The organism is Pseudomonas sp. Soil_N_39, assembly GCF_057655955.1.
This window is the reverse complement of the sequence record NZ_JBDGLI010000003.1, coordinates 230687-287619: the sequence shown is the minus strand read 5'-3', so window position 1 is coordinate 287619 and position 56933 is coordinate 230687. Positions and strand designations below refer to the sequence as shown.

Annotated in this window: 54 protein-coding genes and 1 pseudogene (1 of these 55 cut by a window edge); 40 read left to right on the top strand and 15 right to left on the bottom strand. The window is 61.2% G+C overall.

Features of this window, described 5'->3' with window-relative positions:
* Window positions 1-34: 34 nt before the first annotated feature.
* Entirely contained in the window at window positions 35-511 is a 477-nt protein-coding gene (locus tag AC3A5O_RS06080) for an FxsA family protein (RefSeq protein WP_305468200.1), read from the bottom strand.
* Window positions 512-577: 66 nt separating this feature from the next.
* Window positions 578-1309 carry a HugZ family pyridoxamine 5'-phosphate oxidase gene (locus AC3A5O_RS06075; protein WP_487752946.1) on the bottom strand — a complete coding sequence of 244 codons (732 nt, stop codon included), beginning with the start codon at window positions 1307-1309 and terminating at the stop codon, window positions 578-580.
* A 164-nt stretch (window positions 1310-1473) separates the two neighbouring features.
* Between AC3A5O_RS06075 and AC3A5O_RS06070 the strand changes: the two genes are divergently transcribed.
* On the top strand, window positions 1474-2232 hold the full coding sequence (locus AC3A5O_RS06070) for an SDR family oxidoreductase (RefSeq protein ID WP_122569336.1): 759 nt from the start codon (window positions 1474-1476) through the stop codon (window positions 2230-2232).
* 157 nt (window positions 2233-2389) lie between these two features.
* Here AC3A5O_RS06070 and apbC read toward each other — a convergent pair whose 3' ends face one another.
* The gene (gene apbC, locus AC3A5O_RS06065) at window positions 2390-3484 is read right to left on the bottom strand and encodes an iron-sulfur cluster carrier protein ApbC (protein ID WP_487752945.1); all 1095 of its coding nucleotides are present in this window, start codon (window positions 3482-3484) and stop codon (window positions 2390-2392) included.
* A gap of 331 nt (window positions 3485-3815) precedes the next feature.
* On the opposite strand from apbC, the gene metG reads away from it, so the two are divergent.
* The 8 genes from metG (at window position 3816) to AC3A5O_RS06025 (ending at window position 10606) form a co-directional block, all read left to right on the top strand.
* Window positions 3816-5861: a methionine--tRNA ligase gene (metG, locus tag AC3A5O_RS06060; protein ID WP_122569339.1), complete on the top strand. Its 2046-nt coding sequence runs from the start codon at window positions 3816-3818 to the stop codon at window positions 5859-5861.
* A 130-nt stretch (window positions 5862-5991) separates the two neighbouring features.
* Window positions 5992-6564, top strand: coding sequence for an Rnf-Nqr domain containing protein (locus AC3A5O_RS06055; RefSeq protein ID WP_122569340.1), 573 nt, complete (start codon window positions 5992-5994; stop codon window positions 6562-6564).
* Complete coding sequence (rsxB, locus tag AC3A5O_RS06050; protein ID WP_305468203.1) at window positions 6561-7580, top strand: electron transport complex subunit RsxB; 1020 nt, start codon at window positions 6561-6563, stop codon at window positions 7578-7580. Before AC3A5O_RS06055 ends, rsxB begins: the two co-directional genes overlap by 4 nt.
* Complete coding sequence (locus tag AC3A5O_RS06045) at window positions 7567-8547, top strand: RnfABCDGE type electron transport complex subunit D (RefSeq protein WP_487752944.1); 981 nt, start codon at window positions 7567-7569, stop codon at window positions 8545-8547. The genes rsxB and AC3A5O_RS06045 overlap by 14 nt, the downstream gene beginning before the upstream one ends.
* A complete protein-coding gene (locus AC3A5O_RS06040) occupies window positions 8544-9155 on the top strand; it encodes an RnfABCDGE type electron transport complex subunit G (protein WP_487752943.1) in 612 nt (203 codons plus the stop codon). Before AC3A5O_RS06045 ends, AC3A5O_RS06040 begins: the two co-directional genes overlap by 4 nt.
* Window positions 9148-9681, top strand: a complete 534-nt coding sequence (locus AC3A5O_RS06035; RefSeq protein ID WP_305482256.1) for an Rnf-Nqr domain containing protein — start codon at window positions 9148-9150, stop codon at window positions 9679-9681. Before AC3A5O_RS06040 ends, AC3A5O_RS06035 begins: the two co-directional genes overlap by 8 nt.
* Window positions 9678-10316, top strand: coding sequence for an endonuclease III (gene nth / locus AC3A5O_RS06030; RefSeq protein WP_053124528.1), 639 nt, complete (start codon window positions 9678-9680; stop codon window positions 10314-10316). Before AC3A5O_RS06035 ends, nth begins: the two co-directional genes overlap by 4 nt.
* A gap of 107 nt (window positions 10317-10423) precedes the next feature.
* Window positions 10424-10606 carry a PA3496 family putative envelope integrity protein gene (locus tag AC3A5O_RS06025; protein ID WP_003204937.1) on the top strand — a complete coding sequence of 61 codons (183 nt, stop codon included), beginning with the start codon at window positions 10424-10426 and terminating at the stop codon, window positions 10604-10606.
* 54 nt (window positions 10607-10660) lie between these two features.
* On the opposite strand, the gene AC3A5O_RS06020 is transcribed toward AC3A5O_RS06025, so the two are convergent.
* Window positions 10661-11287, bottom strand: coding sequence for a response regulator transcription factor (locus AC3A5O_RS06020; protein ID WP_053124532.1), 627 nt, complete (start codon window positions 11285-11287; stop codon window positions 10661-10663).
* Between the two features lie 467 nt (window positions 11288-11754).
* Here AC3A5O_RS06020 and AC3A5O_RS06015 point away from each other — a divergent pair.
* Window positions 11755-12045 (top strand): annotated as a pseudogene (locus tag AC3A5O_RS06015) (hypothetical protein); the annotation flags it as partial.
* A 281-nt stretch (window positions 12046-12326) separates the two neighbouring features.
* Here the strand turns inward: AC3A5O_RS06015 and AC3A5O_RS06010 are convergent.
* Complete coding sequence (locus tag AC3A5O_RS06010; protein ID WP_003204943.1) at window positions 12327-13544, bottom strand: argininosuccinate synthase; 1218 nt, start codon at window positions 13542-13544, stop codon at window positions 12327-12329.
* 127 nt (window positions 13545-13671) lie between these two features.
* On the bottom strand, window positions 13672-14652 hold the full coding sequence (locus tag AC3A5O_RS06005; protein WP_487752942.1) for a flagellar protein MotY: 981 nt from the start codon (window positions 14650-14652) through the stop codon (window positions 13672-13674).
* 192 nt (window positions 14653-14844) lie between these two features.
* On the opposite strand from AC3A5O_RS06005, the gene pyrC reads away from it, so the two are divergent.
* Entirely contained in the window at window positions 14845-15891 is a 1047-nt protein-coding gene (pyrC, locus tag AC3A5O_RS06000) for a dihydroorotase (RefSeq protein WP_122569347.1), read from the top strand.
* Window positions 15888-16565 carry a ribonuclease T gene (gene rnt / locus AC3A5O_RS05995; RefSeq protein ID WP_003204947.1) on the top strand — a complete coding sequence of 226 codons (678 nt, stop codon included), beginning with the start codon at window positions 15888-15890 and terminating at the stop codon, window positions 16563-16565. The genes pyrC and rnt overlap by 4 nt, the downstream gene beginning before the upstream one ends.
* A gap of 227 nt (window positions 16566-16792) precedes the next feature.
* On the opposite strand, the gene AC3A5O_RS05990 is transcribed toward rnt, so the two are convergent.
* Window positions 16793-17395, bottom strand: coding sequence for a peroxiredoxin (locus tag AC3A5O_RS05990; RefSeq protein WP_122569349.1), 603 nt, complete (start codon window positions 17393-17395; stop codon window positions 16793-16795).
* A 314-nt stretch (window positions 17396-17709) separates the two neighbouring features.
* Between AC3A5O_RS05990 and AC3A5O_RS05985 the strand changes: the two genes are divergently transcribed.
* Together AC3A5O_RS05985 and bfr are read left to right on the top strand one after the other, a co-directional pair.
* Window positions 17710-17928, top strand: a complete 219-nt coding sequence (locus AC3A5O_RS05985) for a bacterioferritin-associated ferredoxin (RefSeq protein WP_003178704.1) — start codon at window positions 17710-17712, stop codon at window positions 17926-17928.
* A 198-nt stretch (window positions 17929-18126) separates the two neighbouring features.
* Entirely contained in the window at window positions 18127-18600 is a 474-nt protein-coding gene (gene bfr / locus AC3A5O_RS05980) for a bacterioferritin (protein ID WP_122569350.1), read from the top strand.
* 230 nt (window positions 18601-18830) lie between these two features.
* Here the strand turns inward: bfr and grxD are convergent, their stop codons facing one another.
* From grxD to AC3A5O_RS05965, 3 genes are all read right to left on the bottom strand, one after another.
* Entirely contained in the window at window positions 18831-19172 is a 342-nt protein-coding gene (gene grxD / locus AC3A5O_RS05975; protein ID WP_003204956.1) for a Grx4 family monothiol glutaredoxin, read from the bottom strand.
* An 89-nt stretch (window positions 19173-19261) separates the two neighbouring features.
* Complete coding sequence (locus AC3A5O_RS05970; protein ID WP_305468212.1) at window positions 19262-21370, bottom strand: molybdopterin oxidoreductase family protein; 2109 nt, start codon at window positions 21368-21370, stop codon at window positions 19262-19264.
* Between the two features lie 131 nt (window positions 21371-21501).
* A complete protein-coding gene (locus AC3A5O_RS05965; protein WP_487752941.1) occupies window positions 21502-21789 on the bottom strand; it encodes a hypothetical protein in 288 nt (95 codons plus the stop codon).
* Between the two features lie 402 nt (window positions 21790-22191).
* Between AC3A5O_RS05965 and argF the strand changes: the two genes are divergently transcribed.
* Window positions 22192-23112, top strand: coding sequence for an ornithine carbamoyltransferase (gene argF / locus AC3A5O_RS05960; RefSeq protein ID WP_487752940.1), 921 nt, complete (start codon window positions 22192-22194; stop codon window positions 23110-23112).
* Window positions 23109-24218, top strand: a complete 1110-nt coding sequence (locus AC3A5O_RS05955) for an ABC transporter ATP-binding protein (RefSeq protein ID WP_305491000.1) — start codon at window positions 23109-23111, stop codon at window positions 24216-24218. Before argF ends, AC3A5O_RS05955 begins: the two co-directional genes overlap by 4 nt.
* Before the next feature lie 119 nt (window positions 24219-24337).
* On the opposite strand, the gene AC3A5O_RS05950 is transcribed toward AC3A5O_RS05955, so the two are convergent.
* Together AC3A5O_RS05950 and ybaK are read right to left on the bottom strand one after the other, a co-directional pair.
* On the bottom strand, window positions 24338-25129 hold the full coding sequence (locus AC3A5O_RS05950; RefSeq protein ID WP_305468215.1) for a PhzF family phenazine biosynthesis protein: 792 nt from the start codon (window positions 25127-25129) through the stop codon (window positions 24338-24340).
* A 172-nt stretch (window positions 25130-25301) separates the two neighbouring features.
* Window positions 25302-25772 carry a Cys-tRNA(Pro) deacylase gene (gene ybaK, locus AC3A5O_RS05945; protein WP_487752939.1) on the bottom strand — a complete coding sequence of 157 codons (471 nt, stop codon included), beginning with the start codon at window positions 25770-25772 and terminating at the stop codon, window positions 25302-25304.
* 321 nt (window positions 25773-26093) lie between these two features.
* Here ybaK and AC3A5O_RS05940 point away from each other — a divergent pair, with 321 nt between their 5' ends.
* The 11 genes from AC3A5O_RS05940 to AC3A5O_RS05890 all read left to right on the top strand — a co-directional run bounded on the left by AC3A5O_RS05940 (window position 26094) and on the right by AC3A5O_RS05890 (window position 38678).
* Window positions 26094-26945, top strand: coding sequence for an MIP/aquaporin family protein (locus tag AC3A5O_RS05940; RefSeq protein WP_122569357.1), 852 nt, complete (start codon window positions 26094-26096; stop codon window positions 26943-26945).
* A 92-nt stretch (window positions 26946-27037) separates the two neighbouring features.
* Window positions 27038-28543 (top strand): glycerol kinase GlpK, encoded by a 1506-nt coding sequence (gene glpK, locus AC3A5O_RS05935; protein ID WP_122569358.1) that lies wholly within the window; start codon window positions 27038-27040, stop codon window positions 28541-28543.
* A gap of 85 nt (window positions 28544-28628) precedes the next feature.
* Window positions 28629-29384: a DeoR/GlpR family transcriptional regulator gene (locus AC3A5O_RS05930; protein WP_003204973.1), complete on the top strand. Its 756-nt coding sequence runs from the start codon at window positions 28629-28631 to the stop codon at window positions 29382-29384.
* Window positions 29385-29697: 313 nt separating this feature from the next.
* Window positions 29698-31236: a glycerol-3-phosphate dehydrogenase gene (gene glpD, locus AC3A5O_RS05925; RefSeq protein WP_354336349.1), complete on the top strand. Its 1539-nt coding sequence runs from the start codon at window positions 29698-29700 to the stop codon at window positions 31234-31236.
* Between the two features lie 448 nt (window positions 31237-31684).
* A complete protein-coding gene (locus tag AC3A5O_RS05920) occupies window positions 31685-32599 on the top strand; it encodes a glutamate/aspartate ABC transporter substrate-binding protein (protein ID WP_122569360.1) in 915 nt (304 codons plus the stop codon).
* Window positions 32600-32789: 190 nt separating this feature from the next.
* The gene (locus AC3A5O_RS05915; RefSeq protein ID WP_305468219.1) at window positions 32790-33536 is read left to right on the top strand and encodes an amino acid ABC transporter permease; all 747 of its coding nucleotides are present in this window, start codon (window positions 32790-32792) and stop codon (window positions 33534-33536) included.
* A complete protein-coding gene (locus tag AC3A5O_RS05910; RefSeq protein ID WP_122569362.1) occupies window positions 33536-34207 on the top strand; it encodes an amino acid ABC transporter permease in 672 nt (223 codons plus the stop codon). Before AC3A5O_RS05915 ends, AC3A5O_RS05910 begins: the two co-directional genes overlap by 1 nt.
* Window positions 34204-34938 carry an amino acid ABC transporter ATP-binding protein gene (locus AC3A5O_RS05905; protein WP_003204983.1) on the top strand — a complete coding sequence of 245 codons (735 nt, stop codon included), beginning with the start codon at window positions 34204-34206 and terminating at the stop codon, window positions 34936-34938. Before AC3A5O_RS05910 ends, AC3A5O_RS05905 begins: the two co-directional genes overlap by 4 nt.
* A gap of 159 nt (window positions 34939-35097) precedes the next feature.
* Window positions 35098-36999 carry a two-component sensor histidine kinase AauS gene (aauS, locus tag AC3A5O_RS05900; protein WP_122569363.1) on the top strand — a complete coding sequence of 634 codons (1902 nt, stop codon included), beginning with the start codon at window positions 35098-35100 and terminating at the stop codon, window positions 36997-36999.
* Window positions 36996-38324 (top strand): two-component response regulator AauR, encoded by a 1329-nt coding sequence (aauR, locus tag AC3A5O_RS05895; RefSeq protein ID WP_122569364.1) that lies wholly within the window; start codon window positions 36996-36998, stop codon window positions 38322-38324. Before aauS ends, aauR begins: the two co-directional genes overlap by 4 nt.
* Before the next feature lie 24 nt (window positions 38325-38348).
* Window positions 38349-38678 (top strand): GlpM family protein, encoded by a 330-nt coding sequence (locus AC3A5O_RS05890; protein ID WP_487753013.1) that lies wholly within the window; start codon window positions 38349-38351, stop codon window positions 38676-38678.
* Window positions 38679-38810: 132 nt separating this feature from the next.
* On the opposite strand, the gene AC3A5O_RS05885 is transcribed toward AC3A5O_RS05890, so the two are convergent.
* Window positions 38811-39425, bottom strand: coding sequence for an NAD(P)-dependent oxidoreductase (locus AC3A5O_RS05885; protein WP_122569366.1), 615 nt, complete (start codon window positions 39423-39425; stop codon window positions 38811-38813).
* 262 nt (window positions 39426-39687) lie between these two features.
* Entirely contained in the window at window positions 39688-40566 is an 879-nt protein-coding gene (locus AC3A5O_RS05880; protein ID WP_487752938.1) for an MBL fold metallo-hydrolase, read from the bottom strand.
* 114 nt (window positions 40567-40680) lie between these two features.
* On the opposite strand from AC3A5O_RS05880, the gene AC3A5O_RS05875 reads away from it, so the two are divergent.
* The 8 genes from AC3A5O_RS05875 to AC3A5O_RS05840 all read left to right on the top strand — a co-directional run bounded on the left by AC3A5O_RS05875 (window position 40681) and on the right by AC3A5O_RS05840 (window position 50934).
* Window positions 40681-41586, top strand: coding sequence for a LysR family transcriptional regulator (locus AC3A5O_RS05875; RefSeq protein WP_305468223.1), 906 nt, complete (start codon window positions 40681-40683; stop codon window positions 41584-41586).
* Window positions 41587-41797: 211 nt separating this feature from the next.
* A complete protein-coding gene (locus AC3A5O_RS05870; RefSeq protein ID WP_122569370.1) occupies window positions 41798-43306 on the top strand; it encodes a sigma-54-dependent transcriptional regulator in 1509 nt (502 codons plus the stop codon).
* A gap of 424 nt (window positions 43307-43730) precedes the next feature.
* Window positions 43731-44114, top strand: coding sequence for a glycine cleavage system protein GcvH (gene gcvH, locus AC3A5O_RS05865; protein WP_122569371.1), 384 nt, complete (start codon window positions 43731-43733; stop codon window positions 44112-44114).
* 10 nt (window positions 44115-44124) lie between these two features.
* Window positions 44125-46974 carry an aminomethyl-transferring glycine dehydrogenase gene (gene gcvP / locus AC3A5O_RS05860; RefSeq protein ID WP_122569372.1) on the top strand — a complete coding sequence of 950 codons (2850 nt, stop codon included), beginning with the start codon at window positions 44125-44127 and terminating at the stop codon, window positions 46972-46974.
* Between the two features lie 236 nt (window positions 46975-47210).
* A complete protein-coding gene (locus AC3A5O_RS05855; protein WP_122569373.1) occupies window positions 47211-48587 on the top strand; it encodes an L-serine ammonia-lyase in 1377 nt (458 codons plus the stop codon).
* A gap of 31 nt (window positions 48588-48618) precedes the next feature.
* Window positions 48619-49743: a glycine cleavage system aminomethyltransferase GcvT gene (gcvT, locus tag AC3A5O_RS05850; RefSeq protein WP_460082131.1), complete on the top strand. Its 1125-nt coding sequence runs from the start codon at window positions 48619-48621 to the stop codon at window positions 49741-49743.
* 395 nt (window positions 49744-50138) lie between these two features.
* Complete coding sequence (locus AC3A5O_RS05845; RefSeq protein WP_003175786.1) at window positions 50139-50351, top strand: cold-shock protein; 213 nt, start codon at window positions 50139-50141, stop codon at window positions 50349-50351.
* A 94-nt stretch (window positions 50352-50445) separates the two neighbouring features.
* Complete coding sequence (locus AC3A5O_RS05840; protein WP_053124591.1) at window positions 50446-50934, top strand: RDD family protein; 489 nt, start codon at window positions 50446-50448, stop codon at window positions 50932-50934.
* Between the two features lie 186 nt (window positions 50935-51120).
* Here the strand turns inward: AC3A5O_RS05840 and nadA are convergent, their stop codons facing one another.
* Entirely contained in the window at window positions 51121-52179 is a 1059-nt protein-coding gene (nadA, locus tag AC3A5O_RS05835; RefSeq protein ID WP_122569375.1) for a quinolinate synthase NadA, read from the bottom strand.
* 437 nt (window positions 52180-52616) lie between these two features.
* Between nadA and AC3A5O_RS05830 the strand changes: the two genes are divergently transcribed.
* From AC3A5O_RS05830 to AC3A5O_RS05810, 5 genes are all read left to right on the top strand, one after another.
* Window positions 52617-54359 carry a copper resistance system multicopper oxidase gene (locus AC3A5O_RS05830; protein WP_487752937.1) on the top strand — a complete coding sequence of 581 codons (1743 nt, stop codon included), beginning with the start codon at window positions 52617-52619 and terminating at the stop codon, window positions 54357-54359.
* A gap of 10 nt (window positions 54360-54369) precedes the next feature.
* Window positions 54370-55263, top strand: a complete 894-nt coding sequence (locus AC3A5O_RS05825) for a copper resistance protein B (RefSeq protein WP_122569377.1) — start codon at window positions 54370-54372, stop codon at window positions 55261-55263.
* Window positions 55264-55305: 42 nt separating this feature from the next.
* Complete coding sequence (gene copC, locus AC3A5O_RS05820) at window positions 55306-55683, top strand: copper homeostasis periplasmic binding protein CopC (protein WP_487752936.1); 378 nt, start codon at window positions 55306-55308, stop codon at window positions 55681-55683.
* A gap of 4 nt (window positions 55684-55687) precedes the next feature.
* A complete protein-coding gene (gene copD, locus AC3A5O_RS05815) occupies window positions 55688-56602 on the top strand; it encodes a copper homeostasis membrane protein CopD (RefSeq protein WP_487752935.1) in 915 nt (304 codons plus the stop codon).
* Window positions 56603-56851: 249 nt separating this feature from the next.
* On the top strand, window positions 56852-56933 hold the 5' portion of the coding sequence (locus tag AC3A5O_RS05810) for a cyanate transporter (protein WP_487752934.1). 1106 nt of this gene lie beyond the right edge of the window; 82 of the gene's 1188 nt are visible here — the first part of the coding sequence; the start codon lies at window positions 56852-56854; its stop codon lies off the right edge, out of view.

The window sequence follows — 56933 nt, the reverse complement described above, 5'->3', positions numbered from 1 at the left end:
AACACGGCACCGGAAGGTGCCGTGTCGCTGGTTTTTACCGAGGGTCGCGGTGTTCGAACTCGCCTTCGATCACGTTGGGCTCGCGCCCTACAGGCTCACGCGGAGTCGGACCGCCACGGGATTGCAGGTCATCGGCGAAGGCGCGCTGACGCATCGCCTGCTCTTCGGCGCGCTGACGCATTTTATTGGCCAGCAACCGACGGGTGAACGGCAACAGCATGACCAGGCCCAGCACGTCGCTGATAAAGCCGGGCAGGATCAACAGGCCGCCACCCAGGGCCAGCATCAGGCCTTCAAGCATGGTCTGGGCGGGCAGCTCGCCACGGTTCAGGCTTTCACGGGCACGCAGTGCCGTGGCGAGGCCGGCGATGCGCAGCACGAACACGCCGAGCATCGAGCCGAGAATGACCAGCAACAGCGCCGGGAAAAACCCGATCGCACCGCTGACTTTGACGAATACGAACAGCTCCAACACCGGGAACAGCAGAAAGAGCAACAAAAAAGGGCGCATCAAATGGTTCCTCAACGCAAGAATGCCTTGCTATGAAACCTTAAATGACGTCGCCCTTTCGTGAATTCAAGCATCAGCCACGGTATTTTTCGGCCATTGCTCGGCGTGAGCCAGATAAACCAAGGCTTCGCGCACTTGTGTCGGGGTGTTGCAGGGCGTCGCAAACGCCAGCCAGTGCAGGCCCTGGCCAATGCGCAGGTGCATGCCCTCGCTGTCGATGCCCACCAGTTGCGCCGGTTCGCTTTTCGACAGGCCGGCCAGCTCCACGTAATGAGCGATGGCTTTGGCGTGATCGGCATTCATGTGCTCGATCATGCTGGCTTCGGCTTTGCCGGCGAAGGGGTTGGCCAGGGTGAGCTGGTCGATCCAGTGAATGGCGCCAAAGCCGCCGATGTAGCGATGGCGCACCGGCTCGAGCACCCAGAAATCGAAATCATGGGCTTTGTGATAGTTCTGCGAGTCAGGGAAATAGCGGTAATAACGCTCGGCGGCCGCCTCGGTGGCGGCGTTGTCTTCGAGTTTCCGGGCTTCGGCCAGGTAGGTCAGGCGCCCCACGGCCTGCACGTCCTCGGCACCGCGCTCGCCCACCAGCATCGAACACTTGGGGTCTTTTTGCAGATTGTGAGTGTGCTGGGCGATACGGCTGATCAGGATCAGCGGCTGGCCTTGTGCGTCCAGGCAATACGGCACCACGGAGCCGAACGGAAAACCTGGCATGGACTTGGAATGAGTGGAAAGCATTCCACGGTATTCCTTGAGCAGCAGTTCCCGGGCATGCTTGGCAGCTTCAACGCTCAATTTATGACTCCTTTTATTAAATTCGTCTAGAAAACGGTCAGGCGACTGGAGTAATGTTCCGACATACCTAGGGGACAGTTCTCGTGTGCAGTCGGGCTACACCGTCGCAAATCGAGAGGCCTCCCAACAGGTCCCCTCCACCGCTGCGCCATCTGGACATGAGAATGCAACTCACTGACAAAGTAATCATTATCACCGGCGGTTGCCAGGGCCTGGGCCGCTCCATGGCCGAGTATTTCGCGGACAAAGGCGCCAAGCTCGCGCTGGTGGACCTCAATCAGGAAAAACTCGACCAGGCGGTTGCCGCCTGCGCAGCCAAGGGCGTCGAGGCGCGTGCCTACCTGTGCAACGTCGCCAATGAAGAACAAGTAACCGACATGGTTGCCCGGGTGGCCGAGGACTTCGGCGCGATCCACGGGTTGATCAACAACGCCGGGATCCTGCGCGACGGCCTGCTGCTCAAGGTCAAGGACGGCGAAATGACCAAGATGAGCCTGGCCCAGTGGCAGGCGGTGATCGACGTCAACCTCACCGGTGTGTTCCTGTGCACCCGTGAAGTGGCGGCGAAAATGGTCGAACTGAAGAACAGCGGCGCCATCATCAATATCTCGTCGATTTCCCGAGCCGGCAATGTCGGCCAAACCAACTACTCGGCCGCCAAGGCTGGCGTGGCCGCTGCCACTGTGACCTGGGCCAAGGAGCTGGCGCGCTACGGCATCCGTGTCGCCGGCATCGCCCCGGGCTTCATCGAAACCGAGATGACCCTGAGCATGAAACCCGAGGCCCTGGAGAAAATGACCTCGGGGATTCCGCTCAAGCGCATGGGCAAGCCGGAGGAGATTGCTCATTCGGCGGCGTATATCTTCGAGAACGACTACTACACCGGTCGGATTCTGGAGATGGATGGTGGGTTGCGCATCTAGACCCAGCGCCCCCCCGTGTGGGAGCGAGCCTGTGGGAGCACAGCTTGCTCGCGATAGCGGTTTTAAAACCAACAGATGTGTTGTAGGTGACGCCGTCATCGCGAGCAAGCTGTGCTCCCACAGGCTCGCTCCCACAGTGGATTGGGTTACGGCCTGATCAATCGTCGCTGACGGTGATGTTCGGCATCGCCGTTGATGCAGCCTCCTGCAACACGATCCGCGCGCCCACGTGGCGGGCAAGTTCCTGATAGACCATGGCGATCTGGCTGGCCGGCTCAGCGATGACGGTTGGCTTGCCGCCGTCGGCCTGTTCGCGGATCACCATCGACAGCGGTAGCGAAGCCAGCAATTCGACGCCGTACTGGGTCGCCAGTTTTTCCCCGCCACCTTCGCCGAACAGGTGCTCGGCATGTCCGCAATTGGAGCAGATGTGCACGGCCATGTTCTCCACCACGCCCAGCACCGGGATGTTCACCTTGCGGAACATCTCCACGCCCTTGCGCGCGTCCAACAGGGCCAGGTCCTGAGGGGTGGTGACGATCACCGCGCCGGCCACCGGGACTTTCTGCGCCAGGGTCAGCTGGATGTCGCCAGTGCCCGGCGGCATGTCGATCACCAGGTAATCCAGGTCGCCCCACGCGGTTTGCGTGACCAGTTGCAGCAAGGCCCCGGAAACCATCGGCCCGCGCCAGACCATCGGCGTGTTGTCGTCGGTCAGGAAGGCCATGGACATGACTTCCACGCCATGGGATTGCAGCGGCACGAACCACTTCTGGTCCTTGATCTGCGGCCGGGTGCCCTCGGCGATCCCGAACATGATGCCCTGGCTCGGACCGTAGATGTCCGCGTCGAGAATCCCGACCTTCGCCCCTTCACGGGCCAGGGCCAGGGCCAGGTTGGCGGCGGTGGTGGACTTGCCCACGCCGCCCTTGCCCGAGGCCACGGCGATCACATTCTTGACATTGGCCAGCCCCGGCACCTGCGCCTGGGCCTTATGCGCGGCGATCACGCTGGTGACTTGGACCGTCGCGGCTGTCACGCCGTCCAGGCCTTCGATCGCCATTTTCAGCATCTGCGCCCAGCCGCTCTTGAACAGGTCGGCGGCGTAGCCGATCTCCAACTGAACATTGACGCGATCGCCCTGGATATCGATGGCGCGCACGCATCCGGCGCTGACCGGATCCTGGTTCAGGTAGGGGTCGGTGTACTGGCGAAGGACGGTTTCCACCGCTGCGCGGTTGACGGCGCTCATGGGCAACTCCGATAGCAAGACTTGAAAACAGGCCGCTATCCTACGCCCCGCGCTCCCGCGTGGCGACCCGATTAAGGGCCGCGAACGCTCTCGTGGCGAGGGAGCTTGCTCCCGCTGTGTGGGAGCAAGGCTTGCCCGCGATGCAGGCGATGGGATTTTTCACAAATCGAGGTGCCTGTTTCGCGAGCAAGCTTTGCTCCCACAATCCCCTCGCCACCGGTTGTGCCTGTGCGGCTATCAGCAATGCATCCGGAAACAGGCCTGTGGGGTGAAATATATTTCCCGGCGCTTTATAGTGGCCGACCTCCGTTTCATCAAGTAGCCGAGCCCCATGTCCGAGCCACGCAAGATCCTCGTCACCAGCGCCCTGCCCTATGCCAATGGTTCGATTCACCTCGGCCATATGCTGGAATACATCCAGACCGATATGTGGACGCGCTTCCAGAAACATCGCGGCAACCAGTGCATCTATGTCTGCGCCGACGACGCCCACGGTTCGGCCATCATGCTGCGCGCGGAAAAGGAAGGCATCACCCCGGAACAACTGATCGCCAACGTCCAGGCCGAACACAGCGCCGACTTTGCCGAGTTCCTGGTGGACTTCGACAACTTCCACTCCACTCACGCCGAAGAAAACCGTGAGCTGTCGAGCCAGATCTATCTGAAGCTGCGTGACGCCGGACACATCGCCACCCGTTCGGTCACCCAGTATTTCGACCCGGAAAAGAACATGTTCCTGGCCGACCGCTTCATCAAGGGCACCTGCCCGAAATGCGGCACCGAAGACCAGTACGGCGACAACTGCGAAAAATGCGGCGCCACCTACGCACCGACCGATCTGAAAGACCCGAAATCGGCGATTTCCGGCGCCACCCCGGTGCTCAGGGACTCCCAGCACTTTTTCTTCAAGCTGCCGGATTTCCAGGCGATGCTGCAAACCTGGACCCGCAGCGGCACGTTGCACGACGCGGTGGCCAACAAGCTCGCCGAATGGCTCGACTCCGGCCTGCAAGAGTGGGACATTTCCCGCGACGCACCGTACTTCGGCTTCGAAATCCCCGGCGAGCCCGGCAAGTATTTCTACGTGTGGCTGGACGCGCCCATCGGCTACATGGCGAGTTTCAAGAACCTTTGCGACCGCACGCCGGAGCTGGACTTCGACGCGTTCTGGGGCAAGGACTCCACGGCCGAGGTGTATCACTTCATCGGCAAGGACATCGTCAACTTCCACGCGCTGTTCTGGCCCGCCATGCTCGAAGGCGCCGGTTTCCGCAAGCCGACCGGCATCAACGTCCACGGCTACCTGACCGTCAATGGCCAGAAAATGTCCAAGTCCCGCGGCACCTTCATCAAGGCCCGGACTTACCTGGACCACCTGTCCCCGGAATACCTGCGCTACTACTACGCTGCCAAGCTTGGCCGCGGTGTCGACGACCTGGACCTGAACCTCGAAGACTTCGTGCAGAAGGTCAACTCCGACCTGGTGGGCAAGGTCGTCAACATTGCCAGCCGTTGCGCCGGGTTCATCCACAAGGGCAACGCTGGGGTCCTGGTCGCCGGTAACGCCGCGCCGGAACTGACCGACGCCTTCCTGGCCGCCGCGCCAAGCATCGCCGAAGCCTACGAAAGCCGCGACTTTGCCCGCGCCATGCGCGAAATCATGGCCCTGGCCGACCGCGCCAACGCCTGGATCGCCGACAAGGCCCCGTGGTCGCTGGCCAAGCAGGAAGGCAAGCAGGACGAAGTCCAGGCTATCTGCGCCTTGGGCATCAACCTGTTCCGTCAGTTGGTGATCTTCCTCAAGCCGGTGCTGCCGTTGCTGGCCGCCGATGCCGAAGCATTCCTGAACGTTGCACCGCTGACCTGGAACGACCACCAGACCCTGCTGAGCAACCATCAACTGAACGCGTTCAAGCCGTTGATGACCCGTATCGACCCCGCCAAGGTCCAAGCCATGGTCGACGCCTCCAAGGAAGACCTGGCCGCCAGCCAGACCGACACCGGCGCCCCTGCCGGCAACGGCGAGCTGGCCAAGGACCCGCTGTCGCCGGAAATCGACTTCGACGCCTTCGCCGCCGTTGACCTGCGCGTGGCGCTGATCGTCAAGGCCGAAGCCGTCGAAGGGGCCGACAAGCTGCTGCGCCTGACCTTGGACATCGGCGACGAGCAACGCAACGTGTTCTCCGGCATCAAGAGTGCCTACCCGGACCCGGCCAAGCTCGAAGGTCGATTGACGATGATGATCGCCAACCTCAAGCCGCGCAAAATGCGCTTCGGTATCTCCGAAGGCATGGTGATGGCGGCGGGCCCCGGCGGCGAGGAGATCTACCTGTTGAGCCCTGACAGTGGCGCCAAGCCGGGCCAGCGGATCAAGTAACGCGACCGCGTGCTGCACCGATCCCACAGTCGCCTTGCAGGTGACTGTGGGATTTTCATATCTGGCCCACGCGCCCGGCGTGCCGGATAATGCCTAATCTTGTAACAGGCCCTTTGTCGCCCACGCACCCATGACCGAAATCGTCCTCACGCTGTTCAGCGCTGCCCTGATCAACAACCTGGTGTTGCATTGGCCGCTGGGCGTCGATCCGCTGCTGGCGGCCAACGGCAGAAAACAGGTGCACGCCCTGGGCGTGGCAACGACGTGCCTGATGTTGATCGTCGGCACCCTGGGCTATCTGGTCGATCATGGGCTACTCGTGCCGACAAACCTGACATCCCTGCGCCTGTTGGTCTGGCTGTCCTTGAGCATCTTGCTGATCGAGCCCTTGCTGCGCCTGCTGACACGCTGGCTGCCAGCAATGCCGTTCGATGGGTTGTGGCCGCTGCTGCTCGGCAATGCCGGCATCCTGGGCGTCACGTTGCTCAACGGTCAGGAAGACCGAGGCCTGGGTCACGCCGTGGCGCTGGGGCTGGGTGCCGGGCTGGGCTTCTGGCTGGTGCTGAGCCTGTTCGAGGATCTGCGCCAGCGCACCTTCAATAACGCTATTGCCTTGCCCTTTCGGGGCCTGCCGATTCAGTTGATCAGCGCCGGACTGATGGCGGTGGCCTTTCTCGGATTGCGCGGGCTGGTCAAAACATGAGCCTGATTCAACGTATCGACGCCCTGCTGCCGCAGACCCAATGCGGCAAATGCGGCCACCCCGGGTGCAAGCCCTACGCCGAAGGCATCGCCCAGGGCGAGCCGATCAACAAATGCCCGCCCGGTGGACGCGAAACCATCGCGGCCCTGGCCGAGCTGATGAACATACCGGTGCTGGAACTGGACACCAGCCGCGGCGCGGCCCCGGCGCAAATCGCCTTTATCCGCGAAGCCGAATGCATCGGGTGCACCAAGTGCATCCAGGCCTGTCCGGTGGACGCGATTGTCGGTGCGGCCAAGCTGATGCACACCGTCCTTATCGATGAATGCACCGGTTGCGACCTGTGCGTGGCGCCCTGCCCGGTCGACTGCATCGAGATGCGGCCGCTGCCGACGGCAAGCGTGTTGCCGATTGTCGGCGGCTTGGCCTTCAGCGCCGCCGAGCAACAGGCGCGAACCGCCAAGCGCAATCACGCCCGGCGTCGCTTCGAACAGCGCAATGCGCGCCTGCGCCGCGAAGAAGAACAACGCCAGGCCGAACGCCTGGCTCGAACCCAACGCGCAGCACAGGCCAAGGAACAGGAGCAGCCGCTCAATCCCGTACAAGCCGCACTGGAACGCGTGCGCGCGCAAAAAGCCGCCACCGCCGATGCTGCCTTGAAAAAAGCCAAGGTTGACCTGGCCATGAGCCGGGCGCAGTTGAACAAATCCTTGAAAGCGTTCGGCCATCCGCCGACCTTCGAACAGCAGTCGCAACTGATTGTGCTGCAACGCCAGTTCGAAGCAGCCGAGCAGGCCCTGAGCCAACTGGAGAACGCCGCGCCGGCGGCCACTCCAGCACCAGCACCGCCGCCGGCACAAAGCGCCGAACTGAAGCGGGCCAAGATCCAACTGGCGATGCGCCGCGCCGAACTCAGCAAAGCCCGCACGGCAGCGGCCTCGGACGAACAGCTGCAGGCGTTGGAGCAAGCGGTGAAGGATGCCGAACGCCAGGTGGACGTCCATGCCGCTTCCTGAGCCTGTGGACGAACGGCTGCGGCCCGCGATGATGCGGGTGTTGCTGGCGACACTGCCCGGCGTGCTGGCGTTGCTGTGGTTCCAGGGCTGGGGCGTGGCGCTCAACCTGCTGTTGTCCGGCTTTACCGCGCTGGCGGTCGAAGCGTGGATTCTGCGTTTGCGCCGCCGGCCGCTCAAACCCGAGCTCAACGATGGCAGCGCGCTGGTCAGTGCCACGCTGCTGGCCCTGGCCTTGCCGGCGTATTGTCCCTGGTGGCTGACCGTCACGGCGGCCGCCTGCGCCTTGCTGTTCGGCAAACACCTGTGGGGCGGCGTCGGCAGCAACCCGTTCAACCCGGCGATGCTCGGGTACGCCCTGGTGCTGGTGGCGTTTCCCGCCCATATGAGTCCGGCGCCCCACGGCATGGGCCTGCTTGAAGGCCTGCAACAGGTGTTCGGCATCCATCCGGCGCCCGATGCCTGGGCCGGGGCCACCGCTCTGGACAGCCTACGGACCAACACGAGCCTGACCATCGATGAACTGTTCGCCAGCAATCCGGCGTTCGGGCGTTTCGGTGGCCGCGGTGCCGAATGGGTCAATCTGGCTTTCCTGGCAGGCGGCCTGTTTCTGTTGCAGCAACGGGTGTTCAGTTGGCATGCGCCGGTGGGCCTGCTGGCGAGCCTGTTCATCGTCAGCCTGTTGTGCTGGAACGGCTCGGGCTCCGACTCCCACGGCTCACCGCTGTTTCATCTGTTCAGCGGCGCGACCATGCTCGGCGCGTTTTTTATCGCCACCGAACCGGTCTCAGGTGCCAAGGCCCCGCTCGCCCGCTTGCTGTTTGGCGCGGGCATGGGGCTGCTGGTCTACCTGATCCGCACCTGGGGCGGCTACCCGGATGGCGTGGCGTTCGCGGTGTTGCTGATGAACCTCGGCGTGCCGGCACTGGACCGGTTTGCCGAGGCGCGACAACGGCGACCACTGACATGAAGAATCCCGGCGGCGTGGCAACCCTGATCCTGTTGATCGGCCTCGGTAGCGGTGCCACTTACCTCACACACCTAGGCACCGCCGAGCGCATCGAGGCCCAGCGGCAAGCGTTGGCGAACAGGATCTTGCTTGAGGTACTGCCCACTGACCGCTATGACAATCAGCCGTTGGCGAACCCGGTTTTCACCGCCTCGGTACCCTTGGCCCATAGCACGCTGCTGGACGGTTACCTGGCGACCCGCAACGGCCAGCCCAGCGCCGTGCTGCTGCGTAGCCAGGCGCTGGGCTATGAAGGCAGCATCGAATTGCTGGTCGCCATCGACCCACAGGGCCGGCTGCTGGGCGTCAAGACGCTGCGCCAGGCCGAGACACCCGGGTTGGGCGCGGCGATTGCCGGCTGGCCGAACGCCTGGTTGCAGACCTTCACCGGCAAATCACGCCAGGCGCCTGACGACAGCGGCTGGGCTTTGAAAAAGGACCAGGGTCAGTTCGATCAACTGGCCGGCGCAACGGTAACGTCCCGGGCGGTGCTCCAGGCGGTTCACGACGCGTTGCGTTACTTCGACGAGCACAAGGCTCAGTTGATGGGAGTGCCTGCCAATGAATAAACCATGGGGCCTGACACATGGCCTGCTGCTCGTCCCGCTGGTTGGCGCCAGCGATTCGCTGATGGGTGCACTGGTGCTATGGCTGGCCTGGGCCTTGATTCTCTTCTGCCAAGGCTTGGCGATGGGGCTTGTCCGGCAGCGCCTGACAGCCGGGCAACGGCTGCTCGCCGCCATTGTGCTGGCCGCCACCCTGACCACTTGCACAGGCTTGATCATCCAGGCCTGGACGCTGGAACCGTATCGATCGCTGAGCCTGTACCTGGGCTGGATCGCCCTGAGCTGCGTGGCGCTGGAGCATGCGGGTTTCTTCGTTGAAGCGCGCTGGCCTGGACGCCTCAGGCTGGCTGGGGTGTTCGGTCTCTTGATGATCAGCCTGGGCACCCTGCGCGAGCTGATCGGCAGCGGTCTCCCCCTGGCCTCGCTCGCCCCGGGTGGGTTCATTCTGCTCGGGCTGCTGTTGGCGGCCCGACAGGCCTGGACGGCAGCCAAATCCCCTTCAACCACCGAGGAAACGCCGCGCCCATGAACGCCGCAAAACGCCTGGAAATATTCCGTCGCTTTCACGAGGACAACCCGGAACCGAAAACCGAACTGGCCTATTCCTCGCCGTTCGAGTTGCTGATCGCGGTCATCCTGTCGGCCCAGTCCACCGACGTCGGCGTCAACAAGGCCACGGCTAAATTGTTCCCGGTTGCCAACACCCCGGAAGCAATCTACGCCCTGGGCGTTGAAGGGTTGTCCGAGTACATCAAGACCATCGGCCTGTTCAACAGCAAGGCCAAGAACGTGATCGAAACCTGCCGCCTGCTGATCGAGCGCCACGGCAGTGAAATCCCGCAGACCCGTGAAGCACTGGAGGCCCTTCCGGGTGTTGGCCGCAAAACCGCCAACGTCGTGCTCAACACCGCATTCCGGCAGTTGACCATGGCGGTCGACACCCACATTTTCCGCGTCAGCAACCGTACCGGGTTGGCCCCCGGCAAAAACGTGGTGGAAGTGGAGAAGAAGCTGATGAAATTTGTCCCCAAGGAATACCTGCTGGACTCCCATCACTGGCTCATCCTCCATGGACGCTACGTCTGCCTGGCGCGCAAGCCCCGCTGCGGCAGCTGCCGAATCGAAGATTTATGCGAATACAAGCACAAGACCTCTGACGATTGAGGCGCTATTGCTTTTATCGATCCATCGATTGAAAAAATCTTTTTTACCCGCCCGTGGTTTATCGATATAAGGAGCGCCAATGGCAGTCTTAGCCTGGAGTCGAACCCATGAGTGCTGGCAAAGAACAACTGGATGTAGAAGACGAATTCATCGCCGCTGAGGCCGACGACGTCGAACCTGTGGTCGTGGAAGTGGCGAAAACCAACCTGAGCAAGCGCCGCACCATCGATAACCTGCTGGAAGAGCGTCGTTTACAGAAGCAACTGGCCGATTACGACTTTGACCTCTGACACGTAAAAGCCTCCCTGATGGAGGCTTTTTACTGAGTACGCGTGACAGAAGCCTCACACCAACCCATTGCGCTGCGCCAGCTCGATCAGGTCGACCAGCGAACGGGCATTGAGCTTCAATAACAGACGAGTCTTGTAAGTACTGACGGTCTTGTTGCTCAAGAACATTCCATCGGCGATTTCCTTGTTGGTCTTGCCGCGCGCCAGTTGCTGCAAGACCATCATCTCCCGCCCCGATAACCGATCGACCATATCGGACTCACTGGCGTTACCCAGACTTGATCGCACCGTATGCAGTGCCTGGTTCGGAAAGTAACTGTAACCGGACAGAACAGCCTTGATAGCACTCAATAACTCGGTAAGGTCCTGTTGCTTGCAGACATACCCGGCCGCCCCTGTCTGCATGCAGCGCATCGAAAAATGTCCGGGCGCCTGAGAAGTCAGCACCAACACCTTCATTGACGAAGGGATGGCCGTCAAACGGGCAATGACCTCCAACCCGTCCAGTTTCGGAATACCGATATCGAGAATGACGATATCGGGCATAAGTTCACGAGCAAGTTGTAACGCATCGACGCCGTTGTCGGTTTCGGCAACGACCTCATAACCATGACGCTCCATCAGCAAACGTACAGCAAGACGAATGACGGGATGATCATCCACGATCAGCACTTTATTCATGGGCAAATCCAACTTCGCTGTTCGAATTTTTAGAGCACGCACAATAGCCTAGTCATTTCTACCTTGGCATGCCGCTCCCCCCTGACCGCTCGCACCGAGAGACAGAACCTACAAGCTATACAGAAAATTCCTACAAATTCCGCGGGGAAAAATGTGTCCTGAATTTTTTACAGAGATGGACTGACCACCTTTAACAATCCGCTACCTCTATGAATAATGCACCCTTTCACCGCGCCACCTGTCTGCGGACCGGCCATCGAAATGCTCTTTACTCATAAAGAGTAACCGAATTATTTACTGTTAAAACGGCCGTACTTCACTTCAGCAATAGGAATTCATATATAAAAGACACTCGGATAGCTGATATTAAATATTAGCGCTCCTGACAGCTGCATCGGCCCCTTATTAACCACCGACACTCTTTTTCAACCTACTCACCGAGCATGAATATTCCATGAGCATTAACCATGAACAAACCTTTGAAAACCATCACCAACCCCATGACCCTTATCGCCATATTCGCAACTTTATCCGAAACTTCCGCGGCGATTTCCCTGCCTTTCCTGGATGACCAGGATCGTGAGTATTACCTTTGGTTCCTGATCAGCTTTCCGTTTTATCTATTGCTGCTTTTTTTCATCACGCTCAACTTCAATTATCGTTCCTTGTATTCACCTTCTGATTTTCGCAAGAGCAAGCACTTCATAAAGACCATGGATGACGCGACCGGCCGGCGTAAACGAATGCTGCGCCGGACAGGCAAGGACCCACGGCTGCTGATATGCCTTCATCGACACAGGCGTGAATCGCCGGACGCCCTTTGTATCTTATGCAGCCAATCCCAGCGTTTGATCGAGACTTGTCGATCGGAGCATTTGAAGCACGTCGGCATCGTCGTGTACGTCATCTACAACCAGGCAGACCTTGCAGCCCACGGGCAGGATGAATGAGCCATCAGGTACAACGCTGCGGCACGCGTAAAAAGGGGGGTAAAAAAAAACGGCCTGCTCAAGGCAGGCCGTTTTTTTTATAGCCAGGATCAGAACAGCTTGCGACCCTTGTTCGCCGCGATGCGCATGCGCAGGGCGTTGAGCTTGATAAAGCCGGCCGCGTCGGCCTGGTTGTAGGCACCGCCGTCTTCTTCGAAGGTCGCGATGTTGGCATCGAACAGCGACTCGTCGGACTTACGCCCGGTGACGATCACGTTGCCCTTGTACAGCTTCAGGCGTACCACGCCATTCACATGAGCCTGGGAGGCGTCGATCATTTGCTGCAGCATCAGACGCTCAGGGCTCCACCAGTAGCCGGTGTAGATCAGGCTGGCGTACTTGGGCATCAACTCGTCCTTGAGGTGGGCCACTTCGCGGTCCAGGGTGATCGATTCGATCGCCCGGTGGGCGCGCAGCATGATGGTGCCGCCCGGGGTTTCGTAGCAGCCGCGGGACTTCATGCCGACATAACGGTTCTCGACGATGTCCAGGCGACCGATGCCGTGTTCGCCGCCGATGCGGTTCAGGGTCGCCAGCACGGTGGCCGGGCTCATTTCCACGCCGTCCAGCGCAACGATATCGCCATTGCGATAGGTCAGCTCCAGGTATTGCGGGGTGTCTGGGGCCTTCTCCGGGGAGACGGTCCAACGCCACATGTCTTCTTCGTGCTCGGTCCAGGTGTCTTCCAGCACGCCGCCTTCATAGGAGATGTGCAGCAGGTTGGCATCCATCGAGTACGGGGATTTCTTCTTGCCGTGGCGCTCGATCGGGATCGCGTGCTTCTCGGCGTAGTCCATCAGTTTTTCACGGGACAACAGGTCCCATTCACGCCACGGTGCAATGACTTTCACGCCCGGCTTGAGGGCGTAGGCGCCCAGCTCGAAACGCACCTGGTCGTTGCCTTTGCCGGTGGCGCCGTGGGAAATGGCGTCAGCGCCGGTTTCGTTGGCGATTTCGATCAGGCGCTTGGCGATCAACGGACGGGCGATGGACGTACCCAGCAGGTACTCGCCTTCATAAACGGTGTTGGCGCGGAACATCGGGAACACGAAGTCGCGGACGAACTCTTCGCGCAGGTCATCGATGTAGATCTCTTTGACGCCCATGGCCTGAGCCTTGGCGCGTGCAGGTTCGACTTCTTCGCCCTGCCCCAGGTCTGCGGTGAAGGTCACCACTTCGCAGTTATAAGTGTCCTGCAGCCACTTGAGGATCACCGAAGTGTCCAGGCCGCCGGAATACGCCAGAACGACCTTGTTTACGTCCGCCATGCCATCACTCCACGGGTTGTACGGAAAGCCGGGAAGTCTAACGTCCAGCGCGGATAATTTACAGGGGCGCGACAGCTTATGACGACGAAGCGACAGATTATGTCGAGCGCGCGACGACCAATCCGGCTCAGGACGTCCGCGCAGCGGTGGAAGCGGGCGTGGAGATCGGTGCCTTGGCCGGCGCGGCAGTCGGCGCCGGGGCCTTGGCTGGAGCCGCAGCGGGCGCTGGCTGCGGTGCTGGTGCCGGAGCTTCAACCGGCGCCCCACGCTCCAGGCGCACGACCACGCGACGGTTCTTGGCCCGGTTGGCGGCGTTGGTATTGGACACCAGGGGATAACGCTCGCCATGGAACCGCAGTGTGATCTGTGACTCCTGAAAACCATTGGCCTTGAAGAAGTCCTGGACCGCCAGGGCCCGGCGGCGCGACAGCTCACGGTTGGTCAGGCGGTTGCCGCTATTGTCAGAGTGACCGTCGAGCTCGACACGATTGACGCTCGGGTCGGCCTTGATGAAGTCGAGCATCACCTGCAACTGGGCCTTGGCCTGAGCATCGAGCTCGACCCCTTCGCCGGGGAAACCGATTTGAGTTTGCTTAATCTGCTCGAAATTCTTTGGTAACAGTTTCGCCACGCAGCCTTGATAGTCACTAAAGGCCTTATTGAAGCGCACCGGCAACAATCGGACTTCCGAAACCCGTCCATCCTCGGTGTTACGCCGCACCACAGGGCTGCGACCCTCCATCAGCCCACTGATCAAGCGCCCGGCCTGAACCTGGGAACTGTTGAACAACACGTCGCCACTGCCGATCCTGACCGACCCCAGGTTAATGTCGCCGCGCCCCGGTTGCCACGGTGCGGCGGCCGCCAGCAACGTGGCAGAACCGCCGCCCAGCATCGGGTTATGGCTCTTGAGGCGGAACGTGGCCTGTTCGCCCGCCCGGCGCACGAATTCGCCGCTGCCGAAATCGGTGATCGGCTGGCTCAGCCGGCACTCGAACTTGTCGCCTTCGACCGTCCACTCAATGCTCTCCAGACGGGTCTGGAAAGTGAGCGCCATGGCGGGAAGGCTGGCAAACACACTGAGCAAGGCTAGATAACGCTGGCGCACGGGAGGCTCCACTGACTTTTATACAAAGATCGACGCATGCTTGAGGGCATGACGCCTGTCCGGGGCACTGCACGGATTCGTGGCACACCTGTAGGAGCTATCGGTAAGTTGTGGCAGAACTTGATAGCGGGTGCCTGAATCGGTCTTTTCCGGTAGCATTCCCCAGAGTTTGACCCGCCTGGAAGCCCCCCAATGTCCGACCGCCTGACCCTGCTGCGTCCCGACGACTGGCATATTCATCTTCGCGATGGTGCTGTGTTGACCCATACCGTCGCCGATGTCGCGCGCACCTTCGGGCGCGCAATCATCATGCCTAACCTGGTTCCGCCCGTGCGCAACGCCGCCGAAGCCGATGGCTATCGCCAGCGGATCCTCGCCGCGCGCCCGGCTGGCAGCCGCTTCGAACCGCTGATGGTGCTTTACCTCACCGACCGCACCCAGCCCGAAGAGATTCGCGACGCCAAGGCCAGCGGTTTTGTCCATGCCGCCAAGCTGTACCCCGCCGGCGCGACCACCAACTCCGACTCCGGTGTCACCAGCATCGACAAGATCTTCCCGGCGCTGGAGGCCATGGCCGAAGTCGGCATGCCGCTGTTGATCCATGGTGAAGTCACCCGGGGCGACGTCGACGTGTTCGACCGCGAGAAGATCTTCATCGACGAGCACATGCGCCGCGTCGTGGAACGTTTCCCGACCCTCAAGGTGGTGTTCGAGCACATCACCACCGGCGATGCCGTGCAGTTCGTCAACGAGGCCCCGGCCAACGTCGGCGCGACCATCACCGCCCATCACCTGCTGTACAACCGCAACCACATGCTGGTGGGCGGGATCCGGCCGCACTTCTATTGCCTGCCGATCCTCAAGCGCAACACTCACCAGGAAGCTCTGCTGGACGCCGCCACCAGCGGTAGCGCCAAGTTTTTCCTCGGCACCGACTCGGCGCCCCACGCCCAGCACGCCAAGGAAGCGGCCTGCGGTTGCGCCGGCTGCTACACCGCCTATGCCGCCATCGAGATGTACGCCGAAGCGTTCGAGCAGCGCGACGCGCTGGACAAGCTCGAAGGCTTCGCCAGCCTGCACGGCCCGAGTTTCTATGGCCTGCCGGTGAACACCGATCGTATTACCCTGGTCCGTGACGAATGGACCGCCCCCGTCAGCCTGCCCTTCGGCGAGCAGACCGTCATCCCGCTGCGCGCCGGTGAAAAACTGCGCTGGCGCCTGCTGGAGGAAAACGCGTGAGTGAAGATCATTTCGACGACGAACTGGACGGCAACGGTGGTTCGGGCGGCGCCCGTCACCCCATGGCCGCGCGGTTCCGTGGCTACCTGCCGGTGGTCGTCGATGTAGAAACCGGTGGTTTCAATTCCGCCACCGACGCCTTGCTGGAAATCGCCGCGACCACCATCGGCATGGACGAAAAAGGCTTTGTGTTCCCTGACCACACCTATTTCTTCCGGGTCGAACCGTTCGAAGGCGCCAACGTCGAAGCGGCGGCCCTGGAGTTCACCGGGATCAAGCTCGATCACCCGTTGCGCATGGCGGTCAGCGAAGAAACGGCCCTGACCGACATCTTCCGTGGCGTGCGCAAGGCGCTCAAGGCCAACGGTTGCAAGCGGGCGATCCTGGTCGGCCACAACAGCAGCTTCGACCTGGGCTTCCTCAACGCCGCCGTCGCGCGCCTGGACATGAAGCGCAACCCGTTCCACCCGTTCTCCAGCTTCGACACCGCGACCCTGGCTGGCCTGGCGTATGGCCAGACCGTCCTGGCCAAGGCGTGCCAGGCGGCCGACATCGATTTCGATGGCCGTGAAGCCCACTCGGCCCGCTACGACACCGAGAAGACCGCCGAGCTGTTCTGCGGCATCGTCAACCGGTGGAAAGAGATGGGCGGCTGGCAGGATTTCGACGACTAAAGAGCAGAGCCATTGTGGCGGCGCCACTCTGTGGGAGCAAAGCTTGCTCGCGACACAGGCGACTGGTTTTTTGGAAGACCGCATCGCCGCCATCGCGGGCAAGCCTTGCTCCCACAGATAAATCCCCTCGCCACAGGGTGCTGTGTTTCAGCCGATGATCTGGCTTGAAACACCCATAAAAAAACCGGCCCATCGAGGGCCGGTTTTTTTTATGCCTGGGTGTGCGCTTACAGCTTGTCGCCGTTCTCGCTCAGGTAAGCGGCCACGCCTTCAGGCGACGCGTTCATGCCCTTGTCGCCTTTTTTCCAGTTGGCCGGGCAGACTTCGCCGTGCTCTTCGTGGAATTGCAGCGCATCGACCAGACGGATCAACTCTTCCATGTTACGGCCCAGCGGCAGGTCGTTGATGATCTGCGAACGGACAACGCCCTTGTCGTCGATCAGGAACGCGCCACGGAAGGCCACGCCGCCTTCGGACTCAACGTCATAGGCCTTGGCGATTTCGTGCTTCATGTCGGCAGCCATGGTGTATTTCACCTGACCGATACCGCCATTGTTGATCGGGGTGTTGCGCCAGGCGTTGTGAGTGAAGTGCGAGTCGATCGAAACAGCAACCACTTCAACGTTGCGCGCCTTGAAATCATCCATGCGGTGATCCAGTGCGATCAGCTCGGACGGGCAGACGAAGGTGAAGTCCAGCGGATAGAAGAACACCAGGCCGTATTTGCCTTTGATGGCCGAGGACAGGGTGAAGCTGTCGACGATTTCGCCGTTGCCGAGGACGGCTGGAACGGTAAAGTCTGGGGCTTGTTTGCCTACGAGTACGCTCATTGGATATCTCCTGATGTAATAGCGTGAAAACAAGGTCCGGGCCAGCCTGCCACCCTCAGGCGACAGCCCTGTGACACGAACCCGCTTGCAAGGGCCGACCATCATACACCGCGGATTTGGGCTGTCTTCAACCGTTTTTCGGTGGTATCGAAAATTCCCCGCCCCGCTACGTTCCACCTTCGTTATCTGGAAAGAAACCGTTCGTCAGCCTGGCATCGCTCTGGCGCAAGACGTTGAGAAACCACTTTGACAATCATTCTCGTTAACATTAAGATCCGTCTCAATTGAGTCACAACCAGCGACGGTTCTCACTTATGTATGTATGCCTCTGCACTGGCGTCACCGACGGACAAATCCGCGAAGCGATCTATGAAGGTTGCTGCAGCTATCGCGAAGTCCGCCAGGCCACCGGCGTAGCCAGCCAATGCGGCAAATGTGCCTGCCTGGCCAAGGAAGTGGTGCGTGAAACCCTCGCCAAAGTGCAAACGGCACAGGCCTCGATCCCCTACCCGGTAGAATTTACGGCCGCGTAAAGACAGCTTTTCAAGGAACCGGACTCAATGTCCGGTTTTTTTATGCCTGTAAATCAAATGCTTAGCGTACAGACGCGGAACACAAACATTCTTATTCCGATTAATTTTCATTTATTATTCAATAACTTAGGTTTGACACCGATAAATACGCGGCTCAAACTCCGCCCTATACACAGCTATTACAGGGCAGGCCTCATCATGAAAGGCGACATTACAGTCATCCAGCATCTCAACAAGATCCTTGCCAATGAGCTGGTCGCGATCAACCAATACTTCCTGCATGCGCGCATGTACGAGGATTGGGGCCTGAACAAGCTGGGCAAGCACGAGTACCACGAGTCCATCGACGAGATGAAACACGCGGACAAGCTGATCAAGCGCATCCTGTTTCTCGAAGGCCTGCCGAACGTCCAGGACCTGGGCAAGCTGCACATCGGCGAACACACCAAGGAAATGCTTGAGTGCGACCTGCGCATCGAGCGCACCGGCCACGCCGACCTGAAGGCCGCCATCGCCCATTGCGAAAGCGTTGGCGACTTCGGCAGCCGTGAACTGCTGGAAGACATCCTCGAATCCGAGGAAGAGCACATCGACTGGCTGGAAACCCAACTGGGCCTGATCGACAAAGTTGGTCTTGAGAACTACCTGCAATCGCAGATGGGTGAAGAGTAAACTTCCCCGCAAGCAAGCTACTAAAAAGCCCCGCCCTCTTTCGAGAGGCGGGGCTTTTTATTGCCTGTTTTCCCCAGGCCCTACCCAAAACCACTGTGGGAGCGAGCTTGCTCGCGATAGCGGTGGTTCAGGTAAAAAACTGCTGACTGACACACCGCTATCGCGAGCAAGCTCGCTCCCACAAGGTTTCGTGTTCACCACAACCTATGGGGTGAACAGACTTCCATGAATCAGGCTTCAGTCTTGTTCGCCGCAGCTTTTTCTACCGCTTCCTTGATCGTGGCCTGCAGAGAGCCGTCAGCGGCCATCTCGGTCATGATGTCGCTACCGCCGATCAGCTCGCCGCCCACCCACAGTTGCGGGAAGGTTGGCCAGTTGGCGTACTTGGGCAGGTTGGCGCGGATTTCCGGGTTCTGCAGGATGTCCACGTAGGCAAACTTCTCGCCACACGCCATCACAGCCTGAGCGGCCTTGGCCGAGAAGCCGCACTGTGGTGCGTTCGGCGAGCCTTTCATGTAAAGCAGGATGGTGTTGTTGGCAATCTGGTCTTTAATCGTTTCGATGATATCCACGGAGCACCTCGGCTTAAACTTTGCGACGTCAGTTGTCGACACGGTGGCGCATTGTAACGGAAAGCAGAACGTGCTGCTCAGAGACAATTTTACGCAGCCGCCACCTTCACCGGTACACCGTTGAGCGCCGCGTTGCCGGACAACTCGTCGAGCTGGCGATCATCGGTCAGGTCATTGGCGCTGGAGCCTGGCTGTCCGCTGGCAATGGTCATCTGCACGCCCGGCCGGGCATGACCCCAGCCGTGGGGCAAGCTGACCACGCCTTTCATCATGTCCAGGCTGCCCAGCACCTCGACTTCGATGGCCCCCACTCGCGAACTGACCGTCACCCGCTGCCCGTCGGCAAGACCGCGAGAGGCGAGGTCGTCCGGGTGCATCAGCAATTGATGACGCGGCTTGCCCTTCACCAGCCGATGGAAGTTATGCATCCAGGAGTTATTGCTGCGCACATGGCGGCGGCCAATCATCAGCAGCTCATCGGGTTCTGGCGCCTGCAATGCGGCAAAACGCGCCAGGTCGGCGAGAATCACCGCCGGCGCGGCCTGTACCCGCTGGCTTTCGGTTTTCAGGCGCGGAGCCAGGTTGGGCTTGAGTGCGCCGAGGTCGACGCCATGGGGATGGTCGAACAAGGTCGCCAGGGACAGCTTGTGCGGCGAGGCGTCGCCATACGCCCCGTTGCGCAGACCAAAGTCGATCATCTGCGCCGGCGGCATGGTCGGCTTGAGTTCCTTGCCGGTCCGGGCAGCAAAGGCCTTCGCCAGGCCGACGAAAATTTCCCAATCGTGCAGCGCCCCCTCAGGCTTGGGCAGGATCGCCCGGTTGAAGCGGGTCACGTTGCGCACCGCGAACAGGTTGAACGTGGTGTCGTAGTGATCGTTTTCCAGGGCCGAGGTCGAGGGCAGGATCAGGTCGGCGTAACGGGTGGTTTCGTTGATGTACAAATCGACACTGACCATGAACTCCAACCCATCCAGGGCTTGCTCCAACTGCCGCCCGTTGGGTGTCGACAGCACCGGGTTGCCGGCCACGGTGACCAGCGCACGAATCTGGCCTTCGCCCTCGGTCAGCATCTCCTCGGCCAGGGCCGACACCGGCAGCTCCCCTGCGTACTCGGGACGCCCGGACACCCGGCTCTGCCAGCGATTGAAATGCCCGCCCGAGGTGGTGGCCACCAGGTCCACCGCCGGCTCGGTGCACAAAGCACCGCCCACTCGATCAAGATTGCCGGTCACCAGGTTGATCACCTGGATCAGCCAGTGGCAGAGCGTGCCGAACGCCTGGGTCGACACCCCCATGCGCCCGTAGCACACCGCTGACGGCGCGGCGGCGAAGTCTCGGGCCAATTGCCGGATCTGCGCTGCCGGCACCGCACAGAGCGGGCTCATCGCTTGCGCCGTGAAAGAAGCTACGGCCGCGCGCACCTCGTCCAGGCCGTCCACCGGCAGATGGCTGTCACGGGTCAGGCCCTCGCTGAACAGGGTGTTGAGCAAGCCAAACAGCAGCGCGGCATCGCCACCCGGGCGTACAAAGACATGCTGGTCGGCAATGGCCGCCGTTTCGCTGCGGCGCGGATCGACCACCACCACTTTGCCGCCCCGGGCCTGGATCGCCTTGAGGCGCTTCTCCACATCTGGCACGGTCATGATGCTGCCGTTGGAGGCCAATGGGTTGCCGCCCAGGATCAGCATGAAGTCGGTGTGGTCGATGTCCGGAATCGGCAGGAGCAAACCGTGGCCGTACATCAGGTGGCTGGTCAGGTGATGGGGCAGTTGGTCCACCGAGGTCGCCGAGAAACGGCTGCGGGTCTTCAACAGGCCCAGGAAATAATTGCTGTGGGTCATCAGCCCATAGTTATGCACGCTGGGGTTGCCCTGGTAGACCGCCACCGCGTTCTGGCCGTGGCGCGCCTGGATATCCGCCAGGCGCTCGGCCACCAACGCAAAGGCATCGTCCCAGGCGATGGGGTGCCATTCGTTGCCGATGCGCTGCATGGGGTGGCGCAGGCGATCTGGATCGTTCTGGATATCTTGCAGGGCCACCGCCTTGGGGCAGATGTGACCGCGACTGAAGGTGTCCAGCGCATCGCCCTTGATCGAGGTGATCGCCAGGCCCTGGCCGTCGGTTTCGGTGGTTTCGAGGGTCAAGCCACAGATGGCTTCACACAGATGGCACGCACGGTGGTGGAGAGTCTTGGTCATGGCCAGTCTCTGTTTTATTCGTGGCGGGCACTTTCGGCCGCGGGAACAAAACTATGGCGCGTGATTCCCGGCAGCGCCAGCGACGTTCGTCCTGTGAATCGCCGGGCATCAGGCCCACCGATGACATGCCGTCAAGGCTGGTCGGCAGGCGGTGCCAGCAGTTGGATTTCCTCGACGGTTTCCACCTGCTCCTGGGTAATGGGGACACCGGTCAGCTCGCCAATCAATCGCCAATGCTCGTCCAGGCCGCTGCTGATCGTGGCCATGCGATCGATCATCCGGCGGCCGGCGGCCTTGGTCACCTCGTCATCGCTGCGCAGCAATTCGAATGACATGGACGTCACCGAAGCTGTCAGATGCGTCAGCGAGCGTGCGGTCAGCCCCAGCAATTCCATCAATTGTTGCTCTTTCGAATCCATTTCGGGCTCCTGTGCCGCTGAGGCTCATTTATAACCCAGGCCTTTGCATTAGGAAATGTTTCACAGTCGCCAGCAGACAGGCGCAAAGATCGGCTGACACGGGATAAACCGACCCTCCGCCACTGCGCGCCCGCTGCGCTTGATTGCCAAGCTGAGCAACGCCAGTGTACAAATGGGCTGCTGCTGTCAGGAAACCGGCCTCAAATGCGCCATCGCATTCGCGTGATGGCTTCGCTGAAATCCCCAAAAACCGTAGCCCTATTGGTAAGACGCGACATTTAATTATAAGATCGCGCCTTCCCCTATTTCGTCGCCCCGTGCGGCTTTTGCCGCAGGTCTCGCCCGTTTTTTCATTAAACAAGGCTTTGAGCATCTGCGGTCAGTTACAAAAGGTAGTCAATCATGAGCGCAAGGCACTTTCTCTCCCTGATGGATTTCACGCCCGATGAGTTGCTCGGCGTGATCCGTCGAGGCGTGGAGCTCAAGGACCTGCGTAACCGCGGCGTACTGTTCGAGCCCTTGAAAAACCGCGTGTTGGGGATGATCTTCGAGAAGTCATCGACCCGCACACGCATCTCTTTCGAAGCCGGCATGATCCAGCTGGGCGGCCAGGCGATCTTCCTGTCGCCCCGCGACACCCAACTGGGCCGTGGCGAACCCATCAGCGATTGCGCCATCGTCATGTCGAGCATGCTGGACGCGATGATGATCCGTACCTTTGCCCACAGCACCCTGACCGAGTTCGCGGCTCATTCCCGCGTACCGGTGATCAACGGCCTGTCCGACGACCTGCACCCCTGCCAGTTGCTGGCCGACATGCAGACCTTCCTCGAGCACCGTGGCTCGATCCAAGGCAAGACCGTGGCCTGGATCGGCGATGGCAACAACATGTGCAACAGCTATATAGAAGCGGCGATGCAGTTCGACTTCCAGTTGCGCATTGCCTGCCCCGAAGGTTTTGACCCCAATGCCGAGTTGCTGGCCAAGGCCGGAGACCGGGTGTCCATCGTCCGTGACCCGAAACAGGCCGTGGCCGGTGCGCACCTGGTGAGCACCGACGTCTGGACCTCCATGGGCCAGGAAGAAGAAACCGCCAGGCGCCTCAAGTTGTTCGCGCCACTGCAGGTCAACCGGGCCCTGCTCGACCTGGCGGATGCCGAGGTGCTGTTCATGCACTGCCTGCCGGCCCACCGTGGCGAGGAGATCAGCATGGACTTGCTGGATGACCCGCGTTCGGTAGCCTGGAACCAGGCCGAGAATCGCCTGCATGCGCAAAAGGCCTTGCTCGAATTCCTGGTCGAGCCGGCGTATCACCACGCATGAGCCACGCCCTGCTGCTGAACTTGCACAACCTGGCCTGCGGTTATCAGGATCAACGGGTCGTGCAGAACCTGAACCTGCACCTCAATGCCGGTGATATCGGTTGCCTGCTCGGTTCGTCCGGGTGCGGCAAGACCACGACCTTGCGCGCCATTGCCGGCTTCGAACCGGTGCACGAGGGTGAGATCCAACTGGCCGGGGAAACCATCTCCCGCGCCGGTTTCACCCTCGCCCCGGAAAAACGCCGCATCGGCATGGTGTTCCAGGACTACGCCCTGTTCCCCCACCTGAGCGTGGCCCAGAACATTGCCTTTGGCATTCGCAAACATCCGAACAAGGACCGCGTCGTCGAAGAATTGCTGGAACTGGTCAACCTGAAACACCTGGGCAAGCGTTTTCCCCATGAACTGTCCGGCGGCCAACAGCAGCGCGTGGCCCTGGCCCGTGCATTGGCGCCGGAGCCGCAGTTGCTGTTGCTCGATGAGCCATTTTCCAACCTCGATGGAGAGCTGCGCCGCAAGCTCAGCCATGAAGTGCGGGACATCCTCAAGGCCCGCGGCACCAGCGCGATCCTGGTCACCCACGATCAGGAAGAAGCCTTCGCCGTGAGTGACCATGTCGGCGTATTCAGGGAAGGTCGCCTGGAACAGTGGGACACGCCCTACAACCTGTATCACGAACCGCTGACGCCATTCGTCGCCAGTTTCGTTGGTCAGGGTTACTTCATTCGCGGCCAGCTCGATAGCCCGGAATCGGTACAGACCGAGCTGGGCATCCTGCGTGGCAACCGGGCCTACACCTGGCCCATCGGCGGTGCGGTGGACGTGCTGCTGCGACCAGACGATATCGTCTACGCACCGGACAGCCCGCTCACCGCCAGCATCGTTGGCAAGACTTTCCTGGGTGCTTCAACCTTGTATCGCCTGCAACTGCCCACCGGCGCGCAACTGGAATCGATCTTCCCCAGCCATGCCGACCATCAGGTCGGGGACAGTGTCGGCATCCGCGTGGCAGCTGAACACCTGGTGTTGTTCCAGGCCTCAGGCAGCACCGCGGCGCACCTCCCGCCAGTGGACAGCGGTGTGCGGCGTTACAGCGCGGCCAGCTAAGACCTGAAGACATGCAAGACCCTGTGGGAGCGAGCTTGCTCGCGATGACATAGGCACATTCAGCATCAATGCACGCTGAACCAGCGCTATCGCGAGCAAGCTCGCTCCCACATTTGATGTCATTGGCTTGAGTGCAGCATCAACGTCCCACTGGCCACCAACGTCGCATTCCCGCCAATCTTCACCCGCTCCCCCTCCAACCGGCAAAACAACGCCCCGCCCCTGGCCGAGCATTGATAAGCCGTCAGTCCGTGCTTGCCCAGGCGCTTGGACCAATAGGGAATCAGGCTGCAATGGGTCGAGCCGGTCACCGGGTCTTCGTTGATGCCGATCGCCGGGGCAAAATAGCGCGAGACAAAATCATGCTTGCTCCCCGGCGCGGTGACGATAGCGCCGGGCCAGGGCAGTTTCGCCAAGGCCGCCATGTCCGGCTTGCAATCGAGCACTGCCTGCTCCGACTCCAGCACCACGAACAGTTCGTTGGAACTCAGCACATCCACCGCTTCGACGCCCAAGGCACTCTGCACTGCCAGGGAGGCGCCCAACTCGGCCGGCACGACGGCCGGAAAATCCAGCCACAGCCGATCACCTTCACGTGTCACGCTCAACGAACCGGACCGGCAGATGAAATCCAGGCGCTCGACGGTTTCGTGATAGACCTCGAACAGCACATAAGCGCTGGCCAGTGTGGCGTGTCCACACAGCGGCACTTCGGTGGTGGGGGTGAACCAGCGGATATGCCAATGCTGGCCTTCACGTACCAGGAACGCGGTTTCAGCCAGGTTATGTTCGGCGGCGATCTTCTGCATCAAGTCGTCGGCCAGCCAGCCGTCGAGCCGATAGACCATCGCCGGGTTACCGCCGAACGGCCGGTCACTGAACGCATCGACCTGATGAAACGCAAGCTGCATGGCACTTCTCCTTTTTTTGATGCGCCAGCATGCAGTGCAGCGGCACGGCTTATCCAGTGACAGATCAGCAGAATTTTCACCCTACAGCGCCGGATAAAAACACTGACCAGGCCTTACGCCCCTGTGGCGAGGGAGCTTGCTCCCGCTTGGCTGCGCAGCAGCCACCCTGCTATCAAGCCCGCCCAATATCAGCAAACACCGCTCCGGTGTGCTCCTTCAATACCGAAGGCGCCAACTCGACTTCCAACCCGCGCCTTCCTGCGCTGACGAACAGGGTGGCGAGTGGCTGTGCGGAATTGTCGATAAACGTGCGCAAACGCTTCTTCTGCCCCAGCGGGCTGATGCCACCGAGCAAATAACCGGTCGAACGCTGCGCGGCGGCCGGGTCGGCCATCTCGACCTTCTTCACACCGGCGGCATGGGCCAGGCCTTTCAAATCCAGGCTCCCGGCCACAGGCACTACCGCCACCAACAACTCACCTTTTTCACTGGCCGCCAACAGTGTCTTGAACACCTGCGCCGGATCCAGCCCGAGCTTTTCCGCCGCCTCCAAGCCATAGGACGCAGCCTTGGGATCGTGTTCATAACTGTGGATGCGATGTTCGGCGCGCACTTTCTTAAGCAGATCCAACGCGGGTGTCATGACCGCTCCTGACAAGGAAATCAAAAAGAGTGAGCGGATTCTAAGCCATCGCCTGTGAAAAGGCTTCGGGACTGCGCTGCCAGCACCGGTGACGCGCCGGCAACGGGAGAGTCATTCACACTGCGAATAGTTGAAATGTGACCAGTGGTTCACTTTCGACCTTTGACACCAGCGTTTCTTGTCTATATTTTTTCGAAACTGAAAGTCACATTGCATGTCTCAAGCTGCAACCCGAGATCAGGATGGGGATCCTGCCTCGGTGGAGGTCGCGCAATCGAGCTGTATCGAGCGCGCTGCAAAAAAACAAAAACCGAGGTTTGAATGACAATTGCTTTACAACAGCCGTCCCTGTCCAGCCAATGCCTGGCCGAGTTCCTGGGAACGGGCCTGCTGATCTTTTTCGGCACCGGCTGCGTCGCGGCGCTCAAGGTCGCGGGTGCGAGTTTCGGCTTGTGGGAAATCAGCCTCATCTGGGGCGTCGGCGTCAGCATGGCAATCTACCTGAGCGCAGGCGTTTCCGGAGCCCACCTCAACCCCGCAGTCAGCATCGCCCTGTGCCTGTTCACTGACTTCGAAAAGCGCAAACTGCCTTTCTACATCATTTCCCAAGTGACCGGCGCCTTCTGCGGCGCTCTCCTGGTCTATACGCTGTACAGCAATCTATTCTTCGATTTCGAACAGTCCCGGCACATGATTCGCGGCACCGAAGCGAGCCTCGAATTGGCCTCGGTGTTCTCCACCTACCCGCACGCGGCACTGTCCACTGGCCAGGCCTTCCTCGTGGAAGCGATCATCACCGCCATCCTGATGGGCGTGATCATGTCCCTGACCGATGACAACAATGGCTTGCCCCGTGGCCCACTGGCGCCTTTGCTGATCGGCCTGCTGATTGCCGTGATCGGCAGCTCCATGGGGCCGCTGACGGGCTTTGCGATGAACCCGGCGCGGGACTTCGGTCCTAAACTGATGACTTTCTTCGCAGGCTGGGGTGAAATTTCCCTCACGGGTGGACGCGACATCCCGTACTTCCTGGTTCCGATTTTTGCCCCTATCGTGGGTGCATGCCTCGGTGCTGCGGCTTATCGTGGGTTGATTGCCCGCCACCTGCCCAGCGCCATAACTGCTACAAAGGATGCAAAACCGGCCATTGATGGCAAGCCCAGAACGTCCTGAAACAGTCGGCGCAGGCTCCTGCCATTGCGGCCTGCGCCGTGGCTTCTTTCCTTATTTACGTCTCCCTTTATGAAAGACCCGAGGCAATCGAAATGACCGATATCCAGAACAAGAACTACATCATTGCCCTCGACCAGGGTACGACCAGCTCGCGGGCAATCATCTTCGACCGTGACGCCAACGTGGTCTGCACCGCCCAACGCGAATTCGCCCAGCATTACCCGCAGGCCGGCTGGGTCGAACACGACCCGATGGAAATCTTCGCCACCCAGAGCGCGGTCATGGTCGAAGCCCTGGCCCAGGCCGGCCTGCACCACGACCAGGTCGCCGCCATCGGCATCACCAACCAGCGGGAAACCACCGTGGTCTGGGACAAGACCACCGGCCGGCCGATCTACAACGCCATTGTTTGGCAGTGCCGGCGCAGTACCGAGATCTGCCAACAGCTCAAGCGCGACGGCCACGAGCACTACATCAGCCAGACCACCGGCCTAGTCACCGACCCGTACTTTTCCGGCACCAAGCTCAAGTGGATCCTGGACAACGTCGAAGGCAGCCGCGAGCGTGCGCGCAACGGTGAGTTGCTGTTCGGCACGGTCGATAGCTGGCTGATCTGGAAATTCACCGGCGGCAAGGTCCACGTCACCGACTACACCAACGCCTCGCGCACCATGCTCTTCAACATCCACTCCCTGGAATGGGACGCCAAGATGCTCGAGATCCTCGACATCCCCCGCGAAATGCTCCCCGAAGTGAAATCGTCCTCGCAAATCTATGGCCGCACCAAGAGCGGCATCGCCATCGGTGGCATCGCCGGCGACCAGCAGGCCGCCCTGTTCGGCCAGATGTGCGTGGAGCCGGGCCAGGCGAAAAACACCTACGGCACCGGCTGCTTCCTGTTGATGAACACCGGTAAAAAGGCCGTCAAATCCAATCACGGCATGCTCACCACCATCGCCTGCGGCCCCCGTGGCGAAGTGGCCTATGCCCTGGAAGGCGCCGTCTTCAATGGCGGCTCCACGGTCCAATGGCTACGCGATGAACTGAAGATCATCAACGATGCCCTGGATACCGAATACTTTGCCAACAAGGTCAAGGACAGCAACGGCGTGTACCTGGTGCCCGCCTTCACCGGCCTGGGCGCGCCGTATTGGGACCCCTATGCCCGCGGCGCGCTGTTCGGCCTGACCCGTGGCGTACGGGTCGATCACATCATTCGCGCAGCCCTGGAGTCGATTGCCTACCAGACCCGCGACGTCCTCGACGCCATGCAACAGGATTCGGGTGAACGCCTCAGGGCCCTGCGCGTCGACGGTGGCGCGGTGGCAAACAACTTCCTGATGCAGTTCCAGGCCGACATTCTCGGCACCCAGGTCGAGCGACCGAAAATGCGTGAAACCACGGCCCTGGGTGCGGCGTACCTGGCCGGCCTGGCGTGCGGCTTCTGGGGCAGCCTGGAGGAACTGCGCGGCAAAGCGGTGATCGAGCGCGAATTCGAACCGCAACTGGACGAGGCAGCGAAAGAAAAACTCTATGCCGGCTGGCAGAAAGCGGTCAGCCGCACCCGCGATTGGGAGCCCCACGAAGACGCTGAATAAAGCCGGATAAGGTTCTGTAACTGGTCGGGAGTGGATTCCTGCGGCATCATGGGCAAATTTTGTATGGCAGCCCAAAGGAAGCCCCATGAATCTGCCTCCCCGCCAGCAGCAAATCCTCGAACTGGTCCGCGAACGCGGCTATGTCAGCATCGAGGAAATGGCGCAGTTATTCGTCGTCACCCCGCAAACCATCCGCCGCGACATCAATCAACTGGCGGAAGTGAACCTGCTGCGCCGCTATCACGGCGGCGCCGCCTACGATTCAAGCGTGGAAAACACCGCCTACGCCATGCGCGCCGACCAGATGCGCGACGAGAAGCAACGCATCGCCGAAGCCATCGCCGCCCAGATCCCCGATCACGCCTCGCTGTTCATCAACATCGGCACCACCACCGAATCCATCGCCCGGGCACTGCTCAATCACAACCATCTGAAGGTCATCACCAATAACCTGCATGTGGCGTCGATCCTCAGTGCCAAGGACGACTTCGAAGTCCTGATCGCCGGCGGCAACGTACGACGTGACGGCGGCGTAGTGGGTCAGGCCAGCGTCGACTTCATCAACCAGTTCAAGGTCGACTTCGCCCTGGTGGGCATCAGCGGGATCGATGAAGACGGTAGTCTGCTGGACTTCGACTACCAGGAAGTGCGGGTTTCCCAGGCGATCATCGCCAACGCCCGACAAGTGCTGTTGGCGGCGGACTCCAGTAAATTCGGGCGCAACGCCATGGTCCGCCTGGGGCCTATCAGCCTGATCGACTGCTTGGTGACCGATCAGCAACCGGTGCCGGCCCTGGCGCAATTGCTGAGCCAGCACAAGATTCGGCTGGAGGTGGTTTAACGCCTCCTCCAATACCCTGTGGCAAGACTGGCTGTGGGAGCAAGGCTTGCCCGCGATGAAGACGACGCGGTTTCTACAAAGTACGAAGCGCCTGTTTCGCGAGCAAGCTTTGCTCCCACAAATTCCCTCGCCACAACTGCTTCCCTGTCGACTTCAACCTCTCTTCGTGTTCGAAAATTTTCCTTTTGGCTTCCTTTGATCAGTATTTTCAATCGAAGCCGACTGGCTGTTGCGTTGTTTATGGGCTAGTATTTTCGCAAATGAACATTTATGTTCGAATTCAAATATTACGAAAAAAGCCCGAGGCCAGCCGATGCCCACTTCTACCTTGCCTACGCCCCCTCTCGCCGAGATCTATGACGTCGCCGTCATTGGTGGCGGTATCAATGGTGTGGGGATTGCCGCGGACGCTGCCGGTCGCGGTCTTTCGGTGTTCCTTTGCGAAAAGGACGACCTGGCCAGCCATACCTCGTCGGCCAGCAGCAAGCTGATCCATGGCGGCCTGCGTTACCTTGAACATTATGAATTCCGCCTGGTGCGTGAAGCCCTGGCCGAACGCGAAGTGCTGCTGACCAAGGCTCCGCACATCGTCAAGCAAATGCGCTTCGTGTTGCCCCACCGCCCGCACCTGCGCCCGGCCTGGATGATTCGCGCTGGCCTGTTCCTTTACGATCACCTGGGCAAACGTGAACAGCTCGCCGGCTCGAAAAGCTTGAAGTTCGGTGCCGACAGCGCATTGAAAAGCGAGATCACCAAAGGTTTCGAATATTCCGACTGCTGGGTCGACGACGCGCGGCTGGTGGTGCTCAACGCCATGGCTGCCCGGGAAAAAGGCGCGCATGTCCACACCCGCACCCGTTGCGTGAATGCTCGTCGCAGCAAAGGCCTGTGGCACTTGCACCTGGAACGTGCCGACGGCAGCCTGTTTTCGATCCGCGCCAAGGCGCTGGTCAACGCCGCCGGCCCGTGGGTCGCCAAGTTCATTCGCGATGACCTGAAGCTGGAGTCGCCCTACGGCATCCGCCTGATCCAGGGCAGCCACCTGATCGTGCCGAAACTCTACGAAGGCGAGCATGCGCACATTCTGCAAAACGAAGATCAGCGCATCGTGTTCACCATTCCGTACCTGAACCAGTTCACCCTGATCGGTACGACGGATCGCGAATACACCGGCGATCCGGCCAAGGTAGCGATTACCGAAGGTGAAACCGATTATCTGCTGAAGGTGGTCAACGCCCACTTCAAGAAGCAGATCAGCCGCGACGATATCCTGCACAGCTATTCCGGTGTCCGTCCGCTGTGCAACGACGAATCCGACAACCCATCGGCCGTGACCCGGGACTACACCCTGGCGCTGTCGGGCGGCGGCGAAGAAGCCCCGTTGCTGTCGGTGTTCGGCGGCAAGCTGACCACTTATCGCAAACTGGCCGAATCGGCCATGGCGCAACTGGCTCCCTACTTCACGCAGATGCGCGGAAGCTGGACCGCCATAGAAGCCCTCCCCGGCGGCGAAAACATGACCACCCCGCAAGCGCTGTGCTCGGCGTTACGTGACAAGTTCGACTGGCTGCCGACCGACATCGCCCGGCGCTGGGCCACCACCTATGGCAGCCGTACCTGGCGCATGCTCGAAGGCGTGCATGACCTGGGCGACCTGGGCGAACACCTCGGCGCCGGCCTCTACACCCGCGAAGTCGATTATCTGTGCAGCGACGAATGGGCCGTCGACGCCCAGGACATCCTCTGGCGCCGCAGCAAGCTGGGTTTGTTCACCACCGCGGCCGAACAGGAGAAGCTGCAACAGTACCTGGATAAGGTCGAGCACAACCGTCGCAAGATCGAAGCGGCCTGACTGATATCCCGCAAAACCCAAAGCCCCTGAATCCCGCGATTCAGGGGCTTTTTTTGCATTGCGCAACACACCGCAGCCCCCTGTGGGAGCGAGCTTGCTCGCGATGACGCCAGCACATTCAACCCTATGTGACTGACACACCGCTATCGCGAGCAAGCTCGCTCCCACACTGGATCGAGACAGGCTCAAGCCATTCGGTTTTCCGAACACGACCCGCCAGTCAATTCGGCTAACCGGATAAAGCCCTCCGCATAAAACCTGAAACAAAACATTAATTACCAGTTAAAACAACAAGTTAACCAAGATGCCCTGGCCTGGCACGAGTCATGCTCTACACTCCTCGAGACGAATGCCTGCACGCCAACACACCAGGAGCTGCCAGGCATTTCGAAGTACTCAGGGCCGACGAACCGGCCGAAATAAAAAAAACAATGTCGAGGAAACATCGATGCGTATCGTTCCCCATCTCCTGGGCGCAGCCATTGCTGCCGCTCTGATCAGCACTCCGGTTTTCGCAGCCGAACTGACCGGCACACTGAAAAAGATCAAAGAGTCCGGCGTCATTACGCTTGGGCATCGCGACGCTTCCATTCCGTTCTCCTACATCGCGGACGCTTCCGGCAAGCCGGTCGGCTACTCCCACGACATCCAACTGAAAGTCGTCGAAGCGATCAAGAAGGACCTGGACCTGCCGAACCTGCAGGTCAAGTACAACCTGGTCACCTCGCAAACCCGTATCCCGCTGGTGCAGAACGGTACCGTGGACCTGGAGTGCGGCTCCACCACCAACAACGTCGAGCGTCAGCAGCAAGTTGACTTCTCCGTGGGCATCTTCGAGATCGGCACCCGCCTGCTGTCCAAGAAAGACTCCAAGTACAAGGATTTCGACGACCTCAAGGGCAAGAACGTCGTGACCACCGCCGGCACCACGTCCGAGCGCCTGCTCAAGTCCATGAACGCCGACAAGCAAATGGGCATGAACGTTATCTCCGCCAAGGACCATGGCGAATCCTTCCAGATGCTCGAAGGCGGCCGTGCCGTCGCGTTCATGATGGACGATGCCCTGCTGGCCGGCGAAGCCGCCAAGGCCAAGAAAGCCGACGACTGGGCCGTCACCGGTACGCCACAGTCTTACGAAATCTACGGCTGCATGATGCGCAAGGGCGACGAGCCGTTCAAAAAGGCTGTGGATGACGCCATCAAGGCCACCTACGCTTCGGGCGAGATCAACAAGATCTACGAAAAATGGTTCATGCAGCCAATCCCGCCAAAAGGCCTGAACCTGAACTTCCCGATGAGCGAAGAACTCAAGGCACTGATCGCCAAGCCGACCGATAAAGCGGCTGACGACAAGAAATCCTGATTTCTGACTAACCTTATCTCCTGAAGGGGCCCGGCCCTTTCAGGGGATGGTCACTCCCTGCTGGCAAATCTGGAAACACTCGAACCGGTGGCTGTCGAGCCGAACGCGTGTGCCTGGCCTCCAAGCCGGGCGGGAACGGAGTTTCCCCAGGCGGGCATTTGTATATCGAACGATCTGAGGGGAGACCCTAATGAATTACAACTGGGACTGGGGCGTGTTCTTCAAGTCCACCGGCGTGGGCAGCGAGACCTATCTCGACTGGTACGTGGCCGGCCTGGGCTGGACCATTGCTATCGCCGTCGTGGCCTGGATCATCGCCCTGCTGCTGGGCTCGGTGCTTGGCGTGATGCGCACCGTGCCGAACCGGCTGGTGTCGGGTATCGCCACCTGCTATGTGGAGCTTTTCCGTAACGTGCCGCTGCTGGTTCAGCTGTTCATCTGGTACTTCCTGGTGCCGGACCTGCTGCCCGCCGATCTGCAGGAGTGGTACAAGCAGGACCTGAACCCGACCACCTCGGCCTACCTGAGCGTCGTGGTGTGCCTGGGCCTGTTCACCGCCGCCCGGGTCTGCGAACAAGTGCGCACCGGCATCCAGGCGCTACCGCGCGGCCAGGAGTCCGCCGCCCGTGCCATGGGCTTCAAGCTGCCGCAGATCTACTGGAACGTGCTGCTGCCCCAGGCCTACCGGATCATCATTCCGCCGCTTACCTCGGAATTCCTCAACGTCTTCAAGAACTCCTCCGTGGCCTCGCTGATCGGCCTGATGGAACTGCTCGCGCAGACCAAGCAGACCGCCGAGTTCTCCGCCAACCTGTTCGAAGCCTTCACCCTGGCGACGCTGATCTACTTCACCCTGAACATGAGCCTGATGCTGCTCATGCGCATGGTCGAGAAGAAAGTCGCGGTGCCCGGCCTGATCTCCGTGGGGGGTAAATAATGGAATTCGACTTCACTGGCATCGTCCCGGCCATTCCCGGCTTGTGGAACGGCATGGTGATGACCCTCAAGCTGATGGCCCTGGGCGTCGTCGGCGGGATCATCCTGGGGACCATCCTGGCGCTGATGCGCCTGTCCCACAACAAGCTGGTCTCCAACATCGCTGGCGCCTACGTCAACTATTTTCGCTCGATCCCGCTGCTGCTGGTCATCACCTGGTTCTACCTGGCGGTGCCGTTCGTGCTGCGCTGGATCACCGGCGAGGACACGCCGATCGGTGCGTTCGGTTCCTGCGTCGTGGCGTTCATGATGTTCGAGGCGGCGTATTTCTGCGAAATCGTGCGGGCCGGCGTGCAGTCCATCTCCAAAGGCCAGATGGGCGCGGCACAGGCGCTGGGCATGAACTATGGCCAGACCATGCGCCTGATCATCCTGCCCCAGGCGTTTCGCAAGATGACCCCGCTGCTGCTGCAACAGAGCATCATCCTGTTTCAGGACACCTCGCTGGTCTACACGGTTGGCCTGGTGGACTTCCTCAATGCTTCGCGGGCCAGTGGCGACATCATCGGCCGCTCCAATGAGTTCCTGATCATCGCAGGTCTCGTGTACTTCACAATCAGCTTTGCCGCCTCGCTGCTGGTCAAGCGTCTGCAAAAAAGGTTCGCCGTATGATCTCTATCAAGAACATCAACAAGTGGTATGGGGACTTCCAGGTACTGACCAATTGCAGCACCGAGGTCAGCAAGGGTGAAGTTGTGGTGGTGTGCGGGCCATCGGGCTCGGGCAAATCCACGCTGATCAAGTGCGTGAACGCCCTGGAGCCGTTCCAGAAAGGCGACATCGTGGTCGATGGCACCTCCATCGCCGACCCGAAGACCAACCTGCCGAAACTGCGTTCGCGCGTGGGCATGGTGTTCCAGCATTTCGAACTGTTTCCGCACCTGACCATCACCGAGAACCTGACTATCGCGCAGATCAAGGTGCTGGGCCGCAGCAAGGAAGAAGCCACCAAGAAGGGCCTGCAACTGCTTGAACGCGTTGGCCTTTCTGCCCACGCCCACAAGCACCCGGGCCAGCTCTCCGGCGGCCAGCAGCAACGCGTGGCGATTGCCCGTGCCCTGGCGATGGACCCGGTGGTGATGTTGTTCGACGAACCGACCTCGGCCCTTGACCCGGAAATGGTCAACGAAGTGCTCGATGTGATGGTGCAGCTGGCCCACGAAGGCATGACCATGATGTGCGTGACCCACGAAATGGGCTTCGCCCGCAAAGTGGCGAACCGGGTGATCTTCATGGACCAGGGCCAGATCATCGAAGACTGCAAGAAAGAAGAGTTCTTCGGCGACATCAGCGCCCGCTCCGAACGTGCGCAGCATTTCCTTGAGAAAATCCTGCAGCACTAAAAACACCGCTCCCCACTGTGGGAGCGAGCTTGCTCGCGATAGCGGACTGCCAGTCACCTTATTGTCGACTGATCAGCAGTCATCGCGAGCAAGCCCGCTCCCACAAGGGAGATGTGTTGGCTTGTCGATTTGTGTTGTGGTTGACCCAAGGCTTCTGTGATGAAATGCGACCCCACCCTCTATCGCGCAGCGCCGCCATCACTCGCCGTGAAACCCCGCCTGATCCGCCATCTGTTCCTGCCGCCACTGGTCATTGCCCTGATGATCGGCCTGGGTTACCTCGGCTTCTGGATCAGCGAGCACTATGGCGTACGTGGCCTCGCCGAGAATGGCGAACGCCAGTTGGAGCTGCACGCCCGTGCGGTCGAGAGCGAGATCAGCAAGTACACCTACCTGCCCAGCCTGCTGGAGCTTGAATCAAGCGTCTCGCAACTGCTCGACGACCCGACGCCCGAGCATCGCAAGACCGTCAACGAATACCTCGAAGGCCTGAACCGCCGCAGTCGCAGCCGGGCCATCTACGTCATGGACACCACTGGCCGGGTCATGGCCACCAGCAACTGGCGCGATGTCGACAGTTATCTGGGCGAAGACCTGTCCTTTCGCGCCTATTTCCAGAACGCCGTACGCGGCCAGCCGGGACGCTTCTACGGCATCGGCAGCACCAATGGCGAACCCGGCTACTACCTGGCCCATGGCTTGGAGCAACAAGGCAAGATCATCGGCGTGGCCGTGGTCAAGGTGCGCCTCGAAGCCATGGAGGAGCGCTGGCAGCGAGCGCGGCTGGAGGCGTTCGTCAGTGATGAGAACGGCATCATCATCCTGTCCAGCGATCCAGCGCGACGGCTCAAGTCGGTGCGCCCGCTGAGCGATGAGACCAAGGAACGCCTGGCCCGCAGCCTGCAATATTATTGGTTCCCGCTCAATGAACTGGTGCCCCTGGCCCGGGAACGCCTGGCCGAAGGCATGGAGAAGCTGACCTTCCCGGCGAACAGCGAGCTGGTGTCCGACGAGCGCGCCATCAGCTACTTGTCGCAAACCCGGCCCTTGAGCGATACCCCGTGGAACTTCACCCTGCTGACGCCCCTTGAAGACCTGCGTCGCCAGGCGATCAACCAAGGCATCCTGGTGGCCGTGGCCTTCGCCCTGGTGGCGTTCCTGCTGATCGCCTGGAACGAACGGCGCAAGGTCATCGCCACCCGCCTTGCGGCCCGGGAAGCCTTGCAGGAAGCCAACAACCAGCTCGAGCGTCGGATTACCGAACGCACCACCGACCTGCGCGCCAGCAACGAACGACTCAAGGGCCAGATCCGCGAGCGGCGCCAGGCCGAAGAGACCTTGCGGCGGGCCCAGGACGAACTGGTCCAGGCCGGAAAACTGGCGGCCATCGGCCAGATGTCCACCAGCATCGCCCATGAACTCAACCAGCCGCTGGCGGCGCTGCGCACCTTGTCCGGCAATACCGTGCGCTTCCTGGAGCGCGGCCAGTTGGACATCGCCAGCACCAACCTCAAGACCATCAACGAATTGATCGACCGCATGGGCCGGATCACCGCCAGCCTGCGCGCCTTCGCCCGGCGCGGCGATGACCAGGGCCGGGCAAGCCTGGGCAAGGCCGTCGAGGCTGCGTTGCAACTGCTGGGTGGGCGCCTGGAAAACCTGGACATCCAGATCCACAGCAGTTTCGATGACGTCCAATTGCAAATTGACCAGACCCGCCTGGAACAGATCCTGGTGAACCTGATCGGCAATGCCCTGGACGCGATGCAGACGCAACCCGAGCCGAAACTGTGGCTCGACGGCCAGGCCGCCGACGGCAAATATCGCCTGCGGGTGCGGGACAATGGTCACGGCATCGATCCTGAAGCCCGCAAGCATTTGTTCGAACCGTTCTTCACCACCAAACCTGGCGAACAGGGCCTGGGCCTGGGCCTGACGCTCTCGGCGAGCCTGGCCGCCGCCGCGGGTGGGCATTTGGGTGTCGAGTACCCGCTTGAGCGTGGCACTACGTTTGTCCTCAATCTACCGTTGGTCAGCCTTTCACCTGCCGAGCCGCTATGAACCACGACCTGAGCGTACTGATCGTCGAAGACGACCCCCACGTCCTGCTGGGTTGCCAGCAGGCCCTGAGCCTGGAAGACATTCCCTGCATCGGCGTGGGTAGCGCCGAAGAGGCCCTGGAGCGGGTCGACGATAACTTTGCCGGCATCGTCATCAGCGACATTCGCCTGCCGGGCATCGACGGCCTGGAACTGCTGACCCGCCTCAAGGCGCGGGACCGCAGCCTGCCGGTGGTGTTGATCACCGGCCACGGCGACATTTCCATGGCCGTGGGCGCCATGCAAAAAGGCGCCTATGACTTCATGGAGAAACCCTTCTCCCCGGAGCGCCTGGTGGATGTCGCCCGCCGCGCCCTGGAACAGCGCAGCCTGGCCCGGGAAGTGTCATCGCTGCGTCGGCAACTGGCCGAGCGCGATTCCCTGGAAGGCCGGATCATCGGTCGCTCGCCCGCCATGCAGCACCTGCGTGCGCTGATCGCCAACGTCGCCGACACCTCGGCCAACGTGCTGATCGAGGGCGAAACCGGCACCGGCAAGGAACTGGTCGCCCGCTGCCTGCATGATTTCAGTCGGCGCCACGACAAGCAATTCGTCGCGCTGAACTGCGGCGGCCTGCCGGAGAACCTGTTCGAAAGCGAGATTTTCGGCCACGAGGCCAATGCCTTCACCGGTGCCGGTAAACGTCGGATCGGCAAGATCGAGCACGCCGATGGCGGCACGCTGTTTCTCGATGAAGTGGAAAGCATGCCCCTGCCCTTGCAGATCAAGTTGCTGCGCGTGCTGCAGGAACGCACCCTCGAACGCCTGGGCTCGAACCAGAGCGTGGCGGTGGATTGCCGGGTGATCGCCGCCACCAAGTCCGACCTGGACGAAATGGGCCGGTCCGGGCAATTCCGCAGTGACCTGTATTACCGCCTCAACGTGGTAACCCTGGAACTGCCGCCCCTGCGCGAGCGGCGCGAAGACATCCTGCAACTGTTCGAGCATTTTCTTCAGCAGTCGTCCCTGCGCTTCGACCGCACGGTGCCGGAGCTGGACAACCAGACCCTGTCGAACCTGATGAGCCACGACTGGCCGGGCAACGTGCGCGAACTGCGCAACGTCGCCGAGCGCTACGCCCTGGGCCTGCCGGCATTCAAGCGCTCCGGCGCCAGCGGCGGCAACCAGGGCCTGGCCTTCGCCGAAGCGGTGGAAGCCTTCGAGCGCAACCTGCTGGTGGACGCCCTGCAACGCAGCGGTGGCAACCTGACCCAGGCCAGCCAGGAACTGGGCATGGCCAAGACCACGCTGTTCGACAAAGTCAAAAAATATGGCCTGAGCCATTAACCGAATGGTGAACGTGTGGATCTGATTTTCAAGGCGGCGCTGGGTGCGGCCGTGGTGGTTATCCTGGCGATGCTGGCCAAGACCAAGAATTACTACATCGCCGGGCTGGTGCCGCTGTTCCCGACCTTTGCCCTGATTGCCCACTACATTGTCGGCAAGGGCCGCTCGGTGGACGACCTGAAGACCACCATCGTCTTTGGCATGTGGTCGATCATTCCGTACTTCGTCTATCTCGCGACGCTGTACGTGATGGTCGACCGGATGCGCCTCGAAGCCTCATTGGCCGTGGCAGCCGTCGCCTGGCTGATGGCGGCGACGGTGCTGGTCAGCGTTTGGATACGGCTTCACGCCTGACCTTGTAGGAGCTGTCGAGCGAAGCGAGGCTGCGATCTTTTGATCTTTCACTAGGGAGACTCAAGTGTCCTGGGAAAGATCGCAGCCTCGCGCTGCTCGACAGCTCCTACACAGCGCCTACACACCTGTGGCTCAATAGCCGACGGTAAACCGCGCCCGCGAAAACTGCGGCGTTTCCACCTCATCGATCATCGCAATGGCGTAGTCGGCGAAGCTGATCCAGCTGCGCCCGGTGTCATCGAACAGCAGGTGGTCCTTGCCAACACGGAATTGCCCGGTGCGCTCGGTTTCGACGAACTCCGCCGAAGGCGAGAGGAAGGTCCAGTCCAGGTCCTGTTCCTTGCGCAGCACATCCAGGAACAATGCACCGGCACTGGCTTCGGCCAAGTACTCCTCCGGAAAGCCGTCGCTGTCGATCACCCGGCTGTTATCCGGCAGCAGCAACGAACCGGCCCCGCCGACCACCAGCAAGCGCTTGACCCCGGCGGCTTTCACCGGTGCGATGACCTTGTCGGCCGGCACGCTGGCAAAGTGCGCGGCACTGATCACCACGTCATGCCCGTCGATGGCGGCGATCAACGCCTCGCTGTCCAATACGTCCAGTTGCTTGCTGACCACCCCGGCCCTTTCGCCGATTTTCGCGGTATTGCGGGCAATGGCCGTCACGCTGTGACCACGGCGCAGGGCCTCTTCCAACAGTTGGCTACCCGCACGCCCGGTGGCGCCGATGATTGCGATTTTGCTCATGGTGTTCTCCAGTGATTACACAAAGATGCTATTGAAGCGGTTGCTTGAATATTTCCAAGTGACAGAACCTTCGTGGCTTGAAATGAAGCCCTTGTGGCGAGGGAGCTTGCTCCCGCTCGGCTGCGCAGCAGTCGCAAAAATGCTCATGCGGTGTGCCAGGTAGAACTCATTGGCTGGTATTGGGGCCGCTGCGCAGCCCAGCGGGAGCAAGCTCCCTCGCCACAAAAGCTCATCAGCCCAGCCTCATCGCTGCTTCAATACCTCACCACTTCATCTCGCTCTTCGCCACCTTGGCACTGAGCTCCAGGGAGCTGTCTTCACCCAGGTCCGGATAGCGTAGTTTCATGGCGCGGATCAGCGCGGCGGAATCCTTGGCCTTGGCGGTTTCTTCGTCGAAAGCCTTGATGTAACCGGCGGTGAAGCGCACCGGGGCCAGGGAACGGGCGCTGTCACCCAGGTAGTGACCCGGGATCACCGTGCTCGGTTGCAGTTTTTCAATGTTGGCGAGAGTCGCCAGCCAATCCTTGTGGGACTGCGGCGTCTGGGTATCGGCCATCCACACATGAATGTTCTCAGCCACCACCACACCGCCAACCACCGCCTTGATCGATGGAATCCACACGAAACTGCGGTCCGGTTGCGGGCCATCGAGGCCCACGACCTGCAAGCGCTGGCCTTCCAGGGTCAGGCTGTCGCCCTTGAGCACTTGGGGCACGATGGCTTTGGTCGGTGCGTCGGTCTTCAGGATCGGCCCCCAATATTTCAGCTTGCCGTCCATGGTGTGCTTGATGTGTTCGACGGTCGGCGCGGACGCCAGCACCTTGGCCTCAGGGAACGCGGCGGTGAGGGTCTCCAGACCAAAATAGTAGTCAGGATCGCCATGGCTGATGTAGATCGTGGTCAATCGCTTGCCACTGGCGCGGATTTTCTCCACCACCTGGGCGGCCTGGGATTTGCCGAACTGGGCGTCCACCAAAATCGCCTCTTTTTCACCGCTGACCAACACCGACGTCACCGGGAAAACCGCCGCCGCGCCAGGGTTGTAGACGTCGAGCGTCAAGTCAGCGGCCCAGCTCTGGGCAGTGAAGGCCAGGGCGGCGGTTGCCAGCAGTAGGCGCTTGAGTGGGATAAAGCCGGTCATGGTGTGCTCCGTTGTCCAAAAACCCGTCAGGGGAATGAGACTGAGCTTAGTTGCCTGACTCGTTACAAAAAATGCGATGCTGGGACATAGTTTGTTTCTGAAAGCGGGCAAATCATGGATCGTCTACAAGCAATGCGGGTCTTCGTCACAGTGGTCGACCTGGGCAGCCAGTCGGCGGCGGCCGAGCATCTGGACCTGTCGCGGCCGGTGGTGTCGCGCTATCTGGCGGAGCTGGAAGATTGGGTCGGGGCCCGGCTGATGCACCGCACCACCCGCAAACTGAGCCTGACGGCCGCAGGCTCCGAGATCCTGCCGCGCTGCCGGCAGATGCTGGAGCTGTCCGGCGATATGCAAGCCGCCGTCAGCACCCCGGACGACGCACCACGGGGCATGCTGCGCATCAGTGCCAGCACCTCGTTCGGCCAGGCCCAACTGGCGAACGCCATGGCCGACTACGTCAAGCGCTACCCCGGGGTGAGCGTCGACCTGCAGATGCTCGACCGCACCGTGAACCTGGTGGACGAACGCATCGACCTGGCGATCCGCATGAGCAACGATCTGGACCCGAACCTGATCGCCCGCCGCCTCACGGTCTGCCGCTCGGTGATCTGCGCCTCGCCGCGGTATCTGCATGAACACTCGACACCGCTGCGCGTGGAAGACCTGAGCCGGCACAACTGCCTGACCCACTCTTACGTCGGCAAGAGCCTGTGGCATTTCGAGCAGGACGGCGAGCAGGTCTCGGTGCCGGTACAAGGCAATATCAGCGCCAACGAAGCCAGCACCTTGCTTCAGGCCACGATAGCCGGCGCAGGCGTGGCGATGCTGCCCAGCTACCAGGCCGGCGCCCACATCAAGAACGGCGAACTGATCCGCCTGCTGCCCCATGCCGAACCGCGCCGAATGAACATGTACGCGGTATATGCCTCACGCAAGCACATGCCCTCGGCGTTGCGCAGCCTGCTGGATTTTCTGGTGCTGAAGTTTCCCGAGATACCAGAGTGGGATGTTGGATTGTAGCTGCCACTTGTGAACGCCTTTGTGGGAGCGAGCTTGCTCGCGATAGCAGAGTGTCAGCCACCCTTTTAATGACTGATACACCGCTATCGCGAGCAAGCTCGCTCCCACAGGGGGATCACCGTCGTTCTCAAGTACTGCGCCAGGATTTCACCAACAGCCCGCCCCAAGGCATACTGGCCACCCTCCGCATCCCAGAACCCAAAACCGCCCCATGCGTATCCACGTCAGTTTCATCGACCGCGTCGGCATCACCCAGGAAGTCCTGGCCTTGCTCGGTGGGCGCAATCTCAACCTGGATGCGGTGGAGATGGTGCCACCCAACGTCTACATCGACGCCCCGACCCTCAGCCCGCAAGTGCTTGACGAGCTGCGCGAAGCACTGTTCAGCGTGCAAGGGGTGCAGGCGGTCACCGTGGTGGACATCCTGCCGGGCCAGCGTCGGCACTTGCAGCTCGATGCCTTGCTCGCCGCCATGACAGACCCGGTGCTGGCCCTGGACAGCGTGGGCAAGGTGTTGCTGGCCAACCCGGCGCTGATCGCCCTGTACGGTCGTGAACCGGCCGGGGAAAGCGTGGCCGAGCTGTTCAGTGACGAGGCATTGCTCGGCGCCCTGCTGGAGAACGGCTTCCGCCTGCCGCTGCGGGAGGTCACCCTCAATGGCCAGACCTTGCTACTGGACGCCACGCCCATCACCGACGCCGGCGCGCTGCTGACGCTCTATCAGCCCAATCGCATCGGTGAACGACTGTCGGCTCTGCACCATGACCACGCCGAAGGTTTTGACGCGCTGCTGGGTGAATCCCCGGCGATCCGCACCCTCAAGGCCCGGGCCCAGCGGGTCGCGGCCCTGGATGCACCGCTGCTGATCCAAGGCGAAACCGGCACCGGCAAGGAACTGGTGGCCCGGGCCTGCCACGCCATCAGCGCCCGTCACAGCGCGCCGTTCCTGGCCCTGAACTGCGCCGCGCTGCCGGAGAACCTGGCGGAAAGCGAGCTGTTCGGCTACGCCCCCGGCGCCTTCACCGGGGCGCAACGGGGCGGCAAGCCTGGGCTGATGGAGTTGGCGAACCAGGGCACGGTCTTTCTCGATGAAATCGGCGAGATGTCGCCGTATCTGCAAGCCAAGCTGCTGCGTTTCTTGAACGATGGCAGCTTCCGCCGGGTGGGCGGCGACCGGGAAATCAAGGTCAACGTGCGGATCCTCAGCGCCACCCACCGCAACCTGGAGAAAATGGTCAGCGAGGGCTCGTTCCGCGAAGACCTGTTCTATCGCCTGAACGTGCTCAATGTCGAAGTCCCGCCACTGCGTGAACGCGGCCAGGACATCCTGCTGCTGGCGCGTTACTTCATGCAGCAAGCCTGCGCGCAAATCCAGCGCCCGGTCTGTCGCCTGGCCCCTGGTACTTATCCAGCGCTGCTGGGCAACCGCTGGCCGGGCAACGTGCGGCAATTGCAGAACGTGATCTTCCGCGCCGCCGCCATCTGCGAAAGCAGCCTGGTGGACATCGGCGACCTGGACATCGCCGGCACCTCCGTGGCGCGCCAGGGCGATGTGGAAGTCGAAAGCCTGGAACAGGCCGTGGAAAGCTTTGAGAAGCACCTGCTCGAAAGCCTTTACGCCAACTACCCGTCCACCCGCCAGTTGGCCAGCCGCCTGCAAACCTCCCACACCGCGATTGCCCATCGGTTGCGCAAGTACGGGATTTCCGGGAAGCCATAGTTCTTCGCTCCTCCACATTCCCCTTTGGGAGCGAGCTTGCTCGCGATGGCGATCTCCCAGCCAGCCTCTGCGTTGACGACCCACCGCTATCGCGAGCAAGCTCGCTCCCACAAAGGCTATGCAGCGCATCCAAAACCGACCTCCACCTGTACTGAAAGCGCTACAGTGGAACGATATCGCTACAGTCTGCGCTAACCTGCACTGTGCAAGGCTTTGATCCCACAACAATTTTTTCCAGGCGTCCAGCTGTAGCGATTTCGCTACAGCCAAGCCTATCCAAACCTAGGCCAAACCACTCAAATCATTGATATATAAGCCATTAATAACATTGGCCGCATTCTTGCTATGGGTATAGCCATTCGGCCGGGCCAAGCCCCGCGCCTTTCTTCGCGTCCACCAGACGAATCTGGCCCCAGGAGTTTCCATGAGCGAGTTGCGTTTCACTGAAGATCACGAATGGCTGCGCACCGAAGCCGACGGCAGCGTCACCGTAGGCATTACCGCTTTCGCGCAGAACGCGTTGGGCGACGTGGTTTTTGTGCAACTGCCTGAATTGCAGGCCTATGACAAAGGCGCCGAAGCCTCCACCGTGGAGTCGGTCAAGGCCGCCAGCGGTGTGTACATGCCCCTGGACGGAGAAGTGCTCGAAGTGAACGAAAAACTCGACGCAAGTCCAGAACTGGTCAACGAAGATCCGATGGGCGAAGGCTGGTTCTTCCGCTTTAAACCGACCGACGCCGACGCAGTGGCTAAGCTGTTGGATCAAGACGCCTACGATCGCCTGATCAAAGCCAACGCCGAAGCCTGAGGAGCGCACCATGACCGTTAATCTCGGCACCGCCAACGAATTCATCGCTCGCCACATTGGCCCGCGTGCAAGCGACGAGCAAGCCATGCTCGAGCGCCTGGGCTTCGACTCCCTGGAAGCCCTGAGCGCCAGCGTCATTCCGGAAAGCATCAAGGGCACCAGCGTGCTGGATATGGGCGACGGCCAGAGCGAAGCCGACGCACTGGCCTCGATCAAAGCCATCGCCGGCAAAAACCAGCTGTTCAAGACCTACATCGGCCAGGGCTACTACAACTGCCATACACCGGCACCGATCCTGCGCAACCTGCTGGAAAACCCGGCCTGGTACACCGCCTACACGCCGTATCAGCCAGAAATTTCCCAGGGCCGTCTCGAAGCGCTGTTGAACTTCCAGACCCTGATCAGCGACCTCACCGGCCTGCCGATCGCCAACGCCTCTTTGCTCGACGAAGCCACCGCCGCCGCCGAAGCCATGACCTTCTGCAAGCGCCTGAGCAAGAACAAGGGCAGCAACGCCTTCTTCGCCTCCGTGCACAGCCACCCGCAAACCCTCGACGTATTGCGCACCCGTGCCGAGCCCCTGGGCATCGACGTGGTGGTGGGCGATGAGCGCGAACTGAGCGACGTTAGCGGTTTCTTCGGCGCACTGCTGCAATACCCGGCCAGTAACGGCGACCTGTTCGACTACCGCGAACTGACCGAACGCTTCCACACCGCCAACGCCCTGGTGGCCGTTGCAGCGGACCTGCTGGCCCTGACCTTGCTGACCCCGCCGGGTGAGTTCGGCGCCGACGTCGCCATCGGCAGCGCCCAGCGCTTCGGCGTGCCACTGGGCTTCGGTGGCCCGCACGCGGCCTATTTCTCCACCAAGGACGCTTTCAAGCGCGACATGCCAGGCCGTCTGGTCGGCGTTTCCGTAGACCGTTTCGGCAAGCCGGCCCTGCGCCTGGCGATGCAGACCCGCGAGCAACACATCCGCCGCGAGAAAGCCACGAGCAACATCTGCACCGCCCAGGTGCTGCTGGCCAACATCGCCAGCATGTACGCCGTGTACCACGGTCCCAAGGGCCTGGTGCAAATTGCCAATCGCATCCATCACCTGACCGCGATCCTCGCCAAGGGCCTCGGCGCGCTGGGCCTGAGCATCGAGCAAGACAGTTTCTTCGACACCCTGACCCTGCACACCGGCGCGCAAACCGCCGCCCTGCACGACATGGCTCGCGCCCAACGCATCAACCTGCGGGTGGTGGACGCTGAACGCCTGGGCCTGTCCCTGGACGAAACCACCAGCCAAGCTGACATCGAAGCGCTGTGGAGCTTGTTGGCCGACGGCAAGGCCCTGCCAGACTTCGCGACGCTGGCCGCCAGCGTGCAAAGCCGCATCCCGGCCGAACTGGTGCGCCAATCGGCGATCCTCAGCCACCCGGTGTTCAACCGCTATCATTCCGAAACCGAGCTGATGCGTTACCTGCGCAAGCTCGCCGACAAGGACCTGGCTCTGGATCGCACCATGATCCCGCTGGGTTCCTGCACCATGAAACTCAACGCCGCCAGCGAGATGATCCCGGTGACCTGGGCCGAGTTCGGTGCCCTGCACCCGTTCGCCCCCGCCGAGCAAAGCGCCGGCTACCAGCAACTGACCGACGAGCTGGAAGCCATGCTCTGCGCCGCCACCGGCTATGACGCGGTGTCGCTGCAACCCAACGCCGGCTCCCAGGGCGAATACGCCGGCCTGCTGGCGATCCGTGCGTATCACCAGAGCCGTGGCGAAGACCGTCGCGACATCTGCCTGATCCCGTCCTCGGCCCACGGCACCAACCCGGCCACCGCCAACATGGCCGGCATGCGCGTGGTCGTGACCGCCTGCGATGCCCGTGGCAACGTCGACATCGAAGACCTGCGGGCCAAGGCCATCGAGCACCGCGAACACCTCGCCGCATTGATGATCACCTACCCGTCCACCCACGGCGTGTTCGAAGAAGGCATCCGCGAAATCTGCGGCATCATTCATGACAACGGCGGCCAGGTGTACATCGACGGCGCCAACATGAACGCCATGGTCGGCCTCTGCGCCCCGGGCAAGTTCGGCGGCGACGTGTCGCACCTGAACCTGCACAAGACTTTCTGCATCCCTCACGGCGGTGGCGGCCCGGGCGTCGGCCCGATTGGCGTCAAGTCGCACCTGGCACCGTTCCTGCCGGGCCATGCCAACATGGAACGCAAGGAAGGCGCGGTGTGCGCGGCGCCGTTCGGCAGCGCGAGCATCCTGCCGATCACCTGGATGTACATCCGCATGATGGGCGGCGCCGGCCTCAAGCGCGCCTCGCAGTTGGCGATCCTCAACGCCAACTACATCGCCCGTCGCCTGGAAGAACACTACCCAGTGCTCTACTCCGGCAGCAACGGCCTGGTGGCCCACGAATGCATCCTCGACCTGCGTCCGCTCAAGGACAGCAGTGGCATCAGCGTCGATGACGTGGCCAAGCGCCTGATCGACTTCGGTTTCCATGCCCCGACCATGTCGTTCCCGGTGGCCGGCACGTTGATGATCGAGCCGACGGAAAGCGAATCCAAGGAAGAGCTGGACCGCTTCTGCGACGCCATGATCTGCATCCGCGAAGAAATCCGCGCGGTGGAAAACGGCAGCCTGGACAAAGACGACAACCCGCTGAAAAACGCCCCGCACACTGCGGCGGAGCTGGTCGGCGAGTGGACTCACCCGTACAGCCGCGAACAGGCGGTGTACCCACTGGCATCGTTAATCGATGGCAAGTACTGGCCGCCGGTGGGCCGGGTCGACAACGTGTTCGGCGACCGCAACCTGGTCTGCGCCTGCCCGTCGATCGAAAGCTACGCTTGACCTGTGGAGGGGGCGGGTTTGCCCGCCCTCTCAACAACACCGCAAACCTTGTGGAAGATCACTGCCTCAAGGAAACCACCCGCCCCTGTGGGAGCGAGCTTGCTCGCGATAGCGGTGTGACAGCTGACAGAGATGTTGACTGACACTCCGCTATCGCGAGCAAGCTCGCTCCCACAAGGGGAATGTGCCAAGCCTTTCAACCGTCGATCCTCATAAAAAGAAACCGGAGAAACACCATGTCGTTAAGCGTGTTCGACCTGTTCAAGATCGGTATCGGTCCTTCCAGCTCCCATACCGTCGGCCCGATGCGTGCCGCTGCCCGTTTCGCCGAGGGGCTGCGCCGTGACGATCTGCTTGAAAACACTGCCAGCGTCAAAGTCGAGCTCTACGGCTCGCTCGGCGCCACCGGCAAGGGCCACGGCAGTGACAAGGCCGTTCTGCTGGGCCTGGAAGGCGAGCACCCCGACACCGTGGACACCGAAACCGTCGACACTCGCCTGCAAGCGATCCGCAGCAGCGGTCGCCTCAACTTGCTCGGCGAACACGCCATCGAATTCAATGAAAAGCTGCACTTGGCCATGATCCGCAAGCCGCTGGCCTTTCACCCCAACGGCATGATCTTCCGCGCCTTCGATGCCGCCGGGCTGCAAGTGCGCAGCCGCGAGTACTACTCGGTCGGTGGCGGCTTTGTCGTGGACGAAGACGCCGCCGGCGCCGATCGCATCGTCGAAGACGCCACGCCCCTGACCTTCCCGTTCAAAAGCGCCAAGGACCTGCTGGGCCATTGCAGCACCTATGGCCTGTCCATCAGCCAGGTGATGCTGACCAACGAAAGCGCCTGGCGCCCCGAAGCCGAGACCCGCGCCGGGCTGCTGAAAATCTGGCAAGTGATGCAGGATTGCGTGGCGGCCGGCTGCCGTAACGAAGGGATTCTGCCGGGCGGGCTAAAGGTCAAGCGCCGGGCCGCGGCATTGCACCGCCAGTTGTGCAAGAACCCGGAAGCCGCACTGCGCGACCCGCTGTCGGTGCTGGACTGGGTCAACCTGTATGCCTTGGCCGTCAACGAAGAAAACGCCTATGGCGGGCGCGTTGTCACCGCCCCTACCAACGGGGCCGCGGGCATCGTCCCGGCCGTGCTGCATTACTACATGCGCTTTATCCCCGGCGCCAGCGAGGATGGCGTGGTGCGCTTTCTGCTGACCGCCGCCGCCATCGGCATCCTGTACAAGGAAAACGCCTCCATCTCCGGTGCCGAAGTCGGTTGCCAGGGTGAAGTGGGCGTGGCCTGCTCCATGGCCGCCGGTGCCTTGTGCGAAGTGCTCGGCGGCAGCGTGCAGCAAGTGGAAAACGCCGCCGAAATCGGCATGGAACACAACCTCGGCCTGACCTGCGACCCGATTGGCGGCCTGGTGCAAGTGCCGTGCATCGAACGCAACGCCATGGGCTCAGTGAAAGCCATCAACGCGGTGCGCATGGCCATGCGCGGCGATGGGCATCACTTCGTCTCCCTCGACAAAGTCATCCGCACCATGCGCCAGACCGGCGCCGACATGAAAAGCAAATACAAAGAGACCGCCCGCGGCGGTCTGGCGGTCAACATCATCGAATGCTGACGCGCGTCATTTTCATTTTCCAGGAGTTGATATGTCCACCGAACAACTGTTGAAAACCCCGCTGCACGCCCTGCACCTCGAACTCGGCGCCCGCATGGTGCCATTCGCCGGCTACGACATGCCGGTGCAGTACCCACTGGGCGTGATGAAGGAACACCAGCACACCCGCGATCAGGCCGGGTTGTTCGACGTGTCCCACATGGGCCAGATCCGCCTGACCGGCGCAGGCGCTGCCAAGGCGCTGGAAACCCTGGTGCCGGTGGACATCATCGACCTGCCGGTGGGCATGCAGCGCTACGCCATGTTCACCAACGACAACGGCGGCATCCTTGATGACCTGATGGTCGCCAACCTGGGCAATGACGAACTGTTCCTGGTGGTCAACGCCGCCTGCAAGGATCAGGACTTGGCTCACCTGCGGGCCCACATTGGCGCGCAGTGCAGCATCGAGCCGCTGTTCGAAGCCCGTGCCCTGCTCGCCCTGCAAGGCCCGGCCGCCGTCACCGTGCTCGCCCGCCTGGCGCCGGACGTGGCGAAGATGACCTTCATGCAGTTCCAGCGCGTCACGCTGTTGGGCGTGGACTGCTTTGTCAGCCGTTCGGGCTACACCGGTGAAGACGGTTTCGAAATCTCCGTACCCGCCGCCGACGCGGAAAAACTCGCCCGCGCCTTGCTGGCCGAGCCGGAAGTCGCGGCCATCGGCCTTGGCGCCCGTGACTCCCTGCGCCTGGAAGCCGGCCTGTGCCTGTATGGCCACGACATGAACACCGAGACGACACCGATCGAAGCCAGCCTGTTGTGGGCCATTTCCAAAGTGCGCCGTGGCGATGGCGCTCGCGCCGGTGGTTTCCCCGGGGCTGAAACCGTGTTCGCCCAACAACAGGGCGGCGTGAAGCGCAAACGTGTCGGCCTGCTGCCCCAGGAACGCACACCGGTGCGTGAAGGCGCGGAGATCGTCAACGAAGCGGGCGAGATGATCGGCTCTGTGTGCAGCGGCGGTTTCGGCCCGACCTTGGGCGCTCCCCTGGCGATGGGTTACCTGGACAGCGCCTATGTGGCACTGGATACGCCAGTCTGGGCCATTGTGCGTGGGAAAAAGGTGCCTTTGCTTGTAAGCAAAATGCCATTCGTTCCACAGCGCTACTACCGTGGTTGATTGACTGTTTCTATAAGTAACGCGGTTGCGTTATACGTGCACTAATGTGTCACGCAACCGCCATAAAAAGGTGCATATTTTTATGCATTCAACCGACCTTATAACGATCGTAAACAATTGAACTAGCCTATCGAATAAGCGCCGCTCCGCAACTTGCGTAAATGCTGGCAAGCTGAGCAAATACGGGGCCTGCCGGGGGGTTGTTTTTTTATTCGAAGTTGGCGTAGAGTTTGCTCACTGTGTTTGCATGGGTCGCTTGGAATCGTGACCTGGGCAGTAGCTTATGAAGTTCGCTACATCCCGTTCGACGTCTCTTACTTTCCTGCAACCCAGCCCCAGTACTCTTTCATGCGAAAGAGGCTGTCATCAATTTTAGCGTCAAAGGAAATAAGAAAATGTCTCAACGTCAGAGCGGTACCGTCAAGTGGTTCAACGACGAAAAGGGTTTTGGTTTTATCACGCCTGAAAGCGGTCCGGACCTGTTCGTGCATTTCCGCGCCATCCAGGGCAACGGCTTCAAGAGCCTGAAAGAAGGCCAGAAAGTCACTTTCGTTGCTGTGCAAGGCCAGAAAGGCATGCAGGCTGACGAGGTTCAAGCCGAAGCCTAAGGCTTTCGCACACTAAAAAGCCCCTGATTGATATCAGGGGCTTTTTTATGGGCGTAAATCCGTAAAATGGCTTCTTTTTTCAGCCGAGGCCGTCATGCCGAAACACCTGCTCACTCCCCAAGGCGACTTTCCTCCCGCCGGCCTGGGCCGTCGCCTGGCAGCGATGTTTTATGACTTCTTGCTGTGCACGGCGCTGCTGATCGTCACCAGCGGAGCCTACAAGATGATCCAGATGGCGATCATCGGCGAAGAAAAAATGCGCGCCCTGACCGAAGCCGGTGCGCTGGACGGCGATCCGCTGCTGTCCACCGTGCTGCTGTTCGTACTGTTCGGCTTCTTCGCCAAGTTCTGGACCCACAACGGCCAGACCCTGGGCATGCAGGTGTGGTGCATCCGCGTACAGAACGCCGATGGCACGGCCATCAGCCTGTGGCAGGCGCTGTTGCGGTTCGTGGTGTCGATTGCGTCACTGCTGCTGGTGGGGCTGGGCTTCATCTGGGCGCTGTTCGACAAGCGCCAGCGCAGCTGGCATGACATCTACTCGGATACGCAGTTGGTGCGGATTCCCAAGAAGACCAAGTGACACCACCTAATCAGAAAGGTGAATACATTTGTGGCGAGGGGATTTATCCCCGCTGGGCTGCGCAGCAGCCCTAAAACCTGACACCACGGAGTGTCAGAATGAACAAATGGGGCCGCTTCGCAGCCCAACGGGGATAAATCCCCTCGCCACAAGAAAGCCTCGCAAGTCTCGAAATCCTCTTCAGCCTCAGGCATTCCCCGCCAATTTCATCCGCGCCGCCTGGGTGAAGTCCAACATGCGCTTGAGCGGGCGAATCGCCTGGGGGATCAGCGCCGGGTCGACGAAGATCTCGTTGGCGCCTTCCTGCAAGCTCTTGAGCGTGCGCTCCAAGGTGTTCATGGCCATCCATGGGCAGTGCGCGCAACTGCGGCACGCCGCGCCGTTACCGGCGGTAGGGGCTTCGATGAAGACCTTGTCCGGGCACAGCTGCTGCATCTTGTAGAAAATGCCCCGGTCGGTGGCGACGATCAGCGTCTTGTTCGGCAGGCTCTGGGCCGCGGCGATCAACTGGCTGGTGGAGCCCACCGCGTCGGCCAGTTCAATCACCGACGTCGGCGACTCCGGGTGCACCAGGATCGCGGCGTCCGGGTACAGCGCCTTCATGTCTTCCAACTGCTTGGACTTGAACTCTTCGTGGACGATGCAGGCTCCGTCCCAGAGCAGCATGTCAGCGCCGGTCTTGCGCTGGATGTACGTGCCCAGGTGCTTGTCCGGCCCCCAGATGATCGTCTCGCCGTTGTCCATCAGGCTCTCGACGATTTCCAGCGCGCAACTGGACGTCACCACCCAGTCAGCCCGGGCCTTGACCGCGGCCGAGGTGTTGGCATAGACCACCACGGTGCGCTCCGGATGCTGGTCGCAGAATGCCGAGAACTCGTCCACCGGGCAGCCCAGGTCCAGGGAGCAGGTGGCTTCCAGGGTGGGCATCAACACGCGTTTTTCGGGGTTGAGGATCTTGGCGGTCTCGCCCATGAACTTGACCCCAGCCACCACCACGGTCTTGGCTGGGTGGGCATTGCCGAAGCGGGCCATTTCCAGGGAGTCGGACACGCAACCACCGGTTTCTTCGGCCAGGGCCTGGATGATCGGGTCGCAGTAGAAGTGCGCGACCAGCACCGCGTCCTGAGCCTTGAGCTCGGCGGCGATGGCGGCGCGGTACCAGGCCTCTTGCTCGGCGGTCAGCGGCTTGGGCTGCTTGGCGTCGAGGTGGGCTTGGACCAGAAGGCGTTCTGAAATTTGCGTCATGTTCGCAAGACCTGCAAGCGCGTTTAGCGCGAAAGTCGAGTATACACCCGGCTCCGGACCACTCGGGTACCGCCGGGAAAGTGGGTATCAATCAGGCACGGGACAGCGTGAAGCCGGCAAGGCTACAGAATATCCCGCCGATGCAAAAGATCATTCTGACCTGTGCCCGACTTGCCTGTTACAGGCAGTCGAGCCGAACACAAAACCTGTGGTGACCGATTATCTGTGGGAGCAAGGCTTGCCCGCGATGAACGCGATGGGATTTCTCAGAAATCGAGGCGCCTGTTTCGCGAGCAAGCTTTGCTCCCACAGGTAATCCACTCGCCACAAGCTGACTGAAATGTAATCACCCGCCCCGCCGGCTTATGTCATCTTCTTTTCAACGCGACACCGGGGAACCGGTGTTCGCTGCGAATCGACGGACGGACTTTCACCCCATGCAAACAAAAACTTCCCGGCGAACCTTCGTAAAGGGCCTGACTGCCGGCGGCATCCTCGGTGGCCTGGGCTTGTGGCGCGCGCCCGTCTGGGCTGTCACCGGCCCGGGCCAGCCCAACGTACTGAGCGGCACCGAGTTCGACCTGTTCATCGGCGAAAGCCCGGTCAATTTCACCGGCAGCCCCCGCACCGCCCAGACCATCAACGGCGGTATCCCCGGCCCGTTGCTGCGCTGGCGTGAAGGCGACACCGTGACCCTGCGGGTGCGCAATCGCTTGCAGGACAGCACCTCCATCCACTGGCACGGCATCCTGCTGCCGGCCAACATGGACGGCGTTCCAGGGCTGAGCTTCAAGGGCATCGAGCCCGGCGGCCTGTACGTGTATCAGTTCAAGGTCCGGCAGAACGGCACCTACTGGTACCACAGCCATTCCGGTTTCCAGGAACAATCCGGGGTCTACGGCCCGCTGGTGATTGACGCCAAGGAACCCGAGCCCTTCCAGTACGAACGGGACTACGTGGTGATGCTCACCGACTGGACAGATGAAGATCCCGGCGCCGTCCTGCGCAAGCTCAAGAAACAGTCGGACTACTACAACGACAACAAACGCACCGTCGGCGACTTCATCGACGACGTGGGCAAGAACGGCTGGGCCAGCACCGTGGCCGATCGCAAGATGTGGGCCGAGATGAAGATGAACCCCACCGACCTGGCCGACGTCAGTGGTGCCACCTACACCTACCTCATGAACGGCCAGGCGCCGGACATGAACTGGACGGGCCTGTTCAAGCCTGGCGAACGCCTTCGTCTGCGCTTTATCAATGGCTCGTCCATGAGCTATTTCGACGTGCGCATTCCCGGCTTGAAGATGACGGTGGTGGCGTCCGACGGCCAATACGTCAAGCCAGTGAGCGTCGATGAGCTGCGGATCGCCGTGGCCGAAACCTATGACGTCATCGTCGAACCGACCCAAGAGGCCTACACCCTGTTCGCCCAGTCCATGGACCGCACCGGGTACGCCCGCGGCACTCTCGCGACCAGGGCCGGGTTGTCGGCACCGGTACCGCCCCTGGACCCGCGGCCCTTGGTGACCATGGACGACATGGGCATGGGTGGCATGGATCATGGCTCGATGCAAGGCATGAATCACAGCCAGATGCAGGGCATGGGCGACATGGCCGGGATGGATCACAGTGCCATGCAAGAGATGGACGGCATGCTGTCGCACCCCGACACCGAGAAAGACAACCCCCTGGTGGACATGCAGGCCATGAGCGTCAAGCCCAAGCTCGACGACCCGGGTATGGGGCTGCGCGACAACGGCCGCAAAGTGCTCACCTATTCCGACCTGCGCAGCACCTTTCCCGACCCCGACGGCCGCGAGCCCGGTCGCACGATCGAACTGCACCTGACCGGGCACATGGAGAAATTCGTCTGGTCGTTCAACGGCGTGAAATTTTCCGACGCCGCACCGCTGCTGCTCAAGTACGGCGAGCGACTGCGCATCGTGCTGATCAACGACACCATGATGACCCACCCCATCCACCTGCACGGCATGTGGAGCGACCTGGAGGATGAGAACGGCCAGTTCATGGTGCGCAAGCACACGATCGATGTGCCACCGGGCGCCAAGCGCAGCTACCGAGTCACCGCCGATGCCCTCGGGCGCTGGGCGTATCACTGCCATCTGCTGTATCACATGGAGATGGGCATGTTCCGTGAAGTTCGGGTGCAGGAATGAGGAAGCGACCATGACCCGTATCGTGAAATACCCCTTGGCTATTTTTGCCTTTGGCAGCAGCCTCTCGGCCTGGGCCGCGAGCAATGACATGCCCGGCATGGATCACAGCCAGATGCCGGGAATGGACCACAGCCAGATGCAAGGCATGGACTCGATGCAAGGCATGGAGCCCATGCAGACGGCCCCTGCCACCAGCCGCACGCCGATCCCGGCACTGACCGCCGCCGACCGCGCCGCCGTCTACGAGGATCACGGCGGACACGCGGTGCATGACAGTGCCATCCACTCGTTTTTCCTCATCGACCAGTTGGAATGGCAAGACGCCGATGATGGCAGCGCCCTGAGCTGGGATGCCTCCGGCTGGATCGGTGGCGACATCGACCGGTTGTGGCTGCGCTCCGAAGGTGAACGCCTCAACGGCAAGACCGAAGAAGCCGAGTTGCAGGCCCTGTGGGGCCACGCCGTCAGCCCCTGGTGGGATGTGGTGGTCGGCGTGCGCCAGGACTTCAAGCCAGGCGATCCGCAAACCTGGGCCGCCTTCGGCGTACAAGGCATGGCGCTGTACAACTTCGAAGCCGAGGCCACCGCGTTCATCGGCGAGGGTGGCCAGAGCGCGGCGCGCCTGGAGGGCGACTACGACATCTTGCTGACCAACCGCCTGATCCTGCAGCCCACCGCCGAAGCCAACTTCTATGGCAAGAACGATCCCGCCCGTGGCGTCGGCTCGGGGTTGTCGGACACCGAGCTCGGCGTGCGGCTGCGCTATGAAATACGCCGCGAATTCGCACCCTACATTGGCGTCACCTGGAATCGGGTCTACGGCAACACCGCCGACTACGCCCGGGAAGAAGACGAAGACCGCAGCGAAGCGCGCCTGGTGCTGGGCGTACGCATGTGGTTCTGACCTGTTCACTAAAACTAAAAACCGAGCTGTAGGAGTCCTTGCATGTCATTCATCAAAACCGCCGTCGCCTTGTCCGCCGGCCTGTTGCTCAGTGGCCTGGCCCAGGCCCATCCGAAACTGCTGACCTCCACCCCCGCCGATGGCACCGAAGGGGCGGCGCCGGCCAAGATCGAGCTGCATTTTTCCGAAAACCTGATGACCCAGTTTTCCGGCGCCAAGCTGATGATGACCGCGATGCCGGGCATGGCGGCGCATTCGCCAATGCCCATGCCAGCCAAGGTGTCCGGCAGCGACGATCCGAAAACCATGCTCATCACGCCGAGCGCCCCTCTCACCGCCGGCACCTATCAGGTCCAATGGCGCGCAGTGTCGTCCGACACTCACCCGATCACCGGCAACGTCACGTTCAAGGTGAAGTGAGTTGATGAGCGACTCGATCAACATCGCACTACGCTTCACCCTGTACCTGGATTTGATGTTGCTGTTCGGCCTGGCTGCGTTTGGCCTTTATGGCCTGCGAGGCCAGGAGCGGATGTCGGGAGCGCAGTTGCCTTTCACGCCGCTGCTGCTGATCTCGGCGGTGCTGGGCGGGTTGCTCTCCCTGGCGGCCATGGCGTGCATGGCCTGGGCCATGAGCGGTGTTTCGGCGTGGGCCGAACTGTGGCCACACATTGAAATGATGGTGATGGAGACCGAGGTCGGCGTGAGTTGGACGCTGCGCATGGCGGCGCTGCTGCTGGCCGGTGTCGCCGTGACGCTCAATCAGCGTTGGCCGACCGCCAGCCTCGTCCTGGTCGCGCTGGGCGGGGCGGTGGCTTTGGCAACCCTGGCCTGGGCAGGCCACGGCGCGATGGACGAAGGCGCCCGCCGTAACTGGCACTTCTTCACTGACTTCCTGCACCTGTGGGCGGCGGGTGGCTGGGTCGGTGCCTTGGCCGCATTTGCCCTGCTGCTTCGCCAGGCCGAACCTGCGTTGGCGGTGCTGGCCCGGACATTGACCGGGTTCGAAACCGCCGGGGCGCTGATCGTGGTGGTCATCAGCGTGACAGGGGTGGTCAATTATCTGTTCATCGTTGGCCCCAGTGTCACAGGGCTGCTGGACAGCACCTACGGTCAGTTGCTGGCGCTCAAACTCATCTTGTTCGCGGCCATGCTGGTGTTCGCCGCGCTGAACCGTTTTCATCTGACGCCACTTCTGGCTCAGGCCCGACAGACCGGCGAGCACAAGGTCGCGGTGAAAGCCCTGCGGCGCAGCATGGTGCTGGAATTCTCTGTGGCGGTGGTCATCCTGGGGTTGGTGGCTTGGCTGGGGACGTTGAGCCCGGGGATGGGCGCTTAGGAGGCGGCCAGAGGAACTCCAACCACACAAAAAACCTGTGGGAGCGAGCTTGCTCGCGATGAGGTCATGACTTCCAACATTAATATTGCCTGTTATGCCCCCATCGCGAGCAAGCTCGCTCCCACAGGGTCTGCGTTGTGACCATAATCTGTGTGCTATTTAGTTTTTCAATATACAACGCCAGTTTTCAGTTTGCCCCATCGCAGCTCCCCAGCCTAAATGATGCATTGTTTTAGCCAAGGCTCTGTTATGGAAAACGTTCGAACATCAAGCACTCACGCCGTCTGGCTGATGGTCAGCATCGTGTTGGTGGCGCTGAACCTGCGGCCCT

Excerpts from the sequence above, each read along its gene's own strand:
- ybaK (WP_487752939.1), bottom strand. The coding sequence starts at position 25,772 with ATGACACCCGCGTTGGATCTGCTTAAGAAAGTGCGCGCCGAACATCGC.
- AC3A5O_RS05915 (WP_305468219.1), top strand. The coding sequence starts at position 32,790 with ATGAATTACAACTGGGACTGGGGCGTGTTCTTCAAGTCCACCGGCGTG.
- AC3A5O_RS05870 (WP_122569370.1), top strand. The coding sequence starts at position 41,798 with ATGCGTATCCACGTCAGTTTCATCGACCGCGTCGGCATCACCCAGGAA.
- AC3A5O_RS06035 (WP_305482256.1), top strand. The coding sequence starts at position 9,148 with ATGAATAAACCATGGGGCCTGACACATGGCCTGCTGCTCGTCCCGCTG.
- AC3A5O_RS05985 (WP_003178704.1), top strand. The coding sequence starts at position 17,710 with ATGTATGTATGCCTCTGCACTGGCGTCACCGACGGACAAATCCGCGAA.
- AC3A5O_RS06010 (WP_003204943.1), bottom strand. The coding sequence starts at position 13,544 with ATGGCGGACGTAAACAAGGTCGTTCTGGCGTATTCCGGCGGCCTGGAC.
- AC3A5O_RS05880 (WP_487752938.1), bottom strand. The coding sequence starts at position 40,566 with ATGACCGGCTTTATCCCACTCAAGCGCCTACTGCTGGCAACCGCCGCC.
- bfr (WP_122569350.1), top strand. The coding sequence starts at position 18,127 with ATGAAAGGCGACATTACAGTCATCCAGCATCTCAACAAGATCCTTGCC.
- glpD (WP_354336349.1), top strand. The coding sequence starts at position 29,698 with ATGCCCACTTCTACCTTGCCTACGCCCCCTCTCGCCGAGATCTATGAC.
- AC3A5O_RS05840 (WP_053124591.1), top strand. The coding sequence starts at position 50,446 with ATGCCGAAACACCTGCTCACTCCCCAAGGCGACTTTCCTCCCGCCGGC.
- aauR (WP_122569364.1), top strand. The coding sequence starts at position 36,996 with ATGAACCACGACCTGAGCGTACTGATCGTCGAAGACGACCCCCACGTC.
- AC3A5O_RS05845 (WP_003175786.1), top strand. The coding sequence starts at position 50,139 with ATGTCTCAACGTCAGAGCGGTACCGTCAAGTGGTTCAACGACGAAAAG.
- gcvH (WP_122569371.1), top strand. The coding sequence starts at position 43,731 with ATGAGCGAGTTGCGTTTCACTGAAGATCACGAATGGCTGCGCACCGAA.
- metG (WP_122569339.1), top strand. The coding sequence starts at position 3,816 with ATGTCCGAGCCACGCAAGATCCTCGTCACCAGCGCCCTGCCCTATGCC.
- AC3A5O_RS05990 (WP_122569349.1), bottom strand. The coding sequence starts at position 17,395 with ATGAGCGTACTCGTAGGCAAACAAGCCCCAGACTTTACCGTTCCAGCC.
- copD (WP_487752935.1), top strand. The coding sequence starts at position 55,688 with ATGAGCGACTCGATCAACATCGCACTACGCTTCACCCTGTACCTGGAT.
- nadA (WP_122569375.1), bottom strand. The coding sequence starts at position 52,179 with ATGACGCAAATTTCAGAACGCCTTCTGGTCCAAGCCCACCTCGACGCC.
- AC3A5O_RS05965 (WP_487752941.1), bottom strand. The coding sequence starts at position 21,789 with ATGGATTCGAAAGAGCAACAATTGATGGAATTGCTGGGGCTGACCGCA.
- AC3A5O_RS05910 (WP_122569362.1), top strand. The coding sequence starts at position 33,536 with ATGGAATTCGACTTCACTGGCATCGTCCCGGCCATTCCCGGCTTGTGG.
- AC3A5O_RS05940 (WP_122569357.1), top strand. The coding sequence starts at position 26,094 with ATGACAATTGCTTTACAACAGCCGTCCCTGTCCAGCCAATGCCTGGCC.
- glpK (WP_122569358.1), top strand. The coding sequence starts at position 27,038 with ATGACCGATATCCAGAACAAGAACTACATCATTGCCCTCGACCAGGGT.
- pyrC (WP_122569347.1), top strand. The coding sequence starts at position 14,845 with ATGTCCGACCGCCTGACCCTGCTGCGTCCCGACGACTGGCATATTCAT.
- copC (WP_487752936.1), top strand. The coding sequence starts at position 55,306 with ATGTCATTCATCAAAACCGCCGTCGCCTTGTCCGCCGGCCTGTTGCTC.
- AC3A5O_RS05885 (WP_122569366.1), bottom strand. The coding sequence starts at position 39,425 with ATGAGCAAAATCGCAATCATCGGCGCCACCGGGCGTGCGGGTAGCCAA.
- AC3A5O_RS05825 (WP_122569377.1), top strand. The coding sequence starts at position 54,370 with ATGACCCGTATCGTGAAATACCCCTTGGCTATTTTTGCCTTTGGCAGC.
- AC3A5O_RS06020 (WP_053124532.1), bottom strand. The coding sequence starts at position 11,287 with ATGAATAAAGTGCTGATCGTGGATGATCATCCCGTCATTCGTCTTGCT.
- AC3A5O_RS05955 (WP_305491000.1), top strand. The coding sequence starts at position 23,109 with ATGAGCCACGCCCTGCTGCTGAACTTGCACAACCTGGCCTGCGGTTAT.
- AC3A5O_RS05875 (WP_305468223.1), top strand. The coding sequence starts at position 40,681 with ATGGATCGTCTACAAGCAATGCGGGTCTTCGTCACAGTGGTCGACCTG.
- AC3A5O_RS06055 (WP_122569340.1), top strand. The coding sequence starts at position 5,992 with ATGACCGAAATCGTCCTCACGCTGTTCAGCGCTGCCCTGATCAACAAC.
- AC3A5O_RS05830 (WP_487752937.1), top strand. The coding sequence starts at position 52,617 with ATGCAAACAAAAACTTCCCGGCGAACCTTCGTAAAGGGCCTGACTGCC.
- AC3A5O_RS05970 (WP_305468212.1), bottom strand. The coding sequence starts at position 21,370 with ATGACCAAGACTCTCCACCACCGTGCGTGCCATCTGTGTGAAGCCATC.
- nth (WP_053124528.1), top strand. The coding sequence starts at position 9,678 with ATGAACGCCGCAAAACGCCTGGAAATATTCCGTCGCTTTCACGAGGAC.
- gcvT (WP_460082131.1), top strand. The coding sequence starts at position 48,619 with ATGTCCACCGAACAACTGTTGAAAACCCCGCTGCACGCCCTGCACCTC.
- AC3A5O_RS06080 (WP_305468200.1), bottom strand. The coding sequence starts at position 511 with ATGCGCCCTTTTTTGTTGCTCTTTCTGCTGTTCCCGGTGTTGGAGCTG.
- argF (WP_487752940.1), top strand. The coding sequence starts at position 22,192 with ATGAGCGCAAGGCACTTTCTCTCCCTGATGGATTTCACGCCCGATGAG.
- AC3A5O_RS05905 (WP_003204983.1), top strand. The coding sequence starts at position 34,204 with ATGATCTCTATCAAGAACATCAACAAGTGGTATGGGGACTTCCAGGTA.
- aauS (WP_122569363.1), top strand. The coding sequence starts at position 35,098 with ATGAAATGCGACCCCACCCTCTATCGCGCAGCGCCGCCATCACTCGCC.
- gcvP (WP_122569372.1), top strand. The coding sequence starts at position 44,125 with ATGACCGTTAATCTCGGCACCGCCAACGAATTCATCGCTCGCCACATT.
- AC3A5O_RS06040 (WP_487752943.1), top strand. The coding sequence starts at position 8,544 with ATGAAGAATCCCGGCGGCGTGGCAACCCTGATCCTGTTGATCGGCCTC.
- AC3A5O_RS05920 (WP_122569360.1), top strand. The coding sequence starts at position 31,685 with ATGCGTATCGTTCCCCATCTCCTGGGCGCAGCCATTGCTGCCGCTCTG.
- AC3A5O_RS05855 (WP_122569373.1), top strand. The coding sequence starts at position 47,211 with ATGTCGTTAAGCGTGTTCGACCTGTTCAAGATCGGTATCGGTCCTTCC.
- AC3A5O_RS06025 (WP_003204937.1), top strand. The coding sequence starts at position 10,424 with ATGAGTGCTGGCAAAGAACAACTGGATGTAGAAGACGAATTCATCGCC.
- rsxB (WP_305468203.1), top strand. The coding sequence starts at position 6,561 with ATGAGCCTGATTCAACGTATCGACGCCCTGCTGCCGCAGACCCAATGC.
- AC3A5O_RS06070 (WP_122569336.1), top strand. The coding sequence starts at position 1,474 with ATGCAACTCACTGACAAAGTAATCATTATCACCGGCGGTTGCCAGGGC.
- AC3A5O_RS05930 (WP_003204973.1), top strand. The coding sequence starts at position 28,629 with ATGAATCTGCCTCCCCGCCAGCAGCAAATCCTCGAACTGGTCCGCGAA.
- apbC (WP_487752945.1), bottom strand. The coding sequence starts at position 3,484 with ATGAGCGCCGTCAACCGCGCAGCGGTGGAAACCGTCCTTCGCCAGTAC.
- AC3A5O_RS05950 (WP_305468215.1), bottom strand. The coding sequence starts at position 25,129 with ATGCAGCTTGCGTTTCATCAGGTCGATGCGTTCAGTGACCGGCCGTTC.
- AC3A5O_RS06045 (WP_487752944.1), top strand. The coding sequence starts at position 7,567 with ATGCCGCTTCCTGAGCCTGTGGACGAACGGCTGCGGCCCGCGATGATG.